The sequence below is a fragment of the Sphingomonas longa genome (genome assembly GCF_016892685.1).
Taxonomy (GTDB): Bacteria; Pseudomonadota; Alphaproteobacteria; order Sphingomonadales; family Sphingomonadaceae; genus Sphingomonas; species Sphingomonas longa.
Genome location: NZ_JAFEMC010000001.1, coordinates 453,178 through 510,848 on the forward strand (window position 1 = coordinate 453,178; position 57,671 = coordinate 510,848).

Below are 57,671 nucleotides of genomic sequence, written 5' to 3' on the forward strand. Positions count from 1 at the left end.
TGATCGACGTGATCGGCTTCGGCATCGTCATGCCGGTCCTGCCCGCTCTCGTAACCGAACTCGGCCATGTCGGGCTGGCGGAGGCGACACGGATCGGCGGCTGGCTGCTCGCGGCGTTCGCCGTCGCACAGTTCTTCGCCGGCCCCGTGCTCGGGCAACTCGGTGACCGATTCGGGCGCAGGCCGGTGCTGGTGCTGTCGATGCTGGCGTTCGGGCTCGACTATCTGCTGATGGCGGTTGCGCCGTCGCTCGGCTGGCTGCTTGTCGGCCGCATCGTCGCCGGCATAGCGGGCGCAACCTACGGTCCCGCGAGCGCGGTGATCGCCGACGTCACGCCGGAGGACAAGCGTGCGGCCTCGTTCGGCCTGCTCGGCGCGGCGTTCGGGATCGGCTTCATGATCGGCCCGGCGCTCGGCGGCCTCGTCGCCGGGTTCGGTCCGCGCGCCCCGTTCCTGCTCGCCGCGGTGCTGGCCTTCGCCAACGCCGCAGCGATGATCGCGTTTCTGCCGGAAACCCTCGCTCCCGAGAACCGCCGCTCCTTCCACCTGCGCGACGCCAACGTCGTGGGCGCATTCCGCCCTCTGTTCGCGGCGGGCAACGCCACTCCGATCCTGATCGCATGGTTCCTGTGGCAGCTCGGCAGCATGGTCTATCCCGCGACCTGGTCGTTCTGGGCGGCAATCCGCTTCGGCTGGAGCCCCGGAGCGATCGGCTGGTCGCTCGCCTGGGTCGGGCTGCTGACGGTATTGGTGCAGGCGACGATGACCGGACCGGCCGTGAAGCGCTTCGGCGAACTCGGTGCGGCGGCGATCGCAATGGCCTGCTCCGCCACCGCCATGCTGGCGCTCGCCTTCGCCACCGCGGGCTGGCAGGTCTATGCCTTCTTTCTCGTCGGCGCGTTCGGAGCGTTCGCCTACCCCGCCCTGTCCGGTCTCGTCAGCCGCATCGTCGGTCCAGACCGGCAGGGCGCATTGCAAGGTGGGCTGTCGAGCATCACCAGCGTGGCGGAGATCATCGGCCCGTTGATCGCGGCACAGGCGCTCGCGACCGGTGCCCTGGCGGGGTTCGACGGCGCGGCGTTCCTCGTCTCCGCTGCGCTGATTGCCGGATCGGGCCTGATCGTACTGGTCGCCGCCCGCCGGCTGCCCAGGGAAGCCGCCGTATGAACAGCCTCGCCGATATCATCGCCGCCATGACGCCGACAGCGGACGGTTGGCGCGCCACGATCCCGGATGCGTGGCTGCAAGGGCGCACGGCGTATGGCGGACTATCGAGCGCGCTCGCACTCCAGGCCGCGCAGCGACGCGCTCCCGATATGCCCCCGCTTCGCTCGGCGCAGGTGGCGTTCGTCGGCCCGTTGGCGGGCGACGTCACGGTCGCGGCCACGCTGCTTCGACGCGGACGCAACGCCGCCTTCGTGCAGGCGGACGTCACCGGCAACGCAGGGCTCGGCCTGCGTGCGACATTCGTGTTCATGCGGCCGATCGAAAGCCGCGTCGATCATCGTCGCGGAGAGGCACCGTGCCCGCCACCTCCCGCGGATGCGGCGCTGCTTCGCGGCATTCCGGCGATCCCGTTCACGCAGCAGTTCGAGATGTTCGACCCGCCTGTGGAAGCAGGCCCCGCAGAGTGGCTGCGCTGGATTCGCCTTGCCGATCGAACCGGGCTCGATCCCACGATCGAGTTGCTCGCCGTCGCCGATGCGCTGCCCCCTGCGGCGTTGAAGCTGCTCGGCGGGCCAGCCCCGGTGAGTTCGATGACGTGGCTGCTCAACCTCCTCGATCCCGTTCCCGCCACGACCGATGGGTGGTGGCTGTTGCGGGCGCGGACGGATCATGCCGCGGCGGGCAATTCCAGTCAGGCGATGACGATCTGGAACGCCGCGGGACAGCCCATCGCCGAACAGATGCAAAGCGTCGCGATCTTCGGCTGACGCTGCGACATCTTGCGACACTCACGCAGCGTAGTGGACATATGCCCGCGACACGGATCCACGATACGGTGACGACGGACGGGCAGCCCGCCCCGTCGACCGGAGCCGCTTCATGGAACCCTTCACCCTGATCCTCGCCGCGCTGCTGGCGCAGACCTCTGCCGACTCGATGCCGCCGGCTCCGCCGCCATCGCCTGCCCGCGCGATGATGCAGGCGGACGCCAATAGCGACGGCATCGTCACTCGCGACGAAGCACTGGCGCAGGCCGACGCGCAGTTCGCGGCGATGGACACCGACCACAACGGCAAGCTCACTGGCGAGGAACGCCGCGCCGGCATGGCCGCGATGCGTGCTGCCCGCACCGGCGGCGACACGCCCCGCCCGCCCCGCGGTGATGGTCCTCGGGATGGCCGCCCTCGCGACGGCGGCTCCCGCGGCGGCGGCTACATGGGTGGCGGCGACATGACCCAAGCCGCTTTCCGCGATCGCGCCGCCCAGCGTTTCGACCGGCTCGACGCGGATCACGACGGCACCGTCTCTCGCGCCGAGATGACCGCTGCCCGTTCCGCAATGCGCGGCGGTGATCGCCCGCCGCCGCCTGCCGACGAATAAGCACAGGCTTTCCGGAGGCTACGGCCATGCTACAGCCCGACATCATGGGAGATCAGCCGCATTTGCTGCTCGTCGATGACGAGCGCTCGATCCGCGAACCGCTGGCGGTGTACCTGACCAAGCAGGGCTTCCGCGTCACGCAGGCCGGCGATGCGGAGGCCGCTCGAACTCGGCTGACCGCCTATGCGATCGACCTCGCGATCATCGACATCATGATGCCGGGGGAGGACGGGCTGTCGCTCTGTCGCCACATCGCCGCGACCAGCGACGTGCCCGTCATCCTGCTGACCGCCAAGGCGGAAGAAACAGATCGCATCGTCGGGCTGGAGATGGGTGCGGACGATTATGTCGTGAAGCCCTTCTCCCCGCGCGAGCTGGCGACTCGGGTCAAGGTCGTGCTGCGTCGGACACAGGCGGGCGCGACCCGGCACCACGCGCCGGAAAGCGGCTCCTACGCCTTTGCCGGCTGGGTCCTGAAATCGGGCGAACGCGCGCTGGTCGATCGCGAGGGCGTGTCGGTGCCGCTGTCCACCGGCGAGTTCAACCTGTTGCTCGCGCTGGTCACGCGGCCGCGTCAGGTGCTGACCCGCGACCAGTTGCTCGACCTGACGCAGGGTCGCGAAGCCGCCGCCTTCGACCGCGCGATCGACAATCAGGTGAGCCGGCTGCGTAAAAAGATCGAGGTGGACGCCAAGAACCCCGACATCATCAAGACCGTGTGGGGCGGCGGCTACACCCTTGCGGCCGAAGTGACGCGGCTATGAGGATGGGGGTGCTCACCCGCCTCTGGCCGCGCCGTCTCGCGACCCAGCTTGGCCTGCTGATCGTGCTGGCGCTATTCGTGGCGCAGGCGATCAACTTCACGCTGCTCCTGCGCGAGCGGCGTCAGTTCGCCCTCGAACAGATTACCGGCCCCGCCGCCACGCGCTTCATCGATGCCAGCGAGCGGCTCGCGGCGGGCAAACCGATCACGGCCGACCGCGGCCGCGTCCGGCTGATGGCCGTCAGCCCGATCAGGCGCGGGATCATGGCGGAGCCGGAGGTGGCCCGCGCACTGCGCGGTGCGTTGAACGATGCCGGTCTGCGCGTCGGGCGGATCGACACCGCGCTCCGCCCCTTGCGCCGCAACGACCCGATGCTTCGCCGCATGCCGCCGCAGCGGGTCGAGCGCATCCTGCGCGACGCCGACGAACTCGTCATCGCCGTTCAGCGCCTCGATGGTCGCTGGCTGATCCAGCGCATGCCGTGGGGACATACCGACAGCGACCTGATCTGGCGGCTCGTCGGCCAGACGGCGATTTTGTTCGTCGTCGTCCTGATCCCGGTCCTGCTCGCCATCCGTCGCATCGCCCGCCCTTTGCGCGACCTGACGCTGGCGGCCGAGCAGTTCGGGCCGGGCGACATGGCCGATCCGGTGCCCGTCCGCGGCCCACAGGATGTCGCGGCGCTGGTCACCGCATTCAACGATCTCCGCTACCGCGTCACCGCGATGCTCGACGAGAAGGACCGCATGCTGGGCGCTATCGGTCACGATCTGCGCACGCCGCTCGCCGCCCTGCGCGTCCGCATCGAGTCCGTCGATGACGATGCCGACCGCAACAAGATGGCCGACACGATCGCCGAGATGAACCGGACGCTGGATGACATCCTGTCGCTCGCCCGTCTCGGCCGGCCCAGCGAACCGCCGACCGAGGTCGATCTGTCCGCGCTCGTGGACGCAGTCGTGGAGGACTTTCGCGACCTCGGCGACGACGTGGAATTCGTCGAGGCCGAACGACTGAAGATGCGGCTCCGCCCCTCGCTCATGCGCCGCGCCGTTCGCAATCTGATCGAGAATGCGGTGAAATACGGACGCACCGCCGTCGTCCGGATCGACCGGCTGCCCGCGGCCGTCGCGATCGTCGTCGCGGACAGCGGCCCCGGCATCCCCGCCGACCGGCTGGAGCATGTCTTCGATCCGTTCACCCGGCTGGAGACATCCCGTAATCGGGAGACGGGCGGCATCGGCCTCGGCCTGGCCCTCGCCCGCGCGATCGTGCGCGAAGCGGGCGGCGACATCGTTCTCACGAACCGCCCCGAAGGCGGCCTCGCCGCGACGATCACCCTGCCGGCTTGAGTCCTCTCAGCAGCGCCAGCCCACCCAGGCTCAGCACGCCCGCCGCGACGAGGTACATACCGACCAGCCCCAGCCCGCCGCGCGCGACCAACCACTCCGCCGCGATCGGCGCGCTCGCCCCACCGATGATGCCGCCCAGATTGAACGTCATCGACACGCCCGTGTAGCGGACGCCCGCCGGAAACAGCCCCGGCAGCCATCCGCCGAGCGGCCCATAGGCGAAGCCCATCACGAACAGCCCCAGCGCCAGCCACAGGAAGATCACCACCAGCGATCCCGCCCCCAGCATCGGCCCCATCGCCAGCCCAACGAGTACGCAGCCCGCGAAACCCAAAGCCAGTACGCGTTCCGGCCGGCGACGGTCGGCCATGACGCTGGCAACGATTACTCCGGCAGCGAGAAACAGGATCGCGGCCAGTTCGACGCCCAGAAACACCTGTCGCGAATAGCCGAGGGTGCGCGTTCCGTATCCGAGTGCAAAGGCCGTCGCGAGATAGAAGATCGCGAAGCATGCGACCACCGCCGCCGTGCCCGCGACGGTCGCGCGCAGATGCCCGCTCAGCAACGTCGCGATCGGTACCTTCGGCAGCGCCTCCGCCGCCGCAGCCTCCTGAAACGCCGGCGTCTCCGTCAGGCGAAGCCGCACCCACAAACCCAGCGCCACCAGCACCGAACTCGCGAGAAACGGCACGCGCCAGCCCCACTCGCGGAACTGCTGGTCGGTCAGGAACACGCCGAGCACCAGGAAGAACCCGTTCGCGGCGATGAACCCCACGGGCGCCCCCAGCGGCGGGAACATGCCCCAAGTATATCGCCGGTGCGGCGGCGCATTCTCCACGGCGAGCAACGCCGCCCCGCCCCATTCGCCGCCCAGACCCAGCCCCTGCCCCAGCCGCGCGATGCACAGCAGCAGCGGCGCGATCCAGCCCGCCTGCGCATAGGTCGGCAGGAACGCGATCGCGACCGTACTGCCGCCCATCAGCAACAGGCTGGCGACCAGCGTCGACTTGCGGCCGACGCGGTCGCCGAAATGGCCGAACGCCACCGCGCCGACCGGGCGCGCGATGAACGCCAGCCCGAATGTGGCATAGGACAGCATCGCCTGCGCCGCGCCGCTCGTCTCCGGAAAGAACAGCGGCCCGAACACCAACGCCGCCGCCGTCGCGTAGATGTAGAAATCGTAGAACTCGACCGCCGTGCCCGTCAGGCTGGCGAGCAGGATGCGGCGGGTGGAGGCGGGTGTCATGCGTCCGACCGTAGCGCGGGCAACCTACGCCGCCAACGCTACGCGAGCATCGACGATCAGTAGCCCAGCGCCTTGGTCAGGTTCAGCAACAGCCAGTACAGCGTTCCCGACAGCAGCATCGCCACTGGCAACGTCATGATCCACGCCAGCGCCATGTTGCGCACCGTGCGCCCCTGCAGGCCAGCACCGTTCGCCACCGAGGCACCCGCCACGCCGGACGACAGGATGTGCGTCGTCGACACCGGCATGCCGAACCGTTCGGCCAGCAGGATCGTGGACGCCGCCATCAGTTCCGCAGACGCGCCCATGCCGTAGGTCAGGTGAGTCTTGCCGATCCGCTCGCCGACCGTCACGACGATCCGCCGCCACCCGACCATCGTCCCCAGCCCCAGCGCCAGCGCGACGGTGATCTTCACCCAGAGCGGGATGTAGCGCGTGCCGCGCTCCAGCTCGGTGTTGTACGCCTTCAACGTCTTGACCTGTGCGTCGGTAAACGTCGCCTGCGCGCCCTTGTCGGCGGTCACCAGCTTGGTCGTGTCCAGCACCAGATACATGTCGTTGCGAAGGTTCGGTACCGCCGCGGCGGGAACCTTGCCGAGCGAGCCATAGCCGCCGATCCGCTCCGCCACATCGTCCGACAACGTCGCCAGCCCACCATAGACGGCGGTGTCCGCCACCTTCTTGGTTCGGAGCGCCGCGGTGACGTGGGCCCGAGCCGCTTCCACCGACGTCATCGGCTGCCCATGCGCGGCATAGGCGGCGGAGGCGGAGGTCGCCGCCTGCACGAACGCCGGCGTCGCGCTTTCCGGCACGGTACGGTTGAGCGCATAGGCGGTCGGGGCGCAGCCGATCAGGATCAGCATGATCAGGCCCATGCCCTTCTGCCCGTCATTGCCGCCATGCGCGAAACTGACCGCCGTGCACGTACCGATCAGCAGTGCGCGGATGCCGACCGGGGGCGGCGCATCGGCCGCCGGCTCCCGGTACAGTTCCGGCTTGCGGAACAGGCGCTTCATCACCAGCAGCAGGACGAACGCGCCCGCAAAGCCGATCAGCGGGCTGATGAGCAGCGCCGACAGCACCTTCGTCACCTGCGCCATGTCGACGCCGGACCCGCCGCCGTCCGACAGCAGCTGGTATGACAGGCCGACGCCCAGGATCGAGCCGATCAACGCGTGGCTCGATGAATTCGGCAACCCGACATACCAGGTCGCCAGATTCCACAGCACCGCCGCCAGCAGCAACGCGAAGATCATCGCGAAGCCGCCAGCCGAACCGAGGTTCAGCACCAGATCGACCGGCAACAGCGTCACGATCGAATAGGCGACCGCCCCCGACGATGCCATGACGCCGAGGAAATTCCACGCGCCCGACCATACCACCGCCAGATGCGCGGGCATCGCGTTGGTGTAGATGACGGTCGCAACGGCGTTGGCGGTGTCGTGGAACCCGTTCACGAACTCGAACCCCAGCGCGATCACCAGCGCCAGCCCGAGGAAGAGGAACACTCCGCCCGCGATCTGCTCGCCGACCTGCTGCGTGTCCGTGAGGATACTGATCCCGGCATAGCCGAGCCCGCCGACCAGCAAGGCGGCGAACAGCCACTTGCCGGCGAACGGGAATCGGTCGTCGAGCCGGGGGCCACGGGCGTGCGAGACGGACTCGCCGCCCGTCAGAACGGTGCTTGCCATGATGCAACGATCCCTGCTCGACTTGGGTGACACTTTGATGACACACAAATCAATGTCGGGCGGCGATCGTCCCTAGCCGGGATAGTGCGCGAACTCCGGCAACGCCTCCAGCCGGCGGGTCCACTCGAGGCGATCCGCGGTCTGGATGTGGGCGGAGGGGGCGAAGGCGGCCGGATCGTCCAGCGTCGCCGACTGCACGTCGACGATCCCCGGCAGCATCGCGGCGTTGCGATAGAACAGCCCGCTACCGCACGTGCCGCAAAACGACCGGCGGCCATGCTCCGAAGAGGCATAAACCACCGGCGTTCCGGTGACCGTCACCTGCTCCTCCGGCCACGCGATCCAGCCGACCATCGGTGCTCCCGCGCTTCGCCGGCAATCCTCGCAGTGGCACAGCGTGTGATGCGCCGGCTCCCCGCTGGCGACATAGCGGATCGCCCCGCAATGACAGCGGCCGCTGGTCGTGCTCGTGTCCATCTCCTTGTCTCCCATATTCGTCAAAGATACGGCGTGAGCGTCAGCGCCACCGGTCGCGCCGGTGCGGAGCCCCGGCTGACGGTCAGTTGTGCTATCGCACCCGTCCGTCCGCCGATCTGGCGGAGTACGTCGCTGCCGTCCGCCGCCGCCACGATGTCACCGACCGCGATACCCGCCGCCGCGGCCGGGCTGCCCGTACCGACCGCCGCGACCTTCCAGCGATCGTCGCCGCCGCGATCCAGCCACAGACCGGACATGCCGTACCGCTCCTGCACCGGCGGCTCGACGCGATGCTCCTTCAGCCACAGGTCGCGGGTGCTGGTGACGGTGGACAAGTTGAAACGGCGCAGCACCCCCAGGCCGATGATGCCGTTCTGGTTAGACCCGATGCCGTCGCTGGCCGCGCGCAGCGTCACCAGCGGCCGCTCCGTCCGCGTCCCCGCGAAGTCGAGCGAACCGGCGCGCACCACCCGGGCGATGCCGGCGGCACCGGCGATCCCGGACGGGCGAGTCGGTGCCCAGGGCCGCGCGTCGTTCCATAGGCCGACGCGCTTGGCGAAGGCGTTGTCGACCGTCACACCACCCGGTGCGCCGGTGTCCAGCAGGAAACGGCCGTCACGACCGTCGATCGCTGCATCGCCGAACAGCCGCCGGGACCCGGCGCGCGGCCCGGTCCCCTCGGCGACGAGCGCATTCTTCATCTGCACATAACCTTCGCGCGGCGGTCGACCGTCCGGATAGGCGCGCCACTCGCCCGCCTCGAAATCCAGGTCGCTGTCGATCGCGGTCAGGAAGCCCGCCGCCACCGCGCCGTGCACGTCGCTGCCCAGTCGGAAAGCACCATTCAACCCGGCGAAAGCCACAGAAGTCTGCCGCGCGCCGCCACCGAACACGACATCTCTCGCCAGATAGACCGGCAGGTATGTGCGCCCGCCGATGCCACGCGCCGCGGTCTGCCCCGTGATCTGCATCTTCAACTGCTCGGCAAAGTCGGCGTTGATGAAACTCAGCACGCCACCCGTATCCAGCAGGAAATCGAACGGCCCCTGACCGCCGATGGTCAGCGCCATGACGACGCGAGAACCCCGCAGTTGCACCTTGCTGACGATCACGCGCGGCTCGGCCGCTCCGGCCTGCGAACCGACAGCCAAACCGCTCATCCCGAACAGCGCCGTCGAAAGGAAATCCCGTCTGTCCACGGCCTTCTCCCGCGCCATGCCGACGCAATCTCGATTATACGGCGGGTCGCGGCGCGCGCAAAGCCTGCGTGGCCGGCTTCGCCTCCGTCGCGCTTGCTCCCGACGCGCGCGTTCCCTACCTGTTCGATCGTGACCGACAGCAATCTCGCCGACCCGCCATATCTCAAGGGCTTGAACCCGCCCCAGCGGGAGGCGGTGCTGACCACCGATGGCCCGGTGCTGATGCTGGCCGGTGCCGGCACGGGCAAGACTGCGGCGCTGACTGCCCGGCTCGCGCACCTGCTCTATACGCGCAAGGCGTGGCCATCCGAGATCCTCGCGGTGACCTTCACCAATCGTGCCGCGCGCGAGATGCGCGAGCGCGTCGGTCGGCTGGTCGGCGAAGCGGTCGAGGGCATGCCGTGGCTCGGCACCTTCCACGCGATCGGCGCGAAGATGCTGCGTCGGCACGCCGAGCTGGTCGGGCTGCAATCCAACTTCACGATCCTCGACACCGACGATCAGCTGCGCCTGCTGAAGCAGCTCATCCTCGCCGCCGACATCGACGAGAAGCGCTTTCCGGCCCGCAGCCTCGCGGGACTGATCGACGAGTGGAAGAACAAGGGGCTGACCCCGCGCGAGATCGATGCGGGCGAGTCCGAACGCTACGCCAACGGTCGCGGCGGTGAACTCTACCAGCAATATCAGGACCGGCTGAAGGCGGTGAACGCCTGCGATTTCGGCGACCTGCTGCTGCACATGCTCGTCGTGCTGAAGACGCATCGCGACGTGCTGGAGCAGTATCAGACCCGCTTCCGCTACATCATGGTCGACGAGTATCAGGACACCAACAGCGTCCAGTATCTGTGGCTTCGCCTGCTCGCGCAGGAGCGCAAGAACATCGCCTGCGTCGGCGACGACGACCAGTCGATCTATTCGTGGCGGGGCGCGCAGGTCGAAAACATTTTGCGCTTCGAAAAGGACTTTCCCGGCGCGAAGGTCATCCGCCTCGAACAGAATTACCGCTCGACACCGCACATCCTCGGCGCGGCGGGCGGCGTTATCGCCAATAATAGCGGCCGGCTCGGCAAGACGCTGTGGACCGAACTCGACGCCGGCGAGAAGGTCCGCGTGTTGGGCATCTGGGACGGCCCGGAGGAGGCGCGCCGCGTAGGAGACGAGATTGAATCAGCGCAGCGCGGCGGGACCTCGCTGGACGACATCGCCATCCTTGTCCGCGCGTCGCACCAGACCCGCGAGTTCGAGGATCGCTTCATCGCGATCGGTATGCCGTACAAGATCGTCGGCGGCTTCCGCTTCTACGAACGCGCGGAAATCCGCGACGCCCTCGCCTATCTGCGCGTCGTCAACCAGCCCGCGGATGATTTGGCATTCGAACGCATCGTCAACGTGCCCAAGCGCGGGCTCGGCGACAAGGCGGTGGCGAAGGTCCACCAGCTCTCGCGCGCGCTGAACGTGCCGCTGACCACCGCCGCCGCCCGTATTCTCGACAGCGACGAACTGACCGCGCAGGCGCGCAAGTCGCTGGGGCGTCTGGTCGGCGACATCGCCCGCTGGCGGGAGATGGCGACCACCCTGCCCCACCCCGAACTCGCGCGCCAATTGCTGGACGAGAGCGGCTACACCGCGATGCTCCAGGCCGAGAAGTCGGCCGAAGCCGCGGGTCGGCTGGAGAACCTGACCGAACTCGTCCGCGCAATGGAGGAATACGACTCGCTCGGCGCATTCCTCGAACATGTGTCGCTGGTCATGGACAACGAGGGCAGCCGCGACGACCCGAAGGTCACGATCATGACCATCCACGCCGCCAAGGGGCTGGAATTCGACACCGTCTTCCTCGCCGGCTGGGAGGAAGGATTGTTCCCGTCCCAGCGCGCGATCGACGAGGGCGGCACCAAGTCGCTGGAGGAGGAACGCCGCCTCGCCTACGTGGCGATCACCCGCGCGCGCCGCCGCGCCTTCATCCTCCACGCCGCCAACCGCCGCATCTACGGCCAGTGGACCTCGTCGATCCCCAGCCGCTTCGTCGGCGAATTGCCGCCCGAGCATGTCGATGCGGAAACCAGCATGTCGGGCGGCGAATCGCTATGGCGCGCCAACTGGTCGGAACATGCCGATCCGTTCGCGGACGTGGCGCGCGGCGCGGGTCGTGGTCCCGGCTGGCAGCGCGCGGCGGGCCAGATGGGCACGTCCAGCTTCACCACCGCCCCGAAGCGCATCGTCGAGGCGCGGTCGAGCGCGGTCAGCCTCGGCAACAAGGGCCGCGACGATCTGTCGATCGGCCTGCGCGTCTTCCACCAGAAATTCGGTTACGGCGCGATCGCCGAGATCGAAGGCAACAAGCTGGAGATCGACTTCGAAGCCGCCGGACGCAAGCGGGTGATGGACAGCTTCGTCACGATCGGCTGAGCGCCCGCGTCAGCCGACCAGTTCACCCAGCGCCTCGCGCAACTCCGTCTCGCCGAAGGGACGTGACAGGAACCGCGTGCCCGGCAATCCGTCGAGCGCTGGCGGCAAGTGCCCCGACGTTACGATCACGTTCACCGCGGGCCAGCGGTCCCGCACGATCGCTGCCAGCGCCAGCCCGTCGACCGAGCCCGCCATGTCGATCCCCGTCAGCACGACCCGGATATTCGCATTCTCGCTCAGGATCGCGACGGCTGCTTCGGCCTCGCCGACGCCGATCGCGCCGAGACCTGCCGCCTCGACCAGATCGATGGCGTCCAGCAACAGCAGCGGCTGATCCTCGACGACCAGCACGGTCGCCATATTTGCCGCACTCACGACCGCCGCCCGCCGGGCAGGTCAGGGATCCAGCAACTGGTGGAGCGGAGCCCGAAAATCCGCTGCAAACCCTTCTGCCGTAAAGTGTTTCTCGACATGGCCCGTTCCTACCAGACCCATGTTGATAAGGCGTGAACCAAACCCCTCGCGTGTCGGTGGCCGTGCCGGCGGTCCGCCTGACTCCCGCCAGTGCAGCACCAGTTCCTCGCCCTCGACCCGCCAGTCCACCGCGATGCGGCCGCCCTCCACCGACAGCGACCCATATTTCATCGCATTCGTCGCCAGCTCGTGCATCAGCATCGCGATCGACAGCACCGCGCGCGGTGCCAGCATCAGCTCCGGCCCGCTGGTGTCGATCCGCTCGCCGTCGCCATCACCCTCCGCGAACTTGGCGTGCACCGCCAACGTGTCGCGGACGATCGTCTCCATCGAAGAATGATCCCAGTTGTCGCGCAGCAGCACGTCCTGTGCGCGGCCCAGCGCGACGATGCGGTCGGTGAACGCCCGCACCAGCGGTCGTTCCTTTACGTTGCGCAGCGATTGCGTCGCGATCGCCTGCACCATTGCCATGCTGTTCTTCAACCGGTGGCTCAGCTCGGACGCGACGACGTCGGCACGCCGTTTCGCCTCGACCCCCGCAGTGGTTTCGGTGCCGGTCAGGATCGCGCCCTCGACCGTGCCATCCGCCGCACGAACAGGACTGCACGAGAAGGTCATCCACGCCTCGTCGCGAAACCCGGCGCGCGTCACCGCCAGCTGGCAATCATGCACCAGCGTGGCGCGGCCCTGCATCGCTTTCTTCGCGAACTGGCCGACATCGCATTCGGCATGCGCGAACGCCTCCGACAGGCGCACGCCTTGGCGGTCGCAGCGAAGGATCGGACGCAGCGCATCGTTGACGATTGCGATCTGCTCCGCGCCCCAGATCAGCGCGGCCGGCAGCTTCGCCTCCAGCACCCAGGTCGCGGCGCATTTCAGGTGCGGCGACCACGCCGCGATCGGACCCAGCGGCGTGCCGGACCAGTCGTGGTCGATAACGGCCGCGACGGCGGGACCGCAGGGGCGATCTCCCTCGATCAGGAACGACAAAGACCCATGACCCTGCAAATGTCGTTTCCTTGCAAACACTTGCCATTGTTTATGGCGTAAACTTGTTCTCCGCTCGATAAACCAGATCAACGTTCCGCGATCTCTTGCTTGCGCGGTTCAGGAACCGTCCGGGTAGCGGCTCGTAGAGCGTGCCGAGCCCGATTCGCGGGCAGGAGGTCCAGTGTCATGCTTTCCCGTGTCATGAGCGTTGCCCTTGCCGGCATGACGCTCGCCGTTGCCAGCCCGGTCCTCGGCCAATCCGGCGCCGACGACGCGCGCTTCGCACAGGCGCAGTCGCGGTTCGATCGCGAATACCAGCTCTATCGGCAGGAGGTGGACGTGTATCAGGCCGCCCGCAGCCGCGGCGGCTATCGCCAGCCTGCGTACCCGCAAGGAAGCGACGGATATCGCCGGGCGCCGGACACGTATGGCGATGACGACGGCGATGACGGCGCGTACGATCCCGCCCGCGATTACCGCACCGGTCCGAACTACCGGGAGCGCGTGTTGTCGAGCGACGACCGTGTCTACGCCGGTTACGACGGCCGTTACTATTGCCGCCGTTCGGACGGCACCACCGGCCTGATCGTCGGCGGTGCGGCTGGCGGCGTGCTCGGCAACGTCATTGACGGCGGTCGCTCGCGCACCGTCGGCACCCTGCTCGGGGCGGCGGCGGGTGCACTGGCCGGTCGTGCGGTCGAACAGAACCAACAGCAGGTCCGCTGCCGCTGATCCGATCCGTGACCCCGGCCGACGCCGGGGTCACGACCGCGCTTAGTCGATCTCGACCCCCATCAGCGCGACGTCGCGATATTTGGGATCGGAGGGCACGAACAACGCACTGGGCGTAAAACGACGCGGCGTCAGGCGCAGCGAGGCGAGGCCCGCGAGCTTGAACGTGCCCATCTTCTCTTCCTTCGGCGGCTTGCCGTCGCGCTCCAGCGTGGTCGCGTCGACGTAGAGCTCGTCGTGGCGCGTGTAGATCATGTGCGGCGCCAGCGTCACCTCACCGCGATTGTAGATCGCGGCGACGCATTGGCGCTTCACGATCGCCTCGAAGATGGTGGCGGGCGACGGCGGCGGACCGGCGTCGGCGGCGGGGCGCTCGATGGTCATCTGTGTACTCACGTCCCTCGTGATGCGCTTTTTGCCGCAGCGCAGCAAGAGCGTACATTCGTATGCAGTCGATCGTCCCACGCCGGTACGACCACGTCTCGTTTTCGGGAACGGGTGGCGGCCTCACCGGTTGCAGCCAGCATGAGCGAAACCGCGGATCGCAGCGACCCCGATTTGTGGGATGAGATAAAGCGGGCGGTCACCGCCGGCGCGAAGGGCGGCGAGCCCGGTAAATGGTCCGCGCGCAAGGCGCAGATGGCGGTCGCCGAATACAAGAAGCGCGGCGGCGGCTACGTCGGCGACAAGGACCCGCACAACAGCCTGCACGAATGGTCCAAGGAGGATTGGGGCACCAAGTCGGGCAAGAAGAGCGGCGACACGCACGAACGCTATCTGCCGAAAGCCGCGCGCGACGCGCTCAGCGACGACGAATACCGCCGCACCACCGCCAAGAAGCGCGCCGACACGAAGAAGGGCCACCAGCACTCCGCTCAGCCTGCCGACGTGGCTGAGAAGACCGCCCCGTACCGCGACCACCGCACGAAGGCGGACCTCTACGCGGAGGCGAAGAAGCGCAACATCGCGGGCCGATCGACGATGACGAAGGAAGAACTGGCCAAGGCGCTGTCCACCTGAGACTGCTCCTCCCCTGCGAGGGGACCGCTGCGAAACAGCTGCGCTGCCTGTCACCCGGGCTGCCACCCCGCCCCTCGCGGGGGTGGCAGGACAGGATTTTACAACGATCCCTTTACAGGAAGGGATATCGCCGGAACTACTTTCCCGACCCCATCAACGCCTGCGCGAAATACGTCGTCTGCAACGCCGCCAGCCGTGCGCCCTGTTCGATATCGGCATCGCCCGAATGGCCGCCCGCGGTGTCCTCGTAGAACAGATACGGCAGCCCGTATTCCTTCATCCGCGCGGCGAACTTGCGCGCATGCTGCGGCCCGACGCGGTCGTCCTTGGTCGTCGTCCAGATATACGGCTCCGGATACTTCACGCCCTTCCTCAACTGCGCATAGGGCGAGATCTTCTCCAGGAACGCCGCCTCGTCCGGGTTCTTCACCGACCCGTATTCGTCCACCCACGACGCGCCTGCCGCGATCTGTTCGTAACGGACCATGTCGAGCAGCGGCACCTGGATCGTCACCGCCTTCCACAGCTCGGGACGCTGCGTCATTTCCACGCCCATCAGCAGCCCGCCGTTGGAGCCGCCATAGATGCCCAGCTTCTCCGCACTGGTCAGCCGCCGCTTGAACAGGTCCTTCGCGATGCCGGCGAAATCGTCGTAGATCACCTGCCGCTTGGTCTTCCGGCCGGCATCGTGCCACGCAGGCCCGAACTCGCCGCCACCTCGGATGTTCGCCAGCACGAAGCTGCCCCCGCGCTCCAGCCACAGCTTGCCCGTCACCCCGGCATAGCTCGGCAGGCGCGGCAACTCGAACCCGCCATACGCCGTCATCAGCGTCGGCGTCGTTCCGGCCAGCGGCACATCCTTGCGATGCACGACGAAGTACGGGATTTCGGTCCCGTCGCTCGACGGCGCCTCGAACTGCTCGACGACCAGCCCGGTCGCATCGAACTGCGCCGGCAGCGTCTTGACGGTCTTCGGCGCGGCCGGACGCGCTGCGTCGATCGTCACCAATTGGGTCGGCGTCAGGAAGCCGGTCACCGACAGATACGCCAGGTCGCCGCGATCGTCCGCGCTCGCCAGGTTGATCGCCATGTTGTCGGGCACCGGCACCTCGGTGCGGGTCCAGCCCGACGCGCCCGGTGCGTAGACCGCCGCCCGGCCACGGACATTGTCCAGATACGTCACGATCAGCCGCGACTTGGTCGTGGTGACGCCGTTCACCGCCTGCCGCGGCGTCGGCGCGAACACCACGCGCGGGTTCAGCACGCCGCGCTCGACCTCGCTCAGCGGCGCAGACGCGATCGCGCCGGTGGGGATGTCGCCCCACGGCTCGCTGGTGGTGAAGATCACCTGTCCGTCGACCATGCCCGTCGGCTGCGCCCGCGCCGGCATGTCGAGCTTGCGCGTGCCGTTCGGCGTCCACACCAGCGTGTCGCCACCGAAGAACGTCGTCCGTCGCTGGATCGTCACCAGCCGGTGGCCGGCCGCATCGGTGATCGTCTGTGCATAGGTGCCGAGCTGGTCGCCCGGCTCGCCGCGGAAGACCTCGGTCGCGGACGCCAGCGGCTGCCCGCGCTTCAACAGCTTGACGACGAACGGATAGCTCGACGCGGTCAGGGTGCCCGCACCCCAGTCGCGGCTGACGAGCAACGTATCCTTGTCGACCCACGTCGCGCCCTGTTTGGACTTTGGCAGGTCGAAGCCGCCTTTGACGAACTGCCCTGCGGCCAGATCGAATTCGCGATAGGAGATCGCGTCTTCGCCGCCCTCCGACAGCGCGACAAGGCACAGGCGCTCGTCCGGCTGAAGGCAGGTCGAGCCCTTCCAGACCCACTCCTTGCCCTCCGCCTTGCCGAGCGCGTCCATGTCGATCAGCGTCGTCCATTGCGGGGTCGCGGTCGCGTAGCTGGCGGGCGTGGTCCAGCGCCAGATGCCGCGCGGATGCTCTGCATCGCGCCAGAAGTTCAGGATACGTCCGCCGGTCTGCTCCGGCATCGGGATGCGATCCTTGGACGATGCGATCGCCAGCGCGTCGGCGTAAAAGCCCTTGTAGCGCGGATCGTTCTGCAATCGCGGGAGGGTGCGGGCATTCTCCGCCTCCACCCACGCCAACGGCTTTGCGCCGTCCTTGTCTTCCAGCCAGATATACGGGTCGTTGGTCATCGTGCCGCTCTGCGCATTCGCACTATCCGTGGCAACCAATCCCATGATCGCCACCGCCGTCATCAACATCGCCCGCATTGTCGCTCCCTTGTCGTCGCGTCGCGCCCTTGTAGCGCGACGCGACGGGGAAGCTACACCCGGCGGCCGGTGAACAACTGGACGAGCCCGACGATCAGCGCGATCACCAGCAGGATGTGAATGAGGCCCGCGCCGATGTGGAGGGAGAAGCCCAGCAACCAGAGGATCACGAGGATGACGACGATGGTCCACAACATGCGCTTGGCTCCTGTACTGCTCCCGAACCCCGTCAACGATGGTTCCCCGCGCGCGTTCCCTGAAGGTTTGCTCGCCGCCGCAAGGCGCTGACGCTTCGTCCGCTGCGCCGCCATTGCGCGACCGGAGCGCTTCTGGTTCTGTAGCGCGATGACCCTCCGCCTGATCGCGTTCGCCGCGCTGCTGACGCCCGCTCCCCTGCTCGCACAGGACCTCACGCCCGCCGAAACGGCAAAGATCGACACGCTGGTCCGCAGCACGCTGGCCGATACCGGCGTACCATCCGCCTCGATCGCGGTCGTGCGCGGCGGCAGGCTTGTCCTGGCCAAAGCTTACGGGAAGGCGTCGGAGGCGATCCCGGTCGCCCGCGCCGACCTGCCGTACCAGATCGCATCGATCTCCAAGCAGTTCACCGCCACGGCGATGCAGTTGCTGGAGGATGACGGCAAGCTGAAGCTGGACGACACCGTCGCCACCTATATCCCCGGCATCACCGGGGGCGATCGCATCACGCTGCGCCAATTGCTCAGCCACACCTCCGGGCTTCAGGATTACTGGCCGCAGGATTACAGCTTCGCGGCGATGGCCACGCCCGTCACGCCGCAGCAGATCGTCGACCGCTGGGCGAAGAAGCCGCTCGACTTCGAACCGGGCACGAAGTGGCAATATTCGAATACCGGCTATGTCGTCGCGGGCATGATTGTGGAGAAGGTCGCGGGCATGCCGCTGATCGACTTCCTGCAAGCACGCGTGTTCCGCCCGCTCGGCATGGCGGCGATGGATCAGGACCTCGCAATCGGACCGCGCTACCCGCAGGGTTACAAGCGGTTCGCGCTCGGGCCCGTGCGCGTCGAAACGCCGGCGGCGCGCGGCTGGCTGTATGCCGCCGGCGAACTGTCGATGTCCGCGGCCGACCTCGCCAAATGGGACATCGCACGCATGAACCGCACGCTCCTGCCCGCCGACGACTGGGCGGAGCAGGAAACGGCGGTGAAGCTGACCGACGGCACCACCAACGGCTATGGTCTCGGCATCGGCAACAACCGGCGGCTCGATCACCGCACGCTGGAACATAGCGGCGAAGCGGTCGGCTTCCTGTCGCAGAACATCGTCTTCCCGGACGACAAGGCGGCGATCGTCGTCCTGACCAATTCGTGGTTCTCCGACGCCTATGGCCGTATCACGCGTGGGCTGGCGGAGATCGTTCTGCCCAAGGCGGCGGCGGCCACGTCGGAGGACGCTGCCGCCCTCACCAAGGCGCGTCGCGTCTACGACCAGTTGCGTCGCGGCGGCCTCGACCGCGCGGCGCTCACGACCGACGCGAACTTCTACTTCACACCGGCGGCGCAGGCGGATTACCGGACCAGCCTCGCGCCGCTGGGGGAACCCACCGGCTTCGTCGCGACCGGCAAGCCCAGCCTGCGCGGCGGCTTCGTGCAGCGCGGCTTCCGCGTGACCTATCCCAAACAGTCGCTGTGGATCAGCACCTTCGCCGAACCCGGTTCGGACGGTCGCTTCGAACAATTCCTTGTAACGCCGGGCGAATGACATGACACGTTTCGACCAGCACCTCGTCGCCGACCGCGGCCAGCCCGCCCACGCGATCGAGCTCATCGCACCCGCGGCGTTCGACGCATGGCTCGGCGCACAGCCGGCGCGCACGCGCGCCATGCTCGCCGCGCATCGTTTCACCGGCAAGCCCGGCACCCACGCGATCGTCCCCGGCGACGGCGAGGCGTGGAGCGTCGTCGCCGTCACCGACGATGTCGGCGGCCCCTGGTCCCTCGCCGCCCTGCCCGCCGCGCTCCCCGGCGGCACGTACCGCGCCTCCGACAGGGGCGGCGAGCTCGGATGGCTGCTCGGCCAGTACCGCTTCGACCGCTATCGCAAGGCGGAGGACGTGGAGCCCCGCATCCTCGTCACCGCAGACGCCGCGACGCTGCCGGAAACGCTGCGGCTGGCGGAGGCGACGGCGTGGGTCCGCGACCTCGTCAACACGCCCGCGTGCGATTGCGGCCCCGCCGACCTCGAAGCTGCTACCGAGGCGCTCGCGAAGCGGCACAATGCGCACGTCGTCGTCCGCCGCGGCGACGAGTTGGAACAGGGTTATCCGATGATCCACGCGGTCGGCAAAGCCGCCGCCCGCGACCGTGCTCCGCGCCTGATCGAGCTCCACTGGGGCGATCCGCAGGCACCCCGCATCGCTTTCGTCGGCAAGGGTGTCTGCTTCGACACCGGTGGCCTCGACATCAAGCCGTCCGCGGGTATGCGCCTGATGAAGAAGGATATGGGCGGGGCGGCGCATGCGCTGGCACTCGCCGACCTCGTCATGGCCGCTCGCCTACCCGTCCGCCTCCACCTGCTGATCCCGGCCGTCGAGAACGCGATCGCCGGCGATGCCTTCCGCCCCGGCGACATTCTGCGTACGCGCGCCGGGCTGACGGTCGAGAACACCAATACGGACGCGGAGGGTCGGCTGGTGCTCGGCGACGCGCTGACCCGCGCGGGCGAGGAGAAGCCCGAACTCGTCCTCGACTTCGCGACGCTGACCGGTGCGGCGCGCGTTGCGCTCGGCCCCGACCTGCCGCCGCTATTCACCGATGACGAGGCGCTCGCTGCCGACCTGATCGCCGCCGGCACGGTTCAATCGGACCCGGTCTGGCGGCTGCCGCTGTGGGACGCCTATGACGAGATGCTGAAGTCGGACGTCGCCGACCTCGTCAACGCGCCCGACGGCGGCTTCGCGGGTGCGATCACCGCGGCGTTGTTCCTCCGCCGCTTCGCACCCGCCGACTCCGCCTGGGCGCATCTCGACGTATTCGCGTGGCGACCGGGAGCGAAGCCCGGCCGACCGAAGGGCGGCGACGCCTACGCCCTGCGCGCCGCCTATGCGGTCCTGAAGAAGCGCTACGCCGCCGGCGCGAGCGGCGTGCCTGAACGCTCGCACACATAACGCGCCATCTCCTCGCGCAGCGGCAGGCCGGCGACAGGGCGCAGCGGCCCGTCATGTGCGTGGTCGACCTCCACCCGGTCACGCCGGTCGCCGACGCCCAGCACGTGGAACAGCCGCTTGCCGCAATCCACCTCGGTCCGCGCATAGGCGACGCGGTCGCCGCGCTCCTGACGGATGATGGCGATGATCGTGCCCGTCACGGTCTTGCGCTCGCGCAGCAGGAAGTAGCGCGAGGCAGTGTCGGACGGTGTCGGAATACGAGTCCCCTTCACCCGCAGATCGGACGGTGCCTGACCCGCCACGTCGGTTTCGACCAGGTTGCGGAGCACCACCGTCCCGTTATCCTGCTCGTTGCCCGGTGCTTCCGCCGTATTGCACGCGCCGAGCGCCGCCAGCACGGCGACCATAGCCAAAATCCGCATCGTGTGATGAGCTCCCTGTCATCGGTGCTAGATGAACTTGTTGTCATCTTTCCCTTGCCCGCGGACAGCCCAACTCGCAAGCGGCGGCTTCGATCCTGATGCGTGTCAGATAGCTCCCGTTGCCCGCACCCGCGCCGGATTGCCGACCACCGTCGCGCCAGCAGGCACGTCGCGCGTGACGACGCTGCCCGCACCGATGATCGCGTCGTCGCCGATCGTGACGCCCGGCAGGATGATCGCGCCGCCCCCGATCCAGACGTTCGCGCCGATCGTCACCGGTCGTCCCAGCTCCAGCATCTGCCGCCGCTGATCCGGATCGCGCGGGTGATCGGCCGTCAGGATCTGCACGCCCGGCCCGATCTGCGTCATCGCACCGACTGCGACCCGCACCACGTCGAGGATGACGCAGCCGAAGTTCAGGAATACGCCGTCACCGACCGCGATATTGTACCCATAGTCGCAGTGGAACGGCGGCCGGATCGTCACGCCGCGCCCGACGCTGGCGAACATCGCCCGCAGCAGCGCCTCGCGCTCCGCCGGATCTGCCAGTGCCGCGTTGTAACGGACCATCCACTCCGCCGCCGCGCGCGCATCCGCCTGCAATTCCGAATCGTCGGCGATGTAGAGGTCGCCCGCCAGCATCCGCTGCTTCTGGCTGCGCGGATCAGCCATCGATCGCCGCCGCCGCCTCGATGATCGGCACGAACTTGGCCGCGGTCAGGCTCGCGCCGCCGACCAGCGCCCCGTCGACGTTCTCGCAACGCAGGATCGCGCCCGCGTTGCTGCCGACGACGGAACCGCCGTACAGGATGCGGATACCGTCCGCCGCATCGCCGACCATATGCCGCAGCTTGGCCCGCGCGATCGCGTGGATCGCCGCGATCTCGTCCAGCGTCGGCGTCCGCCCCGTACCGATCGCCCAGCGGGGTTCGTAGGCCAGCGTGAACCAGTCGCCGGTGGCATTGTCGGGCACGGATTTCTCGATCTGCGCCTGTACCACCCGCTCGGCACGGCCCGCATCGCGTTCGGCCTCCGTCTCGCCGCAGCACAGGATCACGTCCAGCCCGTTGCGGTGCGCCGCCGCCGCCTTCGCCCAGGCATCGTGGCTCGTTTCATGCTGGTCGGCACGTCGTTCCGAATGGCCGGCGATCGTGAAGCGTGCGCCGGCTTCCTTGACCATTGCGGCGGAGACGCAGCCCGTGTGCGCGCCCGAATCGGCCTCGTGCACATCCTCCGCGCCGACCGCCAATGCCGGCACGCGCGCGGCGGCGGCATCGATCAGCGTGAACGGCACCGCGACCGAGACATCGACGCCCGGCGCGGCGGCAGCGGCGGCGGCAATGCCGTCCAGCTCCGCCAGCGACGCCCGCGTCCCGTTCATTTTCCAGTTCCCCGCCACCAGCTTGCGCCGCATCCACCGCTCTCCCTGTTTCAGTTCCCGACGGCCCTAACGGTCCGGCGTCCGCGCACAAGCTTGAAGCCGCCCCGTCACCTGCTAAAGCGGCCGACATTCCTTCAGATCGGTCGTCCATGCTCAGCTTCTTTCGCCGCATCATCAATTCCAGGGTGGGGTTCATCGTCACCTTCGTGGTGCTCGGCGTCATCGCCCTCGCTTTCGCGGCGGGCGACGTCACGAACCTGTCGACCGGTTCGGGCGGATTGACCGGCAACGATGTCGCGAAAGTCGGCGGCAAGGACATCACCGTCGCCGACCTGACCGCCCGCGCCAATGACGAGCTTCAGGTCGCGCGTCAGCAGCAGCCGACTCTCGACATGGCGGGCTTCGTCGCGGCCGGTGGCCTCGACGGCACGTTGCAGCGGCTTATCACCACGACCGCGTTGCAGCAGTTCGGCCACGACCAGGGCATGGTCGTCAGCAAGCGCGCCGTCGATGGCCAGATCGCCAGTATCCCCGCGCTGCAAGGCCCCAATGGCCAGTTCGACGAGACGCTGTACCGGCGCATCCTCGCCGAGCGTAAGCTGACCGACAAGCAGGTGCGGGCCGACATCGTCCGCGACACGCTGGTCGCGCAGTTGACCGGCCCGACGATCGGCGCGGCGCAGGTGCCGCAACAGGTCGCGATCCCCTATGCCAGCCTGTTGCTGGAGAAGCGCGCCGGCCTGATCGGCTTCGTACCGGCCGCGATCGTTCCCGCCGGTCCGGCCCCGACCGATGCCGAGTTGCAGACCTTCTACGGCCGCAACCTCAACCGCTATTCGGTGCCGGAGCGCCGTACGATCCGCTACGCCGTCGTTACGCCCGCGATGGTCGCCGCCCGCGCCAAGCCGACCGACGCGGAGATCGCGCAGGCGTACAACCAGAACAAGGCGCAGTATCAGCCGACCGAGAAGCGCACGATCCGCCAGGTCATCGTCCTCGATCAGGCGGGCGCCACGGCACTCGCCGCCAAGGTCCGTGCCGGCACGCCGATCGCCGCCGCCGCGACGCAGGCAGGGCTGGAGGCCGCGCTGATCGAGGGCACGACCAAGATCGATTATGCGAAGCAGGCGGACGCGGCGATCGCCGATCAGGTCTTCGCCGCGGCCGCGAACGCCGTCGTCGGTCCGGTCAAGGGGCCGCTGGGCTTCGTCGTCGCACGCGTCGAATCGATCCAGCAGGTCCCGGGCCGCACGCTGGCGCAGGCGCGCGACGACATCGTCGTCACCCTGTCCAAGCAGAAGGGCGCGGAGGCGATGTCGACCATCCACGACAAGATGGACGATGCGCTGGTCGCCGACGCGACCTTCGACGAGGTCGTGAAGGATCAGTCGCTCCAGCCGCAGACCACGCCCGCGGTTACGGCACAGGGCGTCGATCCGCTCAACGGAGCGAAGATCGACCCGGCGCTGACCGCCGTCGTCACCGCCGCCTTCACCGCCGCCGACGGCGACCCGCCGCAGCTCGTGCAGACCAACCCGGACGGCAGCTTCGCCGTCGTCGCCGTCGGCGCGATCAGCCCCGCCGCGCCGCGTCCGTTGGCGCAGATCCGGGACCGCGTCGTCGCGGACTTCACCGCCGATCGCCGCCGTCAGGCCGCGCGCCGGCTCGCCGGTCAGGTCCTCGCCAAGGTCAATGGCGGCACCGCCTTGCCGCAGGCGCTCGCCGCCGCCGGTGCTCCTGCGGCCCGCCCGATCAGCGCGACCCGCGCACAACTCGCGCAGGCGCAGGGCGGGGCCGAACCCGCACTCGCGCTGATGTTCAGCATGGCGAAGGGTTCGGCGAAGCTGCTGGAGGCGCCGCAGGGCGCCGGCTGGCTGATCGTGAAGCTCAACCAGGTCGAGCGCGCCGATGCCAGCCGCAACCCGGCCGCCATCGCCGGGGCCCGCGGCGACATCTCGCGCCTGATCGGTCGCGAGCTGGCGGAGCAGTTCGCCCGCGCCGCGCGCAGCGAACTCGGCGTCAAGACCGACAGCAACGCGCTCGCCCGCGTCCGCAAGGACCTGTCCGGCACCGGCAACTGACCGGGTCATGACGGCGGCAATCGACACGCTGGCCGCCGGCCGGCCGGCGATGATCTGGCGGCGGCAGGTGGCGGATACCGAGACCCCGGTCGCCGCCGCGCTGAAGCTGATCGAGCCGGGCCGCGGCGACTTCCTGCTGGAATCGGTCGAGGGCGGCGCGATCCGTGGTCGGCACAGCATCATCGGCCTCGCCCCCGATCTCGTCTTCCGCGCGCACGGGCAGCACGCGGCGATCAACCGCCGCTGGCCGCATGATCGCGACGCCTTCGAACCCTGCCCGCAACCGACACTGACCGCGCTACGTGCGCTCGTTGCCGCGTGCCGCGCGGAGGTCGATCCGGAGCTACCGCGCGCCCTGACCTGTCTCGTGGGCTATTTCGGCTACGAGACGGTGGGGCTGGTCGAAGACTTGGCGCAGCCTTCCGCCGACCCGCTCGGCCTGCCGGACATGATGTTCGTACGGCCCACCGTGCTGCTGGTGTTCGACCGTCTCGCCGACACGCTGTACCTGATTGCCCCCGCCTGGCCCGACCTCGCGCGCGATCCCTCGGCGATCGTCGCCGAGGCGGAGGCGCGGCTCGACGCCGTCGCCGCGCGCCTCGCCGCCACGCACCTGCCCGCCCCCTTCCGCGCCGACGCGCCGGAGCCGTCCTACACCCCCGCCCTCGCGCCCGGCCGCTACGGTGAGATGGTGGCTGCCGCAAAGGAGTATATCGCGGCAGGCGACATTTTTCAGGTCGTGCTGGCGCAGCGTTTCTCCGCACCTTTCACGTTGCCGCCGTTCGAGCTGTACCGCTCGCTGCGCCGGATCAACCCGTCGCCGTTTCTCTACCATCTCGACCTGCCCGGCTTCGCGCTGATCGGGTCCAGCCCGGAAATCCTGGTCCGCGTTCGCGACGGGGAGATCACCGTCCGCCCGATCGCCGGCACCCGCCCGCGCGGCAAGACCGCGGCGGAAGACGAGGCGAACCGCACCTCCCTGCTCGCCGATCCCAAGGAACGCGCCGAACATCTGATGCTGCTCGATCTCGGCCGCAACGACGCCGGCCGCGCCGCATCGCCCGGCAGCGTGCGCGTCACCGACAGCTACACGGTCGAGCTGTACAGCCACGTCATGCACATCGTCTCGAACGTCACCGCCAGATTGGCCGACGATCGCGACGCGCTGGATGCGATGTTCGCCGGCTTCCCCGCCGGCACCGTCAGCGGCGCCCCCAAGGTCCGCGCCTGCCAGATCATCGCTGAACTGGAGCCCGAGCGTCGCGGAGCGTACGCCGGCGGCGTCGGCTATTTCTCGCCCGACGGCTCCCTCGACAGCTGCATCGTCCTGCGAACGGCCGTGGTCAAGGACGGCACGATCCACGTCCAGGCCGGAGCCGGCATCGTCGCGGACTCCATCCCTGAGTACGAGCAACGCGAATGCGAAGCCAAGGCTGGCGCCATCCTCGCAGCAGCGCGAGAAGCGGTGTCGCGAGCCGGCGAAAGCGCGTTCGGACAGTAGTCGGGCGCTTCCCTGTTCGAGGGAATGCCGGCACGGGGCAGGAGCAGGGCAACGTCACCTATGACGTTGCGCCGCTTGAAACGGGGTAACAGCCGCAGCCCCGCTTCGCCGATTACGGAATGGCCCGCTCCGCCGCCTGCCTCGCCCGCTGCTCAGCCGCCCAGCGACGGTTAGCCTGCAACGAGCATCCAGATTGCGCCGCGACCCCGTTCGGCGAACAGGTGTTGGGCAATCCTGACGCCACCCTCTGCGTCTGCTCCCCGTCGGCGGCCCGTGCCGCCCAGCTCGAATTCGGCACCGATACCGGCCCCGTATCGCGCAGCGCCGGCGGAATGCGATACGGCTCACCCGCCCGCGAGCAGACGATCACCTCGTCACCGGTCGATTGCGGACATTGCTGGCCATCGGCCAGTTGGACGCTGCGGATGCGCTGCGGCGGCTGACCCGTCTCGGCCTGCTGCGCGAACCCGGCACCCGGCACGGCCAACAGCATCGCGGCGGCGAACAGGCTGGACTTCATGATCTTACTCCTTCGGACGATACAACGTCGCGGACGCCGCATGGCTCCGCGCTGAACGCCCGACTGGCGCGGGCATGTTGCCGCGATGTTTCGCCGCCCAGAGCGATGTTGCGTGCGGGTCCGCATCGGCTATGGCGGCGGGCATGATCCTCGTAATCGACAATTACGACAGCTTCACCTGGAACCTCGTCCACTATCTGATGGAACTGGGAACCGAAGTGGAGGTCGTGCGCAACGATGCCATCTCGGCGGGACAGGCGCTGTCGTCGGGGGCGGAGGCGTTCCTGATCTCGCCCGGTCCCTGCACGCCGACGCAGGCGGGGGTCAGCCTCGACCTCGTCGCCGCCGCCGCCGATGCTGGCCGGCCTCTGCTCGGCGTCTGTCTCGGCCATCAGGCGATCGGCCAGCATTTCGGCGGCAAGGTGGAACGGGGCGGCCTGATGCACGGCAAGACCTCGCCCGTCCTGCACGACGGCAGCGGCATGTTCGCCGGCCTGCCCTCGCCCTTCACCGCCACCCGCTACCACTCGCTGATCGTCAACGACGTACCCGACGCACTGCTCGTCAACGCCCGCGCGGAGGACGGCACCGTCATGGGCTTCCGCCACGCGACCCTGCCGATCCACGGCGTCCAGTTCCACCCCGAAAGCATCGCCACCGAACACGGCCACGCAATGCTTGCCAACTTCCTGCGCGACGCCGGCATCCAAGTGACCGAACGCGCATGACGACGCTCGCGCTGCTGCCGTCGACCGACAGCCCGCTGTCTCGCGAAACCGCCGCCGCCGCCTTCGCCGACGTGCTCGACGGTCGCGCCAGCGACGAGGCGATCGCCGCCTTCCTGATCGGCCTGACCGAGCGTGGCGAAACCTCGATCGAGATCGCCGAGGCCGCCCGCGCGCTGCGGGCCCGCCTGATCCCGATCGAGGCGCCCGCGGGCGCGATCGACGTCTGCGGCACCGGCGGCGACGGCCACCACACGCTCAACGTCTCCACCGCCGTCGCGCTGATCGTCGCCGCCACCGGCGTGCCCGTCGCCAAGAACGGCAACCGCGCCGCCTCGTCCAAGGCTGGCGCGGCGGACACGCTGGAGGCGCTGGGCCTCGACATGGCCGCGGCCGGAGCGTCGGCGGAGGCGAGCCTGCGCGACATCGGCATCTGCTTCCTGTTCGCCGCCAACCACCACCCGGCGATGCGCCGTATCACGCCGATCCGCCGCGCGATCGGTCGTCGCACGATCTTCAACCTCATGGGACCGCTCGCCAATCCGGCGCACGTCACGCGCCAGTTGATCGGCATTGCCCGCCCCGACTACGCCACGCTTTACGCCGACGTGCTGGAGCAGCTCGGCACCGAAGCGTCCTTCGTCGTCTCGGGCGAAGAAGGACTCGACGAACTGTCCGGCGCCGGCCCCAGCGTCGTCGTATCGGTCGGCAACGCCTCACTCCCCTCCAGCGTCACGCCCGAGGACGCCGGCCTGCCCCGCTCTCCGGTCGAGGCGATCCGCGGTGGCGACGCCGCACACAACGCCCTCGCGCTGCGCCGCCTGCTCGCCGGCGAACACAGCGCCTACCGCGACGCCGTGCTGCTCAACGCGGCCGCCGCGCTGCTGCTGGCGGGCAAGGCCCCTACCCTTAAGGACGGCGCGATGCTCGCCGCCGAGACGATCGATCGCGGCGACGCCAACGCGCTGCTTGATCGCTGGATCGCTTACGCATGACCAGTTACGCCAACATGCTCGACCGGATCCTCGCCACCAAGCGAGAGGAAATCGCGACCCGCAAAGCCGCGACCTCCTATGCCGACCTCGCCGCGCGCACCCCAACCCCGCCCCGCGGCTTCCGCGCCGCGCTCGACGCCAAACCGGGCCACGCGCTGATCGCCGAGGTCAAGAAGGCCAGCCCCAGCAAGGGCCTGATCCGTCCCGATTTCGATCCTCCCGCGCACGCCCGCGCCTATGAGGCCGGAGGCGCGGCCTGCCTGTCGGTGCTGACCGACGAGCAGTATTTCCAGGGCTCCGACGCGTATCTGATCGCAGCCCGTGACGCCGTGTCGCTGCCCGTCCTGCGCAAGGACTTCACCGTCGACCCCTATCAGGTGGTCGAGGCGCGCAGCCTGGGCGCGGACGCGATCCTGCTGATCGTCGCCGCGCTCGATGACGCCACGCTCGCCGAACTCGAAGCCGCCGCGATCGAGCAGGGTCTCGACGTGCTGGTCGAGGTCCACGACGAAGACGAACTGGACCGCGCGCTGAAGCTCCGCTCGCGGCTGATCGGCGTCAACAACCGCGATCTGCGCGACTTCTCGGTCGACACCTCGCGCTCGTGGAAGCTCAAGGCGCTCGCCCCGCCCGACTGCACCTTCGTCGCCGAAAGCGGCCTGACGACGCATGCCGATCTGGAGGCGATCGCCGAGCACGGTGTCCGCTGCTTCCTCGTCGGCGAAGCGCTGATGCGGCACGCCGATGTCGAGGCAGCGACACGGACGCTGCTGAACGGATGACCGGCCTGACGCATCTCGACGAAACCGGCGCGGCGCGCATGGTCGATGTCGGCGACAAGACCGCGACGAAGCGTCAGGCGGTGGCGACCGGTCGCATTGCGATGTCGGCCGAAGCGCTGGCGCTGGTCCGGGACGCGTCCGCGAACAAGGGCGATGTCCTCGCCGTCGCGCGCGTCGCCGGGATCATGGCCGCCAAGCGCACCGCGGAGTTGATCCCGCTCTGCCACCCACTCCCGTTGTCGAAGGTCACGATCGACCTCGACGCGACGGACACCGGCGTCACCGTTACCGCCACCTGCGCCACGACCGGCCAGACCGGCGTCGAAATGGAAGCCCTCACCGCCGCGACGGTCGCGCTGCTGACGGTCTACGACATGGTCAAGGCCGTCGACAAAGCCATGACCATCGACGGCGTCCGCCTGCTGACGAAAACGGGCGGCAAGTCGGGCGACTGGGTGGCAGCGTAAGCCCTTTTAACGCCCCCTCACCTTGGGAGGGGCTGGGGGAGGGTCTCTCCACAAGCGGCACGGCCAAGGCTCCTCCCTCTCAAGTCCTCACCTGTACGGGGATCGTCCGAGAACCATCTTCTATCAGCCCGGAAGGCCGCGCCCAGTTGCGATGTCTGCGGTAATCTACTGCGAACATCACTCAACTGAACCCCGGCCCGCGCCGGGGTGGTGGCTTGGTAACCGGTAGCGCAGCTATGTCGCGATGATTGCTAAAGGGTAGCGACAAGGCGGGAAGGGACGGGCACCAGCCTCTTGCGCCCACCCCTTGCCCGAACCCCCTCCCCCGCCTAAAGCCCCGAACAAGACGGACCCGGCCCAGCCGGGTGGCTCGGCCCGGCGCCTATCCCCGGGACAGCGCGGCGACCCTGCCGCACACTCGGACCTTCCCCCATGACAATAATCGCCACGCTTCGCCGCGACTGGCTGTCGAATCCGCGCGCGGACCTGCTCGCAGGGATCGTCGTCGCGCTTGCCCTGATCCCGGAGGCGATCGGATTTTCCGTCATCGCCGGCGTCGATCCCCGCGTCGGCCTCTACGCGTCGGTTGCGATCGCCACCGTCATCGCCTTCACCGGCGGGCGGCCCGGCATGATCTCCGCCGCCACGGCCGCCGTCGCGGTCGTCGTCGTACCGCTCGTCCGCGACCACGGCGTCGAATACCTCTTCGCCGCGACGATTTTGATGGGTCTGATCCAGATGCTCGCCGGTCTCGCGCGGCTCGATCTGCTGATGCAGTTCGTCTCGCGCTCGGTCATCACCGGCTTCGTCAACGCGCTCGCAATCCTCATCTTCATGGCGCAGCTACCGCAACTGATCGGGCGTGGGTGGGAGACGTACGCGATGGTCGCGGCCGGTCTCGCGATCATCTACCTCCTGCCGCGCCTGACGAAAGCGGTCCCTTCCCCGCTCGTCGCGATCCTCGTGCTGGCGGCGATCGGTATCGGCCTGAACGTGCCGGTCACCACGGTCGGCGACATGGGCGCGCTGCCGCAGGGGCTGCCCAGCCTGCACCTTCCGCAGGTGCCGCTGACGCTCGACACGCTGCGCATCATCCTCCCCTATTCGCTGACGATGGCCGCGGTTGGCCTGCTCGAATCGCTGCTGACCGCGCAGATTGTCGACGACATGACCGACACCGACAGCGACAAGCGTCGCGAGTGCGCCGGTCAGGGCACTGCCAACATCGCCGCCGCGCTCGTCGCCGGCATGGGCGGCTGCGCGATGATCGGGCAGTCGGTCATCAACGTCACGTCCGGCGGCCGCACCCGCCTGTCGACGCTGACCGCGGGCGTGTTCCTGCTGTTCCTGCTCGCGGTGCTCGGTCCGTTCGTCGGCCGCATCCCGATGCCGGCGCTCGTTGCCGTAATGGTCATGGTGTCGATCGGCACGTTCAGCTGGAACTCGATCCCCAATTTGCGCCGCCACCCGCCGACATCCTCGGTCGTCATGCTCGTCACGGTCGCGGTCGTCGTCCTCACCCGCGATCTCGCGCAGGGCGTGCTGGCGGGCGTGCTGCTGTCCGGCATCTTCTTCGCGAATAAGGTCCGTCGCATGTTCGCGGTCGAGCGGACGGAAGACGGCACCGTCGCCACCTACATCGTCACCGGCCAGATCTTCTTCGCCTCGGTCGACCGCTTCACCCGCGCCTTCCGGATGCCGGAGCCCGCCGCCCACGTCCTGATCGACGTCACCGCCGCACATTTCTGGGATATCTCCGCCGTGGGTGCGCTCGACAAGGCGGTCGCGCGCCTGCGCCGCGACGGTGCGGAGGTGACGGTGATCGGTTATAACCGCGCCAGCGCCGATCTCGTCGATCGCTTCGCGCTTTACGACAAAACCGGCGTGGAGATGGGCGTCACCCCGCACTGACGCTGTTCCACGCGCAACCGGCGTGGCAAGGCACGCGCATGACGCTCGTACCAGTCGCCGAAGCCCAGTCCCGCCTGTTCGCGCTCAAACCGCCGGTCGCGACGGAGGACGTGCCGCTCCCGCACGCCGCGGGCCGATGGGCCGCCGCCGACATTCTCGCCGCGCGGACGCAGCCCGTGGCGGACCTTTCGGCGATGGACGGCTACGCGATCCGCTTCGCCGACCTGCCCGGCCCCTGGACGGTGATCGGCGAAAGCGCCGCGGGCCGCCCCTTCGATGGGACAGTCGACGCTTATCAGGCCACGCGCATCTTCACCGGTGCCGCGATGCCCGCCGGTGCCGACACAGTGCTGATCCAGGAAGAGGCCGGCCGCGACGGCGACCGCCTGACGCTGGCCGGTGAAGGCCCCGGTCACCTCGGCCGCAACACCCGCGCGCGCGGACTCGACTTCCACACCGGCACCCGCCTGATCGCGACCGGCGACCGCCTGACTCCGGCGCGTATCGCCGTCGCTGCCACTGGCGGCCTCGCCACCCTGCCCGTGCGCCGACGCATTCGCGTCGCGATCGCCGCGACGGGCGACGAACTCGTCCCTGCCGGAACGATGCCGCTCGGATCGCAACTGCCCGAATCGAACGGCGTCATGCTCGCGGCGATGATCGCGGACCTGCCCGTCGACATCGTCGATCTCGGCATCCTGCCCGACCGGCTCGACGCCTTGCGGGACGCCTTCGCTGCGGTCGAGGCCGACCTGCTCGTGACCACCGGTGGCGCGTCGGTCGGCGACCACGATCTCGTCCGCCCCGCGCTGGAGGCGGCGGGCGGTACGATCGACTTCTGGCGGATCGCGCTACGGCCTGGCAAGCCGATGATGGCCGGCCGCCTTGGCGATGCGGCGGTGCTCGGCCTGCCCGGCAATCCGGTGTCCGCCTTCGTCACCGCGACGTTGTTCGTCCGCCCGCTGATCGCGCATCTCGCCGGCGCACGCGATCCGCTGCCGCAGACTGGCACGGTGTTGCTGGGCGAGGACCTGCCCGCGAACGGCCCGCGCACCGACTATCTGCGGGCGGAAATTCGCGAAGGCCGTGCCTATGCCTCTACGATTCAGGACAGTTCGATGCTGCTGACGCTCGCGCGCTCGACCTGCCTCATCGTCCGGCCGACCGATGCGCCGCCCGCAAAGGCCGGCGACTCGGCGGAAATCTTGGGGATCGCTTGACGACAAGTTTTGCGTTCCATATAGGTTCCTCGTCTGTTCTGAAGGACAGCCGGGTTCCGACGGAGGGAAACGCGATGCTCACGCGCAAGCAGCACGAGCTGGTCTGCTTCATCAACGATCGCCTCGCCGAGACGGGGGTGTCTCCCTCGTTCGAGGAGATGAAGGATGCACTCGACCTGAAGTCCAAGTCGGGCGTTCACCGCCTGATCTCCGCGCTGGAGGAACGCCAGTTCATCCGCCGCCTCCCCAACCGCGCCCGCGCGCTGGAGGTGTTGCGCATGCCCGAGCGTGCCGACGCCAAGAAGGCACCGAAGACGAAGGCTCCGACGCCTCCACTTCCTCCACTTCGCCAGCCTGCGAACGACGTGGTCGAGATCCCGTTGCACGGACGCATCGCTGCCGGTGTCCCGATCGAGGCGTTCGAAGGCTCCTCGATGCTCGCCGTTCCCGCCGCCTTGCTCGGCGCGGGCGAGCATTACGCGCTCGAAGTCGCCGGTGACTCGATGGTCGAGGCGGGTATTCTCGACGGCGACTATGCTCTCGTCCGCCGCACCGAAACCGCCCGCGACGGCGAAATCGTCGTGGCGCTGATCGAGGACGCCGAAGCGACGCTGAAGTATTTCCGCCGCGAAGGCGCGATGGTCCGCCTGGACCCCGCCAACCGCGCCTACGATCCGCAGCGCTACAGTCCGCAGCAGGTTCGCATCCAGGGCAAGCTGTCCGGCATCCTTCGCCGCTACGACTGAAGCGGCGGGCGCTGTCCTACAGAGGGGAGCTGCGTTATAGCGGAAGAGTGAGCCTTCTGCGCCATTCTGCTCCCCTCCCCTCCCCTCGGGGAGGGGCTGGGGGAGGGCCTCGCCGCAAGCGCGTCATTCAAGATATCGGACGGCCCAAAACACCGCATTGGACTAACCTTAGCCTAACCTTCCAGCGGTCCGATCCCGCAAGGCACTGAAAACGTTCAACGTCGGAAACGACGGAACCCCGCCCCCGAATCCTCTCGCCCAGCCGCCAAAACCCACGGATGCTCATCCCCGGCCCGCCGTACCGTCGCCGTCCACCCCCCGCTCAGCCCGACGGCAACGCCCCCGGTCCGCGCCAGCACATCCCGTTCCAGCCGCAACCACCGCGGCCGACACCCGACCGGCAAGCGCCGCTCGCTCACCACCACATCCGCCCCGACGCACGCCGCGATCAGCGCCCTTACCGGCACCAGATATGCACTCCGCGTCATCACCACCCGCCGCCCGGCAACATCGACCGCACACAGGTCGGCACTGCACGCCGCCCCCGGCAAACCGTCCAGCGTCATCGGCGCACCCTTCACACCGCCATTCTCGCTCAGCACGTTCTGCATATACTCGCCGGCCCGCTCCCTCAGCAGCGCCATCGCCCCATATTCGGTCCGCACCGCCGCATGCCGCCCGTCCCCGCTCACCAGCAGATCGGGCGCCGGCGTCATCGCCGCCCACAAGGAACCGACGGCCAGCGGGGCCAAACCCCAGCGCCGCCACTCCGTCCGCCACAGCGCAAGCCACAGGCCACCGACAACGATCAGCGCATACGCCGCGTCCGGCATGACCGGCCACGCCCGCACCGCCCCCGGCGCCGACGCCACGATCCGCGCCAGCCACAGCAGCGCCCACAAAGCCCGCTCCACCAGCCACCACACCGGCGCACCCAGCCCCGCCACGTCCAGCAGCAACGCCAGGAGCTCCAACGGCATGACCACGAACGTCGTCCACGGGATGGCGACCATATTGGCCAACGCCCCGTACAATCCGGCACGATGGAAGTGATACACCGCGATCGGCATCAACGCGGCCTCGACGACGACGCCCGTCATCAGGAGCAACACCGCACCCCGGCCCCATCGCCGCAGCAGGCCTTTCTCCCGCACCTCGGCAAAGCCACGCATCCACGGATGGTCGTGCAGCGCCACGATTGCGGTGATGGCGGCAAACGACAATTGGAAGCTCGCCCCGGCCAGCGACTCGGGCCACGCGATCAGCACCACGATCGCCCCCGCCGCCACCAGCCGCAGCGTCATCGCTTCCCGCCCGAGCGCCAGCGCCGCCAGCACCAGCAGCGCGGCCACGCACGACCGGATCGTCGGCACCTCCGACCCCGTCAACAGCGTGTACCCGACCGCCGCCCCGGCCCCCACCGCAGCGGCGACGAGCGGCAGCCGCACCCGCAACGCCAGCGCCGGCCAAAGTGCCAGCAGCCGCATCACGATCAGCATCGTCGCACCCACGACAGCAGTGATGTGCAACCCGCTCACCGACAGCAAATGCGCGAGCCCCGCCGCGCGCATAGCCTCGGCATCCTCCTCCGCAATCGACCCGACATCGCCGGTCGCCAGCGCCGCCGCCACACCGCCCGCACTCCCCGCCACCCGCTCGGTGATATGCCGCGTCAGCGTCGCCCGCAGCCCCAGCTCGGCATCACCCGGCGTCACGATCCGCACCGGTGCAAAGCCCCGCCCCGTCGCCCCAACCCCGGCGAACCACGCCGCGCGGGCATAGCTGTACGCCCCCGGCACCGCCGCATCCGGCGGCGGCAGCAGCCTCGCCCGCAACCGGATAACCGCCCGCCGCGTCAGGCCCGCCGGCACATCCGCTTCAGCAAGATTGACCCGCAACCGCCGCGGCAGCGCCGGCGCATCAATCGGCGCCAGCGTCAGCCGCACCAGTTCACGTGCCACCAGCGGCTCGGCCCGCTCGACGCGGGCGTCGAACGCCGCCACCGCCGGCCGCGCCAGCACCGGCGCCGCCACCCGCTCCGCCCGCCACCATATCAGCGCCAGCCCAACCGCCATCGCCAGCGCGCCGACCGCAACCGCCCTGCTCGCCCTACCGCCGCGACCCAATGCCGCCGCCAGGCACGCCGTCGCCGTCAGTGCCAGCAGCACCGCCGTCCACTCGCTTCGCCGAAGCAGTACGAACCACGCCGCCACCCCCGCCCCGAGCATCACGGGCAGCCACAACACCAGCTGGTCGCGCTCGGCCTCCAGCAATGTTTCCAGCCTATGTTGCACAGCCGCAATTTGTCGCCGCGCGGGGTGCGTGCTAGGGGCTGCGGCGGCTGAACTGGCCATTTGATCCACAGTCTGGGAGCACGCGCGCTTGAGCGCAACATCCGTTCCGGGCAGCACGCCCGAACCCACCTCCGTCGTCACGCGGTTCGCCCCTTCGCCGACCGGATTCCTGCATTTGGGCGGTGCGCGCACCGCGCTGTTCAACTGGCTGTTCGCGCGTCACAATGGTGGCCAGTTCCTGCTTCGGATCGAGGATACCGACCGCGCCCGCTCGACGCAGCCGGCGATCGATGCGATTTTAGTAGGCATGCGCTGGCTAGGGCTCGATTGGGACGGCGATGCCGTGTTCCAGTTCGCCCGCTCCGATCGTCATGCCGAGGTCGCGCATGCAATGGTCGCGAACGGCCACGCCTACCGCTGCTGGATGACGCAGGCGGAAATCGCCGCCCAGCGCGAAGCGGCGCAGGCCGCGAAGAAGCCGCTCCGCATCCGCAGCCCGTGGCGCGATCGCACCGACGGCCCGGCGGACCAGCCCTTCGTCGTGCGTTTGCGCGCACCGCAGGAGGGGTCGGTGACGATCGAGGATCAGGTGCAGGGCGCGGTGACGGTGCAGAACGCCGAACTCGACGACCTTGTCCTGCTCCGCTCGGACGGTACGCCGACCTACATGCTTGCGGTCGTGGTCGACGATCACGACATGGGGGTGACCCATGTCATCCGCGGCGACGACCACCTCAACAACGCCTTTCGCCAGTTGCCGATCTACCGGACGAACGGCTGGCCGGAGCCGGTCTATGCGCACATCCCGCTGATCCACGGCTCGGACGGCGCGAAGCTGTCGAAGCGCCATGGTGCGGTCGGGATCGAAGCGTATCGCGACGAACTCGGTATCCTGCCTGAGGCGCTCGACAATTATCTGCTGCGCCTCGGCTGGGGTCACGGCGACGCGGAGATTATCGCGCGGGACGAGGCGGTGAAGTGGTTCGACCTTGCCGCCGTTGGTAAAAGTCCTTCCCGCTTTGACCTGAAGAAGCTCGAACATCTGAATGGCCTCTATATCCGCGAGGCCGACGACGCCCGTCTCGCCAAGCTCGTCGCGGCCCGGATGACCGGGGCCGACGAAGCCCGCCTGACCGCCGCGATGCCGGCGTTGAAGCCCCGCGCCGCCAACCTCAACGAGCTGGCGGACGGCGCGCAGTTCCTCATCGCCACTCGGCCGCTCACGATCGACGAGGCGGCGGCTCCGCTCCTCGCGGGCGACGCACCGGCTATCCTGGCGGAGGTTCATGCGGCGCTTGACGCGCTCGACGGCTGGGATACGGACGGAATCGAAGCTGCGGTACGGCGGGTCGCCGACGCGCGGGGCTTGAAGCTCGGCCAGGTCGCGCAACCCCTTCGCGCCGCGCTGACCGGACGACGCACGTCGCCCGGGATCTTCGATGTCGTCGCGCTGCTCGGGCGCGAGGAAAGCCTGGGTCGCATCGCCGACCGGATGGCCAGCTAAGAATACCAGCTAGAACAAGGATGGTGGAATGACCGACGCCGCGAAGCTCTCCCTCGGCTCCAAGCAGCTCGATTATCCGGTCATGTCCGGGACGATCGGGCCGGATGTGATCGACATCCGCAAGCTGTATGCGCAGACGGACGCCTTCACCTACGATCCGGGGTTCACCTCGACCGCATCGTGCCAGTCGACGCTGACCTATATTGACGGCGATCAGGGCGTGCTGCTCCACCGCGGCTACCCGATCGGCGAATTGGCCGAACAGTCGAGCTTCATGGAGGTGTCGTACCTGCTCCTGAACGGCGAACTGCCGTCCAAGCAGGAGCTGGAAAATTTCTCGACCACGATCACGCGCCACACGATGGTGCATGAACAGCTTGCGACGTTCTTCCGCGGGTTCCGGCGCGATGCGCATCCGATGGCGATCCTGTGCGGCGTCGTCGGGGCGCTGTCGGCCTTTTATCACGACTCCACGGACATCCACGATCCGGCGCAGCGCGTCATCGCCTCGCACCGCCTGATCGCCAAGATGCCGACGATCGCGGCGATGGCGTACAAGTACAGCGTCGGGCAGCCGTTCCTGTATCCGGACAATTCGCTCAGCTACACCGGCAACTTCCTGCGGATGACGTTCGGCGTTCCGGCCGAGCCCTATATCGTGAACCCGGTGATCGAGAAGGCACTGGACCGCATCTTCATCCTGCACGCCGATCACGAGCAGAACGCGTCGACCTCGACCGTCCGTCTCGCGGGATCGTCCGGTGCGAACCCGTTCGCCTGCATCGCGGCGGGCATCGCCTGCCTGTGGGGACCGGCGCATGGCGGCGCGAACGAAGCGGCGCTCAACATGCTGCGGGAGATCGGAACGCCCGATCGCATCCCGGAGTATATCGCCCGCGCGAAGGACAAGAACGATCCGTTCCGCCTGATGGGCTTCGGTCACCGCGTCTACAAGAATTACGACCCCCGCGCGACGGTGATGCAGAAGACGGTACGCGAGGTGTTCGCCGAACTGAAGGTCACAGACCCGCTGTTCGACGTGGCGTTGCAGCTCGAGGAGATCGCGCTGAACGATCCCTATTTCGTCGAAAAGAAGCTGTTCCCGAACGTCGACTTCTACTCGGGCGTCATCCTGTCGGCGATCGGCTTCCCGACGTCGATGTTCACCGTGTTGTTCGCGCTCGCCCGCACCGTTGGCTGGGTCGCGCAATGGAACGAGATGATTACCGATCCCGACCAGAAGATCGGCCGTCCGCGCCAGCTCTATACCGGGCCGACGCAGCGCAGCTACGTTCCCGTCACGGAACGCTGAGCCGATCATGCGGCCCCTGCGCGCGATCCTCCTGATCCTCGGCGTCCTCGCGACGCTCATGGGTTTGCTCTGGATCGGCCAGGGGCTGGGTTACATCCGGTGGCCCGCCTCCAGCTTCATGCTCCAGCAGCGCGTCTGGGCGGACTACGGTGCGGCGCTCGCCGTGGCGGGCTTGCTGATGCTGCTGGTGGCGCGGCGTCTTCCCAGGCGCTGAACGAAAATCCCATCCTCAAGGAGCGGAGGATCTGAGCGACTCACGAGCCGCCTACAACTCCGCCGGCAACGACAGCGTGAACTGCGCACCTTCGCCCGGTACGCTCGCCACGGTCAGGTCGCCGCCCATCGCCCGTGCCAGCCGACGCGCGATGAACAGGCCCAACCCGTTGCCGCCCGGCTCGGTCGGATCGACCCGTTCGAACTTATCGAAGATGCGCGCCTGATCCTCCGGGGCGATCCCTTTGCCCGCATCGATCACGGTCACTTGCGCCCGGTCGCCGACCACCGCCGTTTCGACCCGCACATTGCCGCCACTGTCTGTGTAGCGGACGGCATTGCCGACCAGATTTACCAGGATCTGCAACGCACGCCGGAAATCGCCCAGGGCAGGAACCGTGTCGTCGAAGCGAGGCCGGTCGATCGCCACGCCCGCCATATCTGCCCGCACCGTGAGCAGGCCCGCCGCACGTCGCGCGACATCGGCAAGATCGATCGATTCTATCGTCGGCCGGAACTCCGCCCGCTCGATCGCCTGAAGGTCGACCAGATCGTCCACCAACGACAAGAGATGTCGCCCGGCACTGGCGATGTCGGCGGCATAGTCGGCATAGCCCGGCGTGATCGGCCCGTCCGCCTGCGCATGAATGCTGTCCGCATTCGCCACGATCCGCGCCAGTGGTCCACGCAGTGCGCGGTCCAGCCCCCGCGTGAAGCTGGCCGGCAGCGTCTCTTCGACGTCTACCGCCACAGGCTCCCCACCCTCCGCCACCGTCCCGACCAGCCCGGCAAACTCGCCGAGCGCATCGACCCGCGGTCGCGCCGACAAGACCACCAATCGGCCGTTGGGCTTCAACTCCGCCGCCTGCCCCTTCAGCACGCGCCGACGCGCCAGCGCATCGAGGATCGGCATCGCGCCATCCGCATTCTCCGCGAAGCCGAACAGCGCCGACAGCGGCTTGCCGAGCATCCCCAGAGGATCGAACCCGTAGAGTGTCCCCGCGTCCAGCGACACGAAGGTCAGCCGCAACGTCGCGTCCGTCTCCCACCGCCAGCGGCCGTCGCCGGGCACAGCATCCGGCACGTCGTCGATCGGTGCCCAGGCCGGCGTCTCCCCCCAGCCACTGGCGGCGAGGCGGACCTGCCCGCCCTCCGGCTGCGCGCGCACCCACAGGGCAACATCGCTTTCATCGTCCGCGACGACCACGCGCCGCGCGACGACGATCCCCAGCCGCCGCGCCAGCCGCGCCACCGTTGCGAGCTGCGGGACGGCCAGCATCTGCCCTTCCGCGCCCCCCGCGCGGCGATTGAGCGAGGCGATGGCGGGATCGGCGGACACCAGCAGCCCATCGAGATCGATCACGGCGTGCGCGACGGCCGCGGTCATCCGCCCTGCCCCTTCAACGCACGAATCGCATCCCGATAATCGCGGTGCAGCGTCAGCGACGCCAGCGCCGCGCGGGCGTCGCCAACCGCAACCGCAGCGATGGCGTCGAGATCGTCCGCAAAGGCCTCGATATCGCGCGTCGGATCGGCATCGGCGAGAGCCAGCGCGATCTTGGCGATCGTCGCCCGGTCGAGATCGATCGCGCGACACGCCAGCCACAGCCGATCGCCCGCCGGCTCCAGCGTGACGGTGCGCGCCTGATCCGTCGGCCAGTCGAGCGCCTGCGCCAGCAGCGCCACGAACAGCTGCAGACGTCGATTGCCCAGCGTTTCGACCAGCAGGTCGGGCAGTTCGCTCCGCCGCGGCGCGATCGCCGCCGCCAGTCGCGATGCGATCGCCTCAACCCGGTCGGTCTCGTCATGCGCGCTCAGGCTGCGCTCCGCGGAAGCGACGATCGCGCGATCCACATCCGCGTCGGCATCGCCCCGGATCGCCGCTGCGATCCACCAGACCAGACGCCGATGCAGTTCGACGGGCAGATCGCCGTCGATCCCCGCGCCGCTCTCGTTCGCATCCCGCCGGCGATTATCCGCCGCCAGCAGAGCCGCCGCGGCCACCGCGACGACGCGGTCGGGCGCATTCGCCAGCCGCACCAACAGGCTTGGCGCGTCCGGGCCCGACACCGCCACCGGCAACGCCGCCTCAATCAGGTCGAGACGCACGCGAGCGATCATCTCGCCCATCAAATCGGCATCTTTCAGAACGCCGGCCCGCATCAGGCGCCCGAACACGTCGGACGATCGCGTCAACACCGCCTCTGCCTTTTCGGATTGTTCCTCATCGGCCAGCAGGCGCGCCGCATGACGGCGGATGTCGGCCTCCACCCCTGCAACGACACCTCGCATCGTCGCGGCCAGTGCGGCGCGCGTGCGATCATCCAGCCGCGTTTCATTGCTCAGGAAGAAGTCGGCGATCGCCCCGCCCAGTTCCGCCTCGGCTCGTTCGCCGACCCGCGCAGCCCGCGCCGCGACCGCATCGCGGTCCCAGGCGGGGACGGTGTCCGAGGGCGGGGCTGGCGACATGGCGCGATGTCTAGCGCCAACGTCGTTAATGAGGGCCTAAGCCTGGCGCGCGCTAAGCCTTTTCGCGCAGCGACTCGACCGCCGCGGTCAGCGTCGCCGCCGCATAGGCCGCCGCCAGACCCAGCCCCGCTATCGGCCAGCCGATCACCGCACCCAGCGTGGCGGCGAGCAGATAAGCAGGCGGCCCGCCCCACCAGCGCCGCCGCCGATCGCGCCTGATCGCCCGCTCCGCCAGCCCGCCGAGGAACAGCAGCCCCCCGGCCAGCAACGGCGCGACCGCGCCGCCGCTCCCCACGACCACGCCCGCCACCGCGAACGCCAGGGCGGGTAAGGTCAGGGTGCCGAGCCGGCCCACCTGCGCCAGCCGCTCCTCGTCCCTGAGCGCCGCCAGCACGCGCGCGACGCCCAGCGCCAGCACGCCGACCAGCACCAGCCCCAGCCCCAGCCACCCGGGCCCGAACGCTTCCGTCGCCAGCCCCGTCAGTCCGACCGCTACGCCACCGCCCACGACGGCTTCGGTCGCGATGTGGCGGTCGAGCAGCTTCGGCGTCACCGACCGGGCGATCGGCCCGAGGATCGCGGCGTTGAACCAGTCTCGCCGGTCCGCCACCGTCGCGGCCAGCACCATGCGTCCACGCGACGCGAAGGCGACGGCGCTATGCTCCAGCCCGTGGCCGTCCCGCACATCCTCCAATGCCAGCGGCACATGCACGGCCTGCGCCTGTTCGGCGAGGCGCAGGATGCTGGATTGCAAGGCATAGTCGTTCGGCAGGGCGGCGACCTCCGCGATCCGGCGCGGGTCGATGCGACCGACGCCGCCCCACGCAAGCTGTCCGCCCAACCGCTCGTAATCGGGCCCCGCGGTGTCCGTGGGCAGCACCAGCAACGCGTCGCCGGCCGTGTCGCTCTTGGCGAAACCGTCGATCAGCCCCTGCGTCGTGATGAGCCCGTCGGCGACCATCACGATCGTCGACAGCGGATGCAGCCGCGCCTGTGCCTCCACCGCCGACCGCACCGTGTCGACGACGATGCCGCGCTTGCCGATGCGCCCCAATGCGCCGATGAGTTCGGGCGTCAGCCGGCCGACCGACACGATGATCTGCGCCGCGCCCGCCGCGATCAGCAGCCGCGCCTGATATTCGATCACCGTCCCGCCGCCGAACGGCAGCGTCGCGATCAGCGTTCCCGGGCGATCGAGCGCCTCGAGTTCGGCAAAAAGAAGCCCCGCAAGCATCGTGGGGCTGATAGGGACCGCGCGGCGAGGGTCAACCGCCCTTCTGTTGCTGGTGGCGTGTCCGGTGCGGCAGCGGCGGCAGGTTGCCCCCCGCGAGGCTCAGTGCTTGCGGGAACGCCGTCCCCAAACCTCAAGGACCTCTAAACCACCCCTTCGCCGTCCAGCCGCGCCACGGCACGCTTGAGCTTGGACAGCATCACCGCATCCCCGACGCACCCGTCGGCCGCGGTCGCCGCCAGCGCCATCAGGCGCACCGCGCCGAAACTCGCCGCCAGCCCCTTCAGCCGCGTTGCCCCCGTCCGCCAGCCGTCGACCTCCGTCGCAGATGCCATTTGCGCCAGCGCCTTGACCGCACTCTCGACGAACGCGACGCGCAATTCGGCGATCAGGCCGGGTTCGTCGCCGACTGCCGCTGCCAGGGTCGCATCGATTGCTCCGGGATCATAAGCCATGTCCCCGGTGCTACGCTGCCTTCGTTAACGACCGGTTGCCGCACGAGGCTGGCCGTGGCGTGGAAAAATGCTAAGCAAGGCCAAATCCATCGGCGACCAAGGGGGATACGCTGGGCAATCACGATCTCTGGCCGACCGCCGATACGGCGTCCGATTACCGCCGCTCAGACTATGAGGTCGAGCCGCAGGAGGAGGACGTGCTCGATCTGGTGGAGGCGGACATCGTCGCACCGCGCGCCGGATGGCTGCTGCCGACGCTCGCGATCCTGCTGTCGTTTGCGTGGATCGGCGGGATGCTGGCGCTGACGTGGGACTCCCTGGCGACGCTCCGACCGGTCGAGCTGGTGCAGTTCGTTGCGGCACTCGCCACCGTGCCCGCGCTGATCGGCATCGTCTGGCTCCTCGCGCAGCGGAGCAGCCGGGCGGAGGCACGCCGGTTCGCGTTGACCGCCCGCGCGATGCGCAGCGAGGCGCAGGCGCTGGAGCGTCGCATCCACGCGTTGTCGCAGTCGCTTCACCTGCAACGCGAACAGATCGCCCACCAGCTTTCGACGCTGGCTTCGGTCGGCGACGTGGCGGCGGACCGGCTGGAGTCGGTCGGGCGTGGACTGTCGACGGAGGTCGACGCCGCCCGCGCCCACGCCGCAACCCTCGCCACCGCGGCGGAGCGCGCCCGCGCGACGGTCGGCGAACTGCTCGCCGCCATGCCCGCGGCACAGGCCGATAGCGAAGAAGTCGGCCGCCGCATCGAGCAGGCCGGGCTGGGTGCCGCCGCGCACGTCGCCGCGCTCGATGCGCAGCTTTCCGCACTGACCGACCGCGCCCGCGAAGCCGACACGCTGTCGACCACCGCCGTCGCGTCGCTGGCCGGCCACCTTCAGCGGATCGGCGACAGCGGCCACACGGCCGGGTCGAAGCTGGAACAGGTCGCCGCGGCGATGGCGGAGACGGTGGAGGTGCTCGCCACCCGCGCCGCCGCAACGATGGAACGCTCGCGCGCGGATTTGGCGGATCAGGGTGATTCGATGCTCGGCCTTGTCGATCAGCGTCAGGCCGCGCTCCACGCAGCCGCGCACGACAGCGTCAGCGCACTGGGCGAGCGGGTCGGCGCGATCGACGCCGCGATCGAACTCATCGCCAACCGTCTGCACCAGCAACACGGTGCCAGCGACATACTGGTCGGCGGTCTCCACGACGGCATCGCGGCGGTCGAACAGCGGCTGGACGCGCTGCACGCGACCGGCGTCGACCGGACGCAGCATTTGGCGGCATCGATCAGCGCGCTCGGCGGCTCCGCCGATGCGATGACGGAGGCGTTGAAGACCGGCGACGCGATGGCGATAAAGACGATCGGCACGACCGAGGCGCTGCTGCTCGCGCTCGACGCCGCCGCGCGCGAGATCGACGAGACGCTGCCGGAGGCGCTCAACCGCCTCGACGAGCGCATCGACGGCAGCCGCAAGGTTGTCGGTCAGGCCAAGCCCGAACTGCTCGCGCTGGTCACCGCGGCGGAAAGCACGCACGACGCGATCGAGGCGATCGCCGCCGTCATCCAGGATCAGCGCAAGACGCTCGACCAACTGTCGATGGCACTGCTCGACACGCTGGAGAACGGCCGCGACAAGGCGGACGCGCTTGGTGCGATGGTGGACGAGACGATCGGCCGCACCAACCGCTTCGCCGACGAGGCCGCACCCCGCCTGCTGGAGGCGCTGACCCGCGTTCGCGAAACCGCGCAGATCGCTGCCGATCGCGCGCGCGAGACGCTGGCGCAGGTCATCCCCGAAGCCGCCGCCGCGCTGGAGGACTCGGCCGGCGACGCGATGCGCCGGGCGACGACCAACACCGTCGAGCGTCAGGTCGATGCCCTCGCCGAGGCGACGCGCGGAGCCGTCACCGCCGCGACGGGCGCGACCGAGCGTCTGGCTGCTCACGTGCAGCGCATCGCCGAGCAGACCGCATTGGTCGAGGCGCGGCTGGAGGAGGCGCGCGAGGTGCAGGAACAGGCCGACAGCGCCACGCTGTCGCGCCGCGTCTCGCTGCTGATCGAGGCGCTGAACTCCGCCTCGATCGACATCGCCAAGGTCTTTGGCCGCGACGTATCGGACAGTGCGTGGGCGGCTTATCTGAAGGGGGATCGCGGCGTCTTCACCCGCCGTGCCGTCCGCCTGCTGGAGGGTAGCGAACTCGCCCGCGTCGCGCGCCTGTACGACGACGACGCGGTCTTCCGCGACAACGTCAACCGCTACATCCACGATTTCGAGGCGATGCTGCGCGGCATCCTGACGCAACGCGACGGGTCGCCGCTGGCCGTGACCTTGCTGTCGTCGGACATGGGCAAGCTCTACGTCGCCCTCGCCCAGGCCATCGAGCGGTTGCGCTAACTGATCTCCTCGCTGGGCGGACGGTTGTTCTTCTCAGTCTCGCTTAGAGGATCGCTGCGAAACCGCCGCCGCGCAGAGGTTCATCGTGCCCTCTGAGATCGTGCGGTTGTTGGGGTCGTTAGGCGGATGCGCTTCTGTCCTCGCGCTTGGGCACAATGGTCCCCTAGCGCGGCTGGCGGGTAAGGTCGACTGGACGGCGCTGAGAATGGTGCTGTGAGGTTTGCGGCGGTACCTGCGTTCAGCCTCGTTACTGATGCTGGAGGCATTTGCCGCAAGCGAGTGCACAATCGCGGGAACAAGGGACTGGATTAAGCCGAAAAGGCAGTATGCGGTTCCACCGCTTCGTCGGTCTGTCGCTGAATGATACGCCACCGCATCACAGCACCATCCGCCGGTTCCGTAATCCGCTGGATATGGACGTGGCCGGCGCTGACCCCGGCCAACTTCAACGAGGCGGTTTCTCCCGACGATCTGGTCCGGGGCGATGAACACGGTTGACGTCCACGAGGCTGATGCCAGGCGCCCCGCTGCGGACGGCTCAACGCGCTGGCTATGACCAGACTTCGGGTCACAGCCTCAAAAGACGCAACGTCAGGCGATCTTGCCGACGCTCGCTCCCCCTTTCGACAAGGGGGAGCTTCCCGTCAGAACTGGACGCTCGCCCCCAGCGTGAAGGTGCGGCCCAGCTTGTAGCGGTTGATGTCCACCGTCGCGCCGTCGAACGCCTGGAACTCGCGGTAGCCGGTGCCGGTCAGGTTGCGCGCCTCGGCCTTGATTTCGAACTGCGACCCCAGCACCTTGATCCCCTGACGCGCAACGAGGTCGAGGCGGATGCCCGGCTTCTCGATCAGGTCGGGCAGGCGCGTGCCGCCGCCGCCGCCGATCGGACCGCGGTTTGTGACGCGGTTCGAAGCGTAGTTGAACAGCACCGTGAACTGGCTGAGCGACGCCTTGTCCTCGATCCCGAGTTGCAGGTTCACGAGGTGGTCCGACTGACCCACCAACGCCGCGCCGTCCTGGAACAGGATATTCGCGGGGCGCAGGATCGGGCTGGTGCCGACCGACAGCGGGCTGGCGATCAACTGGTCGCCGGCATCGATGCTCGATTTCGTATAGGTGTAGTTTACGATCGCGACGAGGCGGCGCGTCGCGAAGAAACCGTCACCCAGCGAGTCGAGCGGCACGTATTTCTGCACCTCGACTTCGCCACCGTAGAGCTTGGCGCGCGGAGCGTTGGCAAACCCCGTCTGGAGCGTGTCCGACCCCGCCGGGAAGAAGGCCACCGCCTCGATCGGATCGTCGATCCGCTTGTAGAACCCGGCGAGGCTGAAACGCTGATCTCGGGCGAAGTACCATTCGCCGCGCAACTCGGCGTTGTACAACTGCGAGTCCTTGAGGAATGCGTTGCCGAAGAACAGGCGGTCGCTCTCGAAGTCCTGATATAGCTGTGGCGCGAGTTCGCGAAACTGCGGGCGGGCCAGCGTCTTGGACAGATGCGCCCGAAGCTGCATATCCTCTGCGAAATTCCAGGTGACCGTGACCGCCGGCAACCAATAATCGTTCTTCAGACTGGTACCCGCCGCACCGCCCGACGGTGTGACCCGCTCCGTCGCCTTTTCGTACCGGACACCGGTCGTTGCGCGCAGACCGTCGGTGATCTCGCCCTCGACCTGAGCATAAGCGCCGTGGACGCGCAGCAGCGCATCATAGGCCGCCGCACCCTGCCCCGTCGACGTGTTGCGAAGGTTGATCCCGTAAGCCTGGATGACATAGTCCGAGAGCAGATAGTCAGGCCGCAACTGCGGTGCCGCACCCAGGACCGGGCCGTTGTTCGGTCCCGAATACTGAAAGGTGTAGCGGCTCGAGTCCCGCTGCGTATCGGTATAGGCATAGCCTACCGAGAAGGCGAAGGGCCGGTCGAACGGCACGTTCCAGGTCAGGTTGGCCTGACCTGAATATTGCGTTTCGTCCAGTTCGGAAAAGGCGATCGAGGCCGCCTGAAGACCGGACAGGTTGTTTTGATAGTCGCCGATCGCGGGATTGTACTGATAGGTGAAGCTACGCTCGTACGGACTGTTGCGGCTGGTCTTCGCATAGGCGCCGCGAGCGTCGAGGCTGAATTGATCGGAGAGCTTGAACTCGCCGACGAGCTGCGTGTCGAACAGCTCGCGCTCGAACCAGCTCGTATTCTGAACGAGGAAGGGCTGGATGCCGTCCGCACCCACGCCAATGTTGGCCGTGCTGCCGCGCGACAAACGACCCTGCTTGACGGTGTCGTGAAGGTACAAATTAGTCCAGCGGATCTTGTTCTCGCCGAACTCCGCCCCGAATCCCAGCAGACCATTCACGACGGCGCGGTTGTCGGTCAGGACGGTGCGGAAGTCGCGTGTGAGGATACCGGTGGGATCGTCCGTCGACTGCTGCGTATTGTCGCGCGTGCGCCACGTGTTGCTGATGCCTGCGGCAGCGATCGCGCCGACGCGGACCGTGCCGATGTCGATCGAGCTGCCCAGGCTGAGCTCGCCCGACAGGTTCGCCGGCAACTGGTTGTTGCGCTGAAGCAGCGTCGTCTGCGCGTTGTTCAGGCCGATGATCTGGCTCGACGTCAGCGAAGTGCCGTTCTGCCCGGCCTGATCGATGAAGCCAGGAGTCTTACGCACCCCGGAATCATAGCCCGTCCAGTCACGGCTGCCGCCGTCATAGACATAGCCGAGCTCGGACGTCGTCACGGTGTCCGCGCCGACCGATCCACCCATCTGGAAGAACGTTTCGTCCGGCACGGCCTTGGTCGTGAGATTGATGACGCCGCCGCCGAATTCGGCAGGGTAGTTCACGGAATAACTCTTCTGCACCAGCGCCGACGCGATGACGTTGGTCGGGAAGATGTCGAGCGGCACGACGCGGCGCAGCGGTTCTGGCGACGGCAGCGGCGATCCGTTGAGGAGCGACGAAGAATAGCGGTCACCAAGGCCACGGACGTAGACGAAACCGTTGCCGACCACCGACAGACCCGTGACGCGGCTGAGCGCGCCAGCGATGTCGCCCTCGCCGGTGCGGGCGATATCGGCCGTCGACAGGACGTTGATGACTTCCGGAGTCGCGCGGACAGCATTGGGGATGTTGCGGCCCACGACGACGATGTCGTCGGTGTTGGCACCCCCGGGTGTGGAGACCTCGACCTGGTCCTGCTGCGCCTCCGCGGCGGCGGCAGGATCGGCGGCATCGATGGCCGGCTGACCGGCCTGCGGCGACACGACGCTGCCCGCAGGCGCGCCGGCTTGACCACCGGCCGGCGCGGCCTGCGCGAAAGCGGTAGCGGGCGCGAGCATCGTCGTCGCGAGTAGGAATGCGTGGATCGGATGCTTCATGGCGGCCCCGGCTCTCGAAATATGTGGGATGCAGGCGACCTCCCCCGGCCGCCGCCTCGGACGTGACGGGGCGGCGAACCGATCGCCGCCCCGTCGCTTGATCAGTTCGGCAGGCCGGTGCAGCTGCCGCTGGTCGAGCCGAAGTTCGCGCGGTTGGAATTGCAGGTCCAGCCGCGGAAGCTCGTGTCGTTCGGGCCGCTCACCGCGCCGACGAAGCTCGTCTGCACGAAGAACGACGTGTTGGCCGGATTGAGCGTCGCGGCGTTGAACGGCGTGGCCGTCGTCGCCGCGCCGGCGGGCAGAAAAATGCCCGTCAGCAGGCCGGTGCCGGCCTCGACGTTGTTCGTGCCGGCCGTGAACACGGTACGCTGTTCCGCGATTGTGACCGTCACACCGTTGACCGTGGTTTCGGCATAGGGCGACGCGCCGCCGCAGCTGAACAGCACCGAGTCGAACATCGGCGGGCCGTTATCCTCTAGGCCGGCATTGGCCGGACGGATCGTCGACTTGCCGCTGGCGTCGATGCCCGCGATGATGTTGAGGCATGCCGCCGGGCTGACAACGATACCATTCACGAAGCGCGCATCGGCGCCGCCGCGAATACGGATCGCGGCATTGGTCGCGGTCGAGCTCTGCACGAAGGTGAAGTTCGCCAGGTTGTAACGCTGCCGCGGCAATGCGTCTTCGTTGCCGTTCGAGTCGATTTCGGTGGAGTAGTTATCGGTCTGCGTGTTGGTCGGCTTCTGCACGGCGAGCAGGAACTGGACCTGACCCTGCCAGCCCACATCGGTATCCAGGCCGTCGTCGTCCGACCCGGTCAGTGCCAGATAGCGCAGGTTGGTACGGCCGCCGAAGATCTCGATGCCGTCGTCCGACGAATTGTGAATCTGGATGTGGTCCAGCGTCGTGCCCGAGCCGGTGCCGCCCAGCGTCAGGCCCTGAAGCTCGTTGTTCGGGCTGATGATCGTGCCCGAATAGCGGATCTGGACATAACGCATCGTACCAGAGCTGTCGTTCGCGATGGCACCGCCGTAGAGTGCGGTGTTGGTGCCCTCGACGACGTTCTCGCAGCTTGCGGTGCCACCGGCGACGGCCGCGTTGCAGTTCGAGATCGGCGCGCGGCCGGCCAGAATGACTCCGCCCCACAGGCCCTGGCTCTCGTCGGTGACGCCACCTGTCAGGTTCTGCTGCGCAGTGAAGATGATCGGCTGGCTTTCCGTACCCTCGGCGTTGATGCGCGAGCCGCGGTTGACGATGAGATAGTCGTTATCGGCATTCGTGGTGTTGGCGTACAGCAGTACACCCGGGTCGATCGACAGCACGGCCGACCGGCCACCGGGGGCAGTGCCCGCGCCGCCGACATCGACGCCGACGTTCACCGCGCCGCTGATTTCGTAAGCGACGCCGGCCAGCTTCTGCAGCCGCAGGTCGCTGGTGATGCTGGAGGGGAGACGGCAGCCACGATAATTGCCGACCACGCCGGCATCGTTGGTACCCGCCGGGCACGACGCCGCCGGCGTACCGGGTGCGGGCGTCGGCGTGGCGGTGGGCGCGGGAGTCGGAGCCGGTGTCGTGGGGACGACGATCACGCCTTCGCCGGGCGAAGCGACGCTGTCCGCGCCGTCGCAGGAAGCGAGCAGCATGCAGGCGGTGCCCGCCAAGAGGATGCGGGTCGTGCGCGCGAAATGGGCCATTGGTCTGATTGCTCCCGGTCGATGTCTGGCAGGCGTGTTCGCCTTCGGATCGACCAAGGTCCCCCCTGTCGATCTCATCGCTGCGACTAGGGGAGTTCGATGACGGTAAAATGCCGTTTCGGCGTCGGTTGCGTGACTCGCAGGTTTCGGTTTTGTGACGGCGCCCCAGATCGGGACGGAGCGATCCGCCCCGTCCCACTGATGAATCAATCCAGCGTCAGCACGATCTTGCCCCGATCGTGCCCGGTCTCCTGCCGGTGCTGCGCGGCGGCGACGTCCGCCAGCGGGAAGGTGGCGGCCACTGTCACAGACACGCTGCCCGACTCGATCAGGTCGGCGACTTCGCCGAGCTGCGCGGCATTGGGATCGACCACCCAGCGCGGGACGGCGCGGACCTTGTGGCGGGCGGCCTCGTCCGGATCGGGGCTGTCGAGCGTCGAGACCAACATTCCGCCTTCGCGCAACACGCCCCACGAGCGCGCCCGCGTCTCGCCGCCGATCAGGTCGAAGACGAGGTCGACATCGGACAGCTGCTCTTCGAAAGGCTGGACGCGATAGTCGATCGCCCGATCGGCACCGAGATCCCGGACATAGTCCAGATCACGTTCGGAGCAGGTGGCGTACACCGTCGCACCCCGCGCCTTGGCTAACTGGATCGCAAGATGCCCGACGCCGCCGGCGCCACCGTGGATAAGAACGGACTGCCCGGCCTGGAGTCCGCCATGATCGAACATACCCTGCCACGCAGTAAGGGCGGCGAGCGGTACCGCAGCCGCCTGCACGAAGTCGAGCGACGTCGGCATCGCCACCATCTCCACCGCGCGCACGACGACATATTCCGCCTGCGCGCCGCGATCGAAGCCGAGATAGGCGAAAACGGGATCGCCTTGGCGGAGCATGTAGTGCGCGCGGGTCCCGACCGCCTCGATCGTGCCCGCCAGATCGCGGCCCATCGTGATCGGCAGCGCGTCCTGCTTCAGCCGATCGAACTTGCCCGTCCGCATCTTGCGGTCGACCGGGTTGATGCTGGCCGCGCGCACGCGGACCAGCACCTCGTCGTCGAGCGGCTGCGGGATCGGCACCTGCTCCAGCGTCAGGACCTCAGCGTCTCCGAACCGCGGCAGGCGGACGGCGGTCATCGTGGTCGGCAGCGTCATCGGCGGGACTCCTGAGATACCGCCGAAGAACGAGTTGGACCGTGAGTTCGCTCCGACCTCGAAGCGCCTGCGAATCAAATCCTCCCCGTTTACGGGGAGGTGGCACGCCCAGGGCGTGACGGAGGGGCGGCCACACGCGTTTCCGTCTTCGGCTCTTGCCCGGCTCCACGCGGGCCGATGGAAACTGCTCAACGACCAAAACCAAAAAGCCCGCCGCTTCCTGCTGGAAACGACGGGCCGTATTGGTGGGCGCGACAGGGATTGAACCTGTGACCCCACCCGTGTGAAGGGTGTGCTCTACCGCTGAGCTACGCGCCCGATCCCGCGGTCCTCAGGACCCCGAGAAAAACCGGAGCCGCGCGTCTATCCACCGACGCGCGACCTGTCCAGTGTCAGTTGACCGAATCCTTCAGGATCTTGCCGGCCTTGAACTTGGGCTGGGTGGACGCCTTGATCGTCATCGGCTCGCCGGTGCGCGGATTGCGACCGGTAGAGGCTTTGCGCTTGGAAACCGAGAAGGTGCCGAAACCGACCAGCCGGACCTCGTCGCCCTTTTTCAGGCTCGCCGAGATCGCATCGAATACGGCTTCGACCGCCCGCACCGCATCCGCGCGATTCAGCCCCGATGTATCGGCGACCGTCGCGATCAGCTCCTGCTTGTTCATCCTTTGAAATCCCCCGATTCGACTCGATACTTGACGCCCCGGTGGATCACCGGCGCGGAGGCGTCACTAAGGCGGCGCGACCCGCCGGTGTCAACCACCGCAGCGGCTAAGCTGCGGTGGTTGGACGTTTAACGCAGTCGTGACCGGATGCTATCGCGTCACCTTCAGTGATGACGCTCCACCCCCGCCGGCGCGATCGCCGGCGGCGGCAATGCCGCAAGCTCATCGGCATCGGTCCAGTCGATCGCCTCCAGCGGCTCGGTCAGCGCCAGCTTCAGCACCTCGTCGACATGACTGACCGGGATGATCGTCAGCCCTTCCTTCACATTGGCGGGGATGTCGGCGAGGTCCTTCTCGTTCTCCTGCGGGATCAGCACCGTGGTGATGCCGCCGCGCAGCGCCGCGAGCAGCTTCTCCTTCAGCCCGCCGATCGGCAGCACGCGACCGCGCAGCGTCACCTCGCCGGTCATCGCGACCTCGCGCCGCACCGGCACGCCGGTCAACGTCGAGACCAGCGAGGTGACGAGGCCGATGCCCGCCGACGGACCATCCTTCGGCACCGCGCCCTCGGGCAAATGGACGTGAACGTCCTTGCGGTGGAACACCGAGGGCTTGATGCCATAGCTGGGCGCACGCGCCTTGACGAAGCTCCACGCCGCCTCGACCGATTCCTTCATGACGTCGCCGAGCTTGCCGGTGGTCTTCACCGCCCCCTTGCCGCCGACCGTCACGCTCTCGATCGTCAGCAACTCGCCGCCGACCTCGGTCCATGCCAGCCCGGTGACCGCACCGATCTGATGCTCCGTTTCCGACAGGCCGTAGCGGTACTTCAGCGTGCCTGCGAACTCGTGCAGGTTGTCGCGGTCGATTGTGACGCTCGTCGCCTTGCCCTCGAGAATGCGGCGCAGCGCCTTGCGGCACAGCTTCGCGATCTCGCGCTCCAGCGTACGGACGCCGGCTTCGCGCGTGTAATGCTGGATCAGCGCGCGCAGGCCGTCCTGCGTCAGCGTAAACTCGCCCGGCTTCAGCCCGTGCGCTTCTACCTGCTTGGCGACCAGATGCCGCTCGGCGATCTCGACCTTTTCGTCCTCGGTATAGCCTTCCAGCCGGATGATCTCCATCCGGTCGAGCAGCGGCTGCGGCAGATTCAGCGTGTTCGCGGTGCAGACGAACATCACGTCCGACAGATCGATGTCGATCTCCAGATAATGATCCTGGAACTTGCCGTTCTGCTCGGGGTCGAGCACCTCCAACAGCGCCGACGCGGGATCGCCGCGGAAATCCTGACCCAGCTTGTCGATCTCGTCGAGCAGGAACAGCGGGTTGGCCGCACCGGCCTTTTTCAGGTTGGTGACGATCTTGCCCGGCAGCGAGCCGATATAAGTGCGGCGGTGGCCACGGATCTCGGCCTCGTCCCGCACGCCGCCCAGCGACTGGCGGATGAACTCGCGCCCCGTCGCCTTGGCGATCGACTTGCCGAGCGAGGTCTTGCCGACGCCGGGCGGTCCGACGAGGCACAGGATCGGCCCCTTCAGCTTGTTGGTGCGCGCCTGCACGCCGAGATACTCGACGATCCGGTCCTTCACCTTTTCCAGCGCATAGTGATCCTCGTCGAGGACCGCCTGCGCCGCCGCGATGTCGCGCTTGATCTTCGACTTCTTGCCCCAGGGCAGGCCGAGCAGCACGTCGAGATAGTTGCGCACCACCGTCGCCTCGGCGCTCATCGGCGCCATCGTCTTCAGCTTCTTCAGCTCGGCAGTCGCCTTGGTCCGCGCCTCCTTGGACAGCTTCAGCGTCGCGATCTTCTGGGTCAGTTCGGCGATCTCGTCGCCGTCGCTCTCGTCGTCGCTGTTGCCCAACTCGCGCTGAATCGCCTTCAACTGCTCGTTGAGGTAATATTCGCGCTGGGATTTCTCCATCTGGCGCTTCACGCGGCTCTTGATCTTCTTCTCGACCTGAAGAACGCCGAGTTCGCCTTCCATCAGCGCAAACGCCATCTCCAGCCGCTTTGCCGGATCGATCTCGACCAGCAGCGCCTGCTTGTCGGCCACCTTGACCGCGATGTTCGCGGCGACGGCGTCGGCAAGACGCGCGGCCTCGTCGATCTCTGCCAGCTGCACCGCGGTTTCCGCCGGCAGCTTCTTGTTGAGCTTGGCGTAGTTTTCGAACTGGTCGACGACCGAGCGCATCAGCGCCGACACCTCGGTACCCTCAACCGCGACGTCATCGATCATCGCGACCGTCGCGGCGAGATAGCCGTCAGCTTCCACCAGTTCGCCAAGGCGCGCGCGCTGCTTGCCCTCGACCAGCACGCGGACCGTGCCATCGGGCAGCTTCAGCAGCTGCAGCACGGTGGCGGTGACGCCCATCTCGTACAGGCTGTCGCGCTGCGGATCGTCCTCGGCCGGGTCGAGCTGCGCGACGAGGAAGATCTCCTTGTCGGCAGCCATCGCCGCTTCCAGCGCCGCGACGGATTTGTCGCGACCGACGAACAGCGGGACGATCATGTGCGGGAAGACGACGATATCGCGCAGCGGCAGCACGGGGAAAGTCTGGGTCATGCAAGCTCCGGTCGGGCACCGTACGTGGTGCCCCGTTTCACCGACTATATGGTGATCGTTCCGATTCCATCAATCGTGCCTCTTGCGTCACGGCGTGAACCCGGCAACCATCGTATACCATGATAGCTTCCATTCTCGCACTCGCTGCCGCGCTCCAATCGGCTGCCACTCCCCCCGCCAAGGGCACTCCCCCGATCACGGAGCAGACGCAGAAGTCCGGGGGCATGCGGCCGGCCGAGCAGCTGGCGGTGACGTTCGATTCGGCCGACCTCCAGTTCGAGGTGCTGCCGGAGACGTACAGCCTGAACGGTATCGCCACCCTAGGCTTCACCGCCAAGTCGCCGGTGTCGCGCCTGCTGATCGACCTCGACAAGAACCTGCCGGTCACCGCCGTGTCGATCGACGGCACCGCCTTGAACGCGGGGTCGTGGTCGAACCCCGACGGGCAACTCGTCATCCGCCTGCCCCGCCGCCTCGCCAAGGGGCAGCGTGTGTCCGCGAAGATCACGTACGGCGGCGTGCCGCATGTCGCCGTCAACGCGCCGTGGGACGACGGCGTCGTCTGGTCGAAGACACCGGAGGGCAAGACGTGGTTCGCGACCACCGCGGAGGGTTATGGCTGCGACCTGTTCTGGCCGTGCATGGATTTCCCGGAGGGCGAGCCGACCGTCGTCACGTTGCACATCACCGTCCCAAAGGGGCTGAAGGCGCCATCGAACGGCAAGCTGATCGGCATGGATACGCTGCCGGACGGCCGCACCCGCTGGAACTGGCGGGCCAAGCGCACCAACACCTATGCGATCGCGCTGAACGTCGGGCCGTATGAGGAGATCAGCGGCACCTACAAGAGCCGCTTCGGCAACACGATCCCGATGTATTACTGGTATCTACCGGGCGAGAAGGCGCAGGCCGAGAAGCTGTTTGCGGAGTTCGCGCCGACACTCGACTTCTTCGAGGCGCTGGTCGGCCCCTACCCCTTCGGCGACGAAAAGGTCGGCGTGGTCGAAACCCCGCACAAGGGCATGGAGCACCAGACGATCAACGCCTACGGCAACGGCTATGCCAAGGCGATCGAGGGGTTCGACTGGCTGTTCCAACATGAATTCACGCACGAATGGTTCGCCAACCAACTGACCGCCGCGAATTGGGACGACTACTGGCTGCACGAGGGATACGGCGCGTACATGCAGCCGGCGTACGGCCGCTGGCGCGAGGGCGAGGCGCGCTATGCGGCGATGATGCAGTCGCAGCGCGGCACGATCATGAACAAGGTCCCGATCGTCCGCGGCAAGATCATCTCCGAGGAGGAGGTGTACGAGGCCTCGAAGGGCGGGCCGGGTCAGGACATCTACGTCAAGGGGTCGTGGATGCTCCACACCCTGCGCAACCTGATCGGCGACACGGCCTTCTGGGATGTGACGCGACTGGCGGTCTATGGCCGCGCCGATCCGAAGCCCGGCAATTTCGAACCGCGCTTCGGTTCCACCAAGGAATATGAGGGCTTCGTCCGTCAGGTGACCGGCAAGGATTATGGCTGGTTCTTCGACGTGTATCTGCGTCAGGCGGCGCTGCCCGAGTTGGTCGAGACGCGCAGCGGGAACAAGCTGGCGCTGTCGTGGAAGGTGCCGGACGGCGGCGCGTTCCCGATGCCGGTCGAGGTGCAGGTCGGCGATCGCATCGAGAAGCTGGCGATGACCGGAGGGCGTGGCACGCTGGAAGTGCCGGCCGACGCGCATGTGGTGATCGATCCCTGGGCTCGCGTGTTGAAGCGTTCGACCGCCGTCGAGGAGCTACAGGCATGGAACGCCAGCCGGAAGAAGTGACGAACACCCAACTCGGCATCCGCCGCGCCGCAGAAATGGCGGCGGTGTTCATGATCGGCGACGGGCTGCTGGGCATGCTCCAGCCGAGTCGTCACGTCGATCTCTGGCGATCGGACGTGGCGGCTGTCGATATTCTGGTGAAGCCCTTCGGCGGCAGGCCGGGGCGGCGGCGGGCGTACGGGTTGCTTCAGCTTGTGGCCGGCGTCGCCCTGGCTTCCCGCCTCTCACGCTGAACGACAAAAAAGAGGCCGCCCCGGTCACCCGGGGCGGCCTCGAGATGCTGCGAGGGTGTCGTCGCTCAGGGGCAGGACACGCAGGCGCCGATGACGGCGGCCAGCGGGATGAGAGCGAAGACAAGGGGAAAAAGCTGCTTCATGACGCACCTGATGGTGAGAGGTCTTGCCCGACATAATGCAGGTCAGCGGCAAAGGTTGCGCTGCGGTGAACGACGAACCTACGCCCGATGTACCGATCCGGGACGCCCGCTCAGACGCGGACCGTTGCATCCTCCCGCCCCTCATGTCCGAAAATCCGCAGATAACGGGCGATCTCGTCGGGCGGACCGCTCGCCTTGGCGGGATTGTCCGAGAGCTTCACTGCCGGTCGGCCGTTCGCCGCGACCACCTTCGCCACCAGCGAGATCGGCGCGAGCGCGTCGCCACCGCCGCTGTCGCAGCCGCGAAAGTCGTTGGTCAGGTTCGTACCCCACCCGAAACTGGTCCGCACCCGCCCGTGGAAATGGCGGTAGACGCGCTCGATCGACTCCACATCCATCCCGTCGGAGAAGATGAGCAACTTCTCGCGCGGGTCGCGACCATGCGCGGTCCACCAATCGATGATCGCCTCCCCCGCCGCGATCGGCGGCGCGCTGTCGGGGCGGAAGCCCGTCCAGTCCGCTACCCAATCGGGGGCATCGCGCAGGAACGCCGCGGTCCCGAACGCGTCGGGCAACACCACCAGCAGATTGCCACGGTAATGCCGCTGCCACTCCTCCAGCACCCGATAGGGCGCGCTCGCAATCGCGGCATCGTCATCGGCCAGCGCGGCGAGCACCATCGGCAGCTCGTGCGCGTTGGTCCCGATCGCCTCCAGCCCGGCATCCATCGCCAGCAACACGTTGGAGGTGCCGATGAAGCGCTCGCCCAGCCCCTCCTGCAGCGCCTCGACGCACCAGCGTTGCCACAGAAAACCATGCCGGCGTCGTGTGCCGAAGTCGGACAGGACGAGGTCGGGCAAGGCGGCCAGCCGCTCCACCTTGTCCCACAGCCGCGCCTTGGCCCGCGCGTAGATCACGTCGAGTTCGAACCGCCCCCGTCCCTTCAACGCCGCGCGCGACCGTAGCTCGTTGACGATCGGCAGCGCCGGCACCTCCCACATCGTCGTGTGCGTCCACGGGCCGGCGAAGCGGAGTTCGAACTGGCCGTCGACCGTCCGCAGCTCGTAATCCGGTAACCGGAACTCCGCGAGCCACGCGATGAAGTCGGGCGCGAACATCCGTGCCTC

50 protein-coding genes, 1 tRNA gene and 1 other annotated feature (2 of these 52 only partly in view) are annotated in these 57,671 nt (G+C 68.1%); of the genes, 26 read left to right on the plus strand and 25 right to left on the minus strand.

The genetic code is table 11. The features are described from left to right. The 5 genes from ILT43_RS02200 to ILT43_RS02220 all read left to right on the plus strand — a co-directional run. Nucleotides 1-1,166: the 3' portion of an MFS transporter gene (locus tag ILT43_RS02200; RefSeq protein WP_204193793.1), read on the plus strand. Its footprint begins 49 nt before the window's first position; only the last 1,166 of its 1,215 coding nucleotides appear in the window; its start codon lies off the left edge, out of view; it ends in the stop codon at nt 1,164-1,166. Further along, nucleotides 1,163-1,933 (plus strand): acyl-CoA thioesterase, encoded by a 771-nt coding sequence (locus ILT43_RS02205; protein ID WP_204193795.1) that lies wholly within the window; start codon nt 1,163-1,165, stop codon nt 1,931-1,933. The genes ILT43_RS02200 and ILT43_RS02205 overlap by 4 nt, the downstream gene beginning before the upstream one ends. 112 nt (nt 1,934-2,045) lie before the next feature. Further along, the gene (locus ILT43_RS02210; RefSeq protein WP_204193797.1) at nt 2,046-2,546 is read left to right on the plus strand and encodes a hypothetical protein; all 501 of its coding nucleotides are present in this window, start codon (nt 2,046-2,048) and stop codon (nt 2,544-2,546) included. 44 nt (nt 2,547-2,590) lie between these two features. Next, a complete protein-coding gene (locus ILT43_RS02215; RefSeq protein ID WP_204196095.1) occupies nt 2,591-3,310 on the plus strand; it encodes a response regulator in 720 nt (239 codons plus the stop codon). Between the two features lie 2 nt (nt 3,311-3,312). Next, nucleotides 3,313-4,662, plus strand: coding sequence for a sensor histidine kinase (locus ILT43_RS02220; protein WP_239473852.1), 1,350 nt, complete (start codon nt 3,313-3,315; stop codon nt 4,660-4,662). Here ILT43_RS02220 and ILT43_RS02225 read toward each other — a convergent pair. The 4 genes from ILT43_RS02225 to ILT43_RS02240 all read right to left on the minus strand — a co-directional run bounded on the left by ILT43_RS02225 (nt 4,646) and on the right by ILT43_RS02240 (nt 9,275). Continuing rightward, complete coding sequence (locus ILT43_RS02225; RefSeq protein ID WP_204193801.1) at nt 4,646-5,908, minus strand: MFS transporter; 1,263 nt, start codon at nt 5,906-5,908, stop codon at nt 4,646-4,648. The two genes, ILT43_RS02220 and ILT43_RS02225, sit on opposite strands and share 17 nt — an antisense overlap. 56 nt (nt 5,909-5,964) lie before the next feature. Next, nucleotides 5,965-7,599, minus strand: coding sequence for an inorganic phosphate transporter (locus ILT43_RS02230; RefSeq protein ID WP_204193803.1), 1,635 nt, complete (start codon nt 7,597-7,599; stop codon nt 5,965-5,967). A gap of 72 nt (nt 7,600-7,671) precedes the next feature. After that, nucleotides 7,672-8,076: a GFA family protein gene (locus ILT43_RS02235; RefSeq protein WP_204193805.1), complete on the minus strand. Its 405-nt coding sequence runs from the start codon at nt 8,074-8,076 to the stop codon at nt 7,672-7,674. 20 nt (nt 8,077-8,096) lie between these two features. Next, complete coding sequence (locus tag ILT43_RS02240) at nt 8,097-9,275, minus strand: aspartyl protease family protein (RefSeq protein WP_204193807.1); 1,179 nt, start codon at nt 9,273-9,275, stop codon at nt 8,097-8,099. 129 nt (nt 9,276-9,404) lie between these two features. On the opposite strand from ILT43_RS02240, the gene ILT43_RS02245 reads away from it, so the two are divergent. Continuing rightward, on the plus strand, nt 9,405-11,684 hold the full coding sequence (locus ILT43_RS02245) for an ATP-dependent helicase (RefSeq protein ID WP_318293450.1): 2,280 nt from the start codon (nt 9,405-9,407) through the stop codon (nt 11,682-11,684). Between the two features lie 9 nt (nt 11,685-11,693). On the opposite strand, the gene ILT43_RS02250 is transcribed toward ILT43_RS02245, so the two are convergent. Together ILT43_RS02250 and ILT43_RS02255 are read right to left on the minus strand one after the other, a co-directional pair. Continuing rightward, nucleotides 11,694-12,059: a response regulator gene (locus tag ILT43_RS02250; RefSeq protein ID WP_204193809.1), complete on the minus strand. Its 366-nt coding sequence runs from the start codon at nt 12,057-12,059 to the stop codon at nt 11,694-11,696. 21 nt (nt 12,060-12,080) lie between these two features. Next, on the minus strand, nt 12,081-13,166 hold the full coding sequence (locus ILT43_RS02255) for a sensor histidine kinase (protein WP_204193811.1): 1,086 nt from the start codon (nt 13,164-13,166) through the stop codon (nt 12,081-12,083). A gap of 183 nt (nt 13,167-13,349) precedes the next feature. On the opposite strand from ILT43_RS02255, the gene ILT43_RS02260 reads away from it, so the two are divergent. After that, complete coding sequence (locus ILT43_RS02260) at nt 13,350-13,880, plus strand: glycine zipper 2TM domain-containing protein (RefSeq protein ID WP_204193812.1); 531 nt, start codon at nt 13,350-13,352, stop codon at nt 13,878-13,880. A 42-nt stretch (nt 13,881-13,922) separates the two neighbouring features. On the opposite strand, the gene ILT43_RS02265 is transcribed toward ILT43_RS02260, so the two are convergent. After that, nucleotides 13,923-14,264 (minus strand): WYL domain-containing protein, encoded by a 342-nt coding sequence (locus ILT43_RS02265; protein WP_204193814.1) that lies wholly within the window; start codon nt 14,262-14,264, stop codon nt 13,923-13,925. 141 nt (nt 14,265-14,405) lie between these two features. On the opposite strand from ILT43_RS02265, the gene ILT43_RS02270 reads away from it, so the two are divergent. Continuing rightward, a complete protein-coding gene (locus ILT43_RS02270) occupies nt 14,406-14,900 on the plus strand; it encodes a hypothetical protein (RefSeq protein ID WP_204193816.1) in 495 nt (164 codons plus the stop codon). 136 nt (nt 14,901-15,036) lie between these two features. Here the strand turns inward: ILT43_RS02270 and ILT43_RS02275 are convergent, their stop codons facing one another. Both ILT43_RS02275 and ILT43_RS02280 read right to left on the minus strand, forming a co-directional pair. Beyond that, the gene (locus ILT43_RS02275; RefSeq protein WP_204193817.1) at nt 15,037-17,139 is read right to left on the minus strand and encodes a prolyl oligopeptidase family serine peptidase; all 2,103 of its coding nucleotides are present in this window, start codon (nt 17,137-17,139) and stop codon (nt 15,037-15,039) included. Between the two features lie 53 nt (nt 17,140-17,192). Beyond that, complete coding sequence (locus ILT43_RS02280) at nt 17,193-17,336, minus strand: lmo0937 family membrane protein (protein ID WP_204193820.1); 144 nt, start codon at nt 17,334-17,336, stop codon at nt 17,193-17,195. A 148-nt stretch (nt 17,337-17,484) separates the two neighbouring features. Here ILT43_RS02280 and ILT43_RS02285 point away from each other — a divergent pair, with 148 nt between their 5' ends. Further along, nucleotides 17,485-18,882 carry a serine hydrolase domain-containing protein gene (locus ILT43_RS02285; protein ID WP_204193822.1) on the plus strand — a complete coding sequence of 466 codons (1,398 nt, stop codon included), beginning with the start codon at nt 17,485-17,487 and terminating at the stop codon, nt 18,880-18,882. Nucleotide 18,883: 1 nt separating this feature from the next. Then, the gene (locus ILT43_RS02290; protein ID WP_204193824.1) at nt 18,884-20,287 is read left to right on the plus strand and encodes a leucyl aminopeptidase family protein; all 1,404 of its coding nucleotides are present in this window, start codon (nt 18,884-18,886) and stop codon (nt 20,285-20,287) included. Here the strand turns inward: ILT43_RS02290 and ILT43_RS02295 are convergent. From ILT43_RS02295 to tpiA, 3 genes are all read right to left on the minus strand, one after another. Beyond that, nucleotides 20,242-20,709, minus strand: coding sequence for a hypothetical protein (locus ILT43_RS02295; protein ID WP_204193826.1), 468 nt, complete (start codon nt 20,707-20,709; stop codon nt 20,242-20,244). The genes ILT43_RS02290 and ILT43_RS02295 overlap by 46 nt on opposite strands. A gap of 105 nt (nt 20,710-20,814) precedes the next feature. Beyond that, complete coding sequence (locus tag ILT43_RS02300) at nt 20,815-21,381, minus strand: sugar O-acetyltransferase (RefSeq protein WP_204193828.1); 567 nt, start codon at nt 21,379-21,381, stop codon at nt 20,815-20,817. After that, nucleotides 21,374-22,123: a triose-phosphate isomerase gene (tpiA, locus tag ILT43_RS02305; RefSeq protein WP_204193829.1), complete on the minus strand. Its 750-nt coding sequence runs from the start codon at nt 22,121-22,123 to the stop codon at nt 21,374-21,376. The genes ILT43_RS02300 and tpiA overlap by 8 nt, the downstream gene beginning before the upstream one ends. A 116-nt stretch (nt 22,124-22,239) precedes the next feature. On the opposite strand from tpiA, the gene ILT43_RS02310 reads away from it, so the two are divergent. Both ILT43_RS02310 and trpE read left to right on the plus strand, forming a co-directional pair. Then, entirely contained in the window at nt 22,240-24,171 is a 1,932-nt protein-coding gene (locus ILT43_RS02310; RefSeq protein WP_204193831.1) for a peptidylprolyl isomerase, read from the plus strand. 7 nt (nt 24,172-24,178) lie between these two features. Continuing rightward, nucleotides 24,179-25,672: an anthranilate synthase component I gene (gene trpE / locus ILT43_RS02315; RefSeq protein WP_204193833.1), complete on the plus strand. Its 1,494-nt coding sequence runs from the start codon at nt 24,179-24,181 to the stop codon at nt 25,670-25,672. A gap of 112 nt (nt 25,673-25,784) precedes the next feature. On the opposite strand, the gene ILT43_RS02320 is transcribed toward trpE, so the two are convergent. Further along, a complete protein-coding gene (locus tag ILT43_RS02320; RefSeq protein WP_204193834.1) occupies nt 25,785-26,192 on the minus strand; it encodes a hypothetical protein in 408 nt (135 codons plus the stop codon). 143 nt (nt 26,193-26,335) lie between these two features. On the opposite strand from ILT43_RS02320, the gene ILT43_RS02325 reads away from it, so the two are divergent. The 7 genes from ILT43_RS02325 to lexA all read left to right on the plus strand — a co-directional run bounded on the left by ILT43_RS02325 (nt 26,336) and on the right by lexA (nt 33,038). Next, complete coding sequence (locus ILT43_RS02325) at nt 26,336-26,920, plus strand: anthranilate synthase component II (protein ID WP_204193836.1); 585 nt, start codon at nt 26,336-26,338, stop codon at nt 26,918-26,920. Next, complete coding sequence (trpD, locus tag ILT43_RS02330) at nt 26,917-27,912, plus strand: anthranilate phosphoribosyltransferase (protein WP_204193838.1); 996 nt, start codon at nt 26,917-26,919, stop codon at nt 27,910-27,912. The genes ILT43_RS02325 and trpD overlap by 4 nt, the downstream gene beginning before the upstream one ends. Beyond that, entirely contained in the window at nt 27,909-28,694 is a 786-nt protein-coding gene (gene trpC, locus ILT43_RS02335; protein ID WP_204193839.1) for an indole-3-glycerol phosphate synthase TrpC, read from the plus strand. Before trpD ends, trpC begins: the two co-directional genes overlap by 4 nt. Further along, nucleotides 28,691-29,161 (plus strand): cyclic pyranopterin monophosphate synthase MoaC, encoded by a 471-nt coding sequence (gene moaC / locus ILT43_RS02340; protein WP_204193841.1) that lies wholly within the window; start codon nt 28,691-28,693, stop codon nt 29,159-29,161. Before trpC ends, moaC begins: the two co-directional genes overlap by 4 nt. A 345-nt stretch (nt 29,162-29,506) precedes the next feature. Continuing rightward, nucleotides 29,507-29,560 (plus strand) — a sequence feature (sul1 is cis-regulatory element that is thought to sense ions involved in sulfur or methionine metabolism; They are found in Alphaproteobacteria). A 33-nt stretch (nt 29,561-29,593) separates the two neighbouring features. Further along, complete coding sequence (locus ILT43_RS02345; protein ID WP_204193843.1) at nt 29,594-31,072, plus strand: SulP family inorganic anion transporter; 1,479 nt, start codon at nt 29,594-29,596, stop codon at nt 31,070-31,072. Nucleotides 31,073-31,110: 38 nt separating this feature from the next. Beyond that, nucleotides 31,111-32,292: a molybdopterin molybdotransferase MoeA gene (locus ILT43_RS02350; protein ID WP_204193844.1), complete on the plus strand. Its 1,182-nt coding sequence runs from the start codon at nt 31,111-31,113 to the stop codon at nt 32,290-32,292. 74 nt (nt 32,293-32,366) lie between these two features. After that, entirely contained in the window at nt 32,367-33,038 is a 672-nt protein-coding gene (lexA, locus tag ILT43_RS02355) for a transcriptional repressor LexA (RefSeq protein WP_204193846.1), read from the plus strand. Between the two features lie 215 nt (nt 33,039-33,253). Here the strand turns inward: lexA and ILT43_RS02360 are convergent, their stop codons facing one another. Further along, nucleotides 33,254-35,266 (minus strand): ComEC/Rec2 family competence protein, encoded by a 2,013-nt coding sequence (locus ILT43_RS02360; protein ID WP_239473985.1) that lies wholly within the window; start codon nt 35,264-35,266, stop codon nt 33,254-33,256. Between the two features lie 154 nt (nt 35,267-35,420). On the opposite strand from ILT43_RS02360, the gene gltX reads away from it, so the two are divergent. The 3 genes from gltX to ILT43_RS02375 are packed head-to-tail and all read left to right on the plus strand — an operon-like array spanning nt 35,421 to nt 38,362. Further along, entirely contained in the window at nt 35,421-36,836 is a 1,416-nt protein-coding gene (gene gltX, locus ILT43_RS02365) for a glutamate--tRNA ligase (RefSeq protein WP_204193850.1), read from the plus strand. Nucleotides 36,837-36,864: 28 nt separating this feature from the next. Then, nucleotides 36,865-38,148: a citrate synthase gene (locus ILT43_RS02370; protein WP_204193858.1), complete on the plus strand. Its 1,284-nt coding sequence runs from the start codon at nt 36,865-36,867 to the stop codon at nt 38,146-38,148. 7 nt (nt 38,149-38,155) lie between these two features. After that, a complete protein-coding gene (locus tag ILT43_RS02375; protein ID WP_204193860.1) occupies nt 38,156-38,362 on the plus strand; it encodes a hypothetical protein in 207 nt (68 codons plus the stop codon). Nucleotides 38,363-38,413: 51 nt separating this feature from the next. Here ILT43_RS02375 and ILT43_RS02380 read toward each other — a convergent pair whose 3' ends face one another. The 4 genes from ILT43_RS02380 to ILT43_RS02395 all read right to left on the minus strand — a co-directional run bounded on the left by ILT43_RS02380 (nt 38,414) and on the right by ILT43_RS02395 (nt 42,516). Next, nucleotides 38,414-39,748, minus strand: a complete 1,335-nt coding sequence (locus tag ILT43_RS02380; protein ID WP_204193862.1) for a PAS domain-containing sensor histidine kinase — start codon at nt 39,746-39,748, stop codon at nt 38,414-38,416. Continuing rightward, nucleotides 39,745-40,830 carry a DUF2336 domain-containing protein gene (locus tag ILT43_RS02385; RefSeq protein ID WP_204193864.1) on the minus strand — a complete coding sequence of 362 codons (1,086 nt, stop codon included), beginning with the start codon at nt 40,828-40,830 and terminating at the stop codon, nt 39,745-39,747. The genes ILT43_RS02380 and ILT43_RS02385 overlap by 4 nt, the downstream gene beginning before the upstream one ends. A 52-nt stretch (nt 40,831-40,882) precedes the next feature. Then, a complete protein-coding gene (locus ILT43_RS02390; RefSeq protein WP_204193866.1) occupies nt 40,883-42,064 on the minus strand; it encodes a hypothetical protein in 1,182 nt (393 codons plus the stop codon). Nucleotides 42,065-42,204: 140 nt separating this feature from the next. Then, entirely contained in the window at nt 42,205-42,516 is a 312-nt protein-coding gene (locus tag ILT43_RS02395; RefSeq protein WP_204193868.1) for a hypothetical protein, read from the minus strand. 197 nt (nt 42,517-42,713) lie between these two features. Here ILT43_RS02395 and ILT43_RS02400 point away from each other — a divergent pair, with 197 nt between their 5' ends. Both ILT43_RS02400 and ILT43_RS19815 read left to right on the plus strand, forming a co-directional pair. Further along, nucleotides 42,714-44,900, plus strand: a complete 2,187-nt coding sequence (locus ILT43_RS02400; protein ID WP_204193870.1) for a coiled-coil domain-containing protein — start codon at nt 42,714-42,716, stop codon at nt 44,898-44,900. A 326-nt stretch (nt 44,901-45,226) separates the two neighbouring features. Beyond that, the gene (locus ILT43_RS19815; protein ID WP_204193872.1) at nt 45,227-45,388 is read left to right on the plus strand and encodes a transposase; all 162 of its coding nucleotides are present in this window, start codon (nt 45,227-45,229) and stop codon (nt 45,386-45,388) included. Nucleotides 45,389-45,544: 156 nt separating this feature from the next. Here the strand turns inward: ILT43_RS19815 and ILT43_RS02410 are convergent, their stop codons facing one another. From ILT43_RS02410 to lon, 6 genes are all read right to left on the minus strand, one after another. Beyond that, nucleotides 45,545-48,268 carry a TonB-dependent receptor domain-containing protein gene (locus ILT43_RS02410; protein WP_204193874.1) on the minus strand — a complete coding sequence of 908 codons (2,724 nt, stop codon included), beginning with the start codon at nt 48,266-48,268 and terminating at the stop codon, nt 45,545-45,547. Nucleotides 48,269-48,369: 101 nt separating this feature from the next. After that, nucleotides 48,370-49,962, minus strand: coding sequence for a hypothetical protein (locus tag ILT43_RS02415; protein ID WP_204193876.1), 1,593 nt, complete (start codon nt 49,960-49,962; stop codon nt 48,370-48,372). A 206-nt stretch (nt 49,963-50,168) separates the two neighbouring features. Further along, on the minus strand, nt 50,169-51,119 hold the full coding sequence (locus ILT43_RS02420; protein ID WP_204193877.1) for an NADP-dependent oxidoreductase: 951 nt from the start codon (nt 51,117-51,119) through the stop codon (nt 50,169-50,171). A 243-nt stretch (nt 51,120-51,362) separates the two neighbouring features. Further along, nucleotides 51,363-51,437, minus strand: a tRNA-Val gene (locus tag ILT43_RS02425). 74 nt (nt 51,438-51,511) lie between these two features. Then, a complete protein-coding gene (locus tag ILT43_RS02430) occupies nt 51,512-51,802 on the minus strand; it encodes an HU family DNA-binding protein (protein ID WP_318293467.1) in 291 nt (96 codons plus the stop codon). 146 nt (nt 51,803-51,948) lie between these two features. Next, complete coding sequence (gene lon / locus ILT43_RS02435) at nt 51,949-54,345, minus strand: endopeptidase La (RefSeq protein WP_204193879.1); 2,397 nt, start codon at nt 54,343-54,345, stop codon at nt 51,949-51,951. A gap of 119 nt (nt 54,346-54,464) precedes the next feature. On the opposite strand from lon, the gene ILT43_RS02440 reads away from it, so the two are divergent. Both ILT43_RS02440 and ILT43_RS02445 read left to right on the plus strand, forming a co-directional pair. Beyond that, a complete protein-coding gene (locus ILT43_RS02440) occupies nt 54,465-56,168 on the plus strand; it encodes a M1 family metallopeptidase (protein ID WP_204193881.1) in 1,704 nt (567 codons plus the stop codon). Then, nucleotides 56,144-56,401 (plus strand): hypothetical protein, encoded by a 258-nt coding sequence (locus ILT43_RS02445; protein WP_204193883.1) that lies wholly within the window; start codon nt 56,144-56,146, stop codon nt 56,399-56,401. The genes ILT43_RS02440 and ILT43_RS02445 overlap by 25 nt, the downstream gene beginning before the upstream one ends. 253 nt (nt 56,402-56,654) lie before the next feature. On the opposite strand, the gene pncB is transcribed toward ILT43_RS02445, so the two are convergent. Further along, on the minus strand, nt 56,655-57,671 hold the 3' portion of the coding sequence (gene pncB, locus ILT43_RS02450) for a nicotinate phosphoribosyltransferase (RefSeq protein WP_211534346.1). The gene runs 288 nt beyond the window's last position; only the last 1,017 of its 1,305 coding nucleotides appear in the window; its start codon lies beyond the right edge, outside the window — the gene reads right to left on this strand; it ends in the stop codon at nt 56,655-56,657.

Coding starts and splice junctions, on each gene's coding strand:
- ILT43_RS02205 (WP_204193795.1), top strand. CDS start 1,163: ATGAACAGCCTCGCCGATATCATCGCCGCCATGACGCCGACAGCGGAC.
- ILT43_RS02210 (WP_204193797.1), top strand. CDS start 2,046: ATGGAACCCTTCACCCTGATCCTCGCCGCGCTGCTGGCGCAGACCTCT.
- ILT43_RS02215 (WP_204196095.1), top strand. CDS start 2,591: ATGGGAGATCAGCCGCATTTGCTGCTCGTCGATGACGAGCGCTCGATC.
- ILT43_RS02220 (WP_239473852.1), top strand. CDS start 3,313: ATGGGGGTGCTCACCCGCCTCTGGCCGCGCCGTCTCGCGACCCAGCTT.
- ILT43_RS02225 (WP_204193801.1), bottom strand. CDS start 5,908: ATGACACCCGCCTCCACCCGCCGCATCCTGCTCGCCAGCCTGACGGGC.
- ILT43_RS02230 (WP_204193803.1), bottom strand. CDS start 7,599: ATGGCAAGCACCGTTCTGACGGGCGGCGAGTCCGTCTCGCACGCCCGT.
- ILT43_RS02235 (WP_204193805.1), bottom strand. CDS start 8,076: ATGGACACGAGCACGACCAGCGGCCGCTGTCATTGCGGGGCGATCCGC.
- ILT43_RS02260 (WP_204193812.1), top strand. CDS start 13,350: ATGAGCGTTGCCCTTGCCGGCATGACGCTCGCCGTTGCCAGCCCGGTC.
- ILT43_RS02265 (WP_204193814.1), bottom strand. CDS start 14,264: ATGACCATCGAGCGCCCCGCCGCCGACGCCGGTCCGCCGCCGTCGCCC.
- ILT43_RS02270 (WP_204193816.1), top strand. CDS start 14,406: ATGAGCGAAACCGCGGATCGCAGCGACCCCGATTTGTGGGATGAGATA.
- ILT43_RS02275 (WP_204193817.1), bottom strand. CDS start 17,139: ATGCGGGCGATGTTGATGACGGCGGTGGCGATCATGGGATTGGTTGCC.
- ILT43_RS02280 (WP_204193820.1), bottom strand. CDS start 17,336: ATGTTGTGGACCATCGTCGTCATCCTCGTGATCCTCTGGTTGCTGGGC.
- ILT43_RS02285 (WP_204193822.1), top strand. CDS start 17,485: ATGACCCTCCGCCTGATCGCGTTCGCCGCGCTGCTGACGCCCGCTCCC.
- ILT43_RS02290 (WP_204193824.1), top strand. CDS start 18,884: ATGACACGTTTCGACCAGCACCTCGTCGCCGACCGCGGCCAGCCCGCC.
- ILT43_RS02295 (WP_204193826.1), bottom strand. CDS start 20,709: ATGCGGATTTTGGCTATGGTCGCCGTGCTGGCGGCGCTCGGCGCGTGC.
- ILT43_RS02300 (WP_204193828.1), bottom strand. CDS start 21,381: ATGGCTGATCCGCGCAGCCAGAAGCAGCGGATGCTGGCGGGCGACCTC.
- tpiA (WP_204193829.1), bottom strand. CDS start 22,123: ATGCGGCGCAAGCTGGTGGCGGGGAACTGGAAAATGAACGGGACGCGG.
- ILT43_RS02310 (WP_204193831.1), top strand. CDS start 22,240: ATGCTCAGCTTCTTTCGCCGCATCATCAATTCCAGGGTGGGGTTCATC.
- trpE (WP_204193833.1), top strand. CDS start 24,179: ATGACGGCGGCAATCGACACGCTGGCCGCCGGCCGGCCGGCGATGATC.
- ILT43_RS02320 (WP_204193834.1), bottom strand. CDS start 26,192: ATGAAGTCCAGCCTGTTCGCCGCCGCGATGCTGTTGGCCGTGCCGGGT.
- ILT43_RS02325 (WP_204193836.1), top strand. CDS start 26,336: ATGATCCTCGTAATCGACAATTACGACAGCTTCACCTGGAACCTCGTC.
- trpD (WP_204193838.1), top strand. CDS start 26,917: ATGACGACGCTCGCGCTGCTGCCGTCGACCGACAGCCCGCTGTCTCGC.
- trpC (WP_204193839.1), top strand. CDS start 27,909: ATGACCAGTTACGCCAACATGCTCGACCGGATCCTCGCCACCAAGCGA.
- moaC (WP_204193841.1), top strand. CDS start 28,691: ATGACCGGCCTGACGCATCTCGACGAAACCGGCGCGGCGCGCATGGTC.
- ILT43_RS02345 (WP_204193843.1), top strand. CDS start 29,594: ATGACAATAATCGCCACGCTTCGCCGCGACTGGCTGTCGAATCCGCGC.
- ILT43_RS02350 (WP_204193844.1), top strand. CDS start 31,111: ATGACGCTCGTACCAGTCGCCGAAGCCCAGTCCCGCCTGTTCGCGCTC.
- lexA (WP_204193846.1), top strand. CDS start 32,367: ATGCTCACGCGCAAGCAGCACGAGCTGGTCTGCTTCATCAACGATCGC.
- ILT43_RS02360 (WP_239473985.1), bottom strand. CDS start 35,266: ATGCTCGGGGCGGGGGTGGCGGCGTGGTTCGTACTGCTTCGGCGAAGC.
- ILT43_RS02370 (WP_204193858.1), top strand. CDS start 36,865: ATGACCGACGCCGCGAAGCTCTCCCTCGGCTCCAAGCAGCTCGATTAT.
- ILT43_RS02375 (WP_204193860.1), top strand. CDS start 38,156: ATGCGGCCCCTGCGCGCGATCCTCCTGATCCTCGGCGTCCTCGCGACG.
- ILT43_RS02380 (WP_204193862.1), bottom strand. CDS start 39,748: ATGACCGCGGCCGTCGCGCACGCCGTGATCGATCTCGATGGGCTGCTG.
- ILT43_RS02385 (WP_204193864.1), bottom strand. CDS start 40,830: ATGTCGCCAGCCCCGCCCTCGGACACCGTCCCCGCCTGGGACCGCGAT.
- ILT43_RS02390 (WP_204193866.1), bottom strand. CDS start 42,064: ATGCTTGCGGGGCTTCTTTTTGCCGAACTCGAGGCGCTCGATCGCCCG.
- ILT43_RS02395 (WP_204193868.1), bottom strand. CDS start 42,516: ATGGCTTATGATCCCGGAGCAATCGATGCGACCCTGGCAGCGGCAGTC.
- ILT43_RS19815 (WP_204193872.1), top strand. CDS start 45,227: ATGCGGTTCCACCGCTTCGTCGGTCTGTCGCTGAATGATACGCCACCG.
- ILT43_RS02410 (WP_204193874.1), bottom strand. CDS start 48,268: ATGAAGCATCCGATCCACGCATTCCTACTCGCGACGACGATGCTCGCG.
- ILT43_RS02415 (WP_204193876.1), bottom strand. CDS start 49,962: ATGGCCCATTTCGCGCGCACGACCCGCATCCTCTTGGCGGGCACCGCC.
- ILT43_RS02420 (WP_204193877.1), bottom strand. CDS start 51,119: ATGACGCTGCCGACCACGATGACCGCCGTCCGCCTGCCGCGGTTCGGA.
- lon (WP_204193879.1), bottom strand. CDS start 54,345: ATGACCCAGACTTTCCCCGTGCTGCCGCTGCGCGATATCGTCGTCTTC.
- ILT43_RS02440 (WP_204193881.1), top strand. CDS start 54,465: ATGATAGCTTCCATTCTCGCACTCGCTGCCGCGCTCCAATCGGCTGCC.
- ILT43_RS02445 (WP_204193883.1), top strand. CDS start 56,144: ATGGAACGCCAGCCGGAAGAAGTGACGAACACCCAACTCGGCATCCGC.